This is a genomic window from Collinsella sp. AM17-1 (genome assembly GCF_003470665.1).
GTDB lineage: Bacteria > Actinomycetota > Coriobacteriia > Coriobacteriales > Coriobacteriaceae > Collinsella.
The window spans coordinates 34,849-84,390 of the sequence record NZ_QRJZ01000009.1; the positions used below are offsets into that span (position 1 = coordinate 34,849).

Consider the following 49,542-nt stretch of genomic DNA (forward strand, 5'->3'; position numbering starts at 1 on the left):
CCGTCCTCAAACGGGAATGTCACCTCCGCACCAGCGTCGGCTATTTGCCGTCGTCCTCGTCGGCTTCTTCATGCGCATAAAGCTCCAGCATGCGACGGCGGTACTCATGCACGGCGAGCTTGGCGCGCTCTAGGCGGCGGCGCTCACGCGGAGTCAACTTGGACGGGTCAATCTCGTCGCCATAGGTCTTCTCGGCAAGCAGGTGCGCCGCGTCCACGATGCGGGCATCGATGTGGCCGCTCGCTGCCTCGGCGGAAAGACGCTCAGCAATCGTATCGAGCGTAGGCAGGCCCTCGAATACGCGACCATGTCCATGCGAGGTCAGCAGCTCGTGCTCGCGTGCGAGCAGGCTCGCCAAATCGTGATGGGCGCGCAGGATGTCGAGCGCATCGGAAGGATGCTCGGCAACCTCCGCCACGGCGGCGACCGGCGCGGCATCGACCACGCGGTAGAAGAGCTGCGCGAGCAGTGGCATCAGGAACACCGTGATGGCGCCGGCTGCCACCATAACCGAAGCAACACCCTGTGATAATGCGCCGGCGTTGACGGCGACGCTCGTCACGGCGACGATAATCGGCAGCGCCGTGGTGCAGTAGAGCGCTACGGTAATGCGGCCGTGGGCAGAAACATCGCGCGTCTTGGGGCAGATGCCCATGGAGACAACGATGGGCACGGCACGGATAACCAGCAACGCCATGATAAAGCCCACGAGCAGGCCGGGGCGCGATGCTACAGCCGTCAGGTCGATCTTGGCACCCGAAACGGTAAAGAACACCGGGATCAAAAAGCCATAGGCAAGGCCATCGAGTTTAAGCTCGAGCGTATGGTTGCCCTCGGGGATGATATAGCGCAGGACAAAGCCCGCGGCAAAAGCGCCCAACACGATATCGAGGCTAAAGATGGCCGAGAACGCCACGAGCGTGACCAGGATGAGCACGGTCAGGCGCACGAAGGTCTGCGACGTGGTGTCGGCGCGCTCCTCGACAAACGCAAAGAAGCGGCTGCCGACGCGCCTGGAACGACTTGGGACCACGGCCAACAGCACGCAGACCACCGCAAACAGGCCAAGAATCACGAGCGTCTGGATGCCGGTGCGAGCAGACAGCAGCACCGACATGGCGAGCACGGGCCCGAGCTCGCCCCACGTACCATAGGCAAGAATCGAATCGCCGACGCGCGTCCCGGCAAGCGACCGCTCGCGCAAGATGGGCATGAGCGCCCCAAGCGCCGTCGAGGTCAACGCCAGCGTCACGGCGATGCCATCAAAATGACTGACCGAGAACCACGGGGTAAAGCGCACGGCAAGCCAGGCGATGCCAAACGTGACGACCCACGTCGCCATGCCGTAGCGCCCCTCGATGCCCGTGATGTTCTTGGGATCGATCTCAAAACCGGCAAGCAGGAACAAAAAGGCCAGGCCGAGCTCGGACACGAGCGAGACCTCGGCATCCACATGGATAATGCCGAGCATATGAGGTCCCAGCACCGCGCCAAACACGAGCAAAAAGACCGTCTCGGGAACGGGTTTTCCGGGAATCGCCGAGGCGATGAAGGGGCTTGCAAAGGCCACGAGTGCGATGATGGCGAGCGAAACAAATGCCATGTGATGCCTTTCTCTTGTTTGCGCTCCACTGTAGCACCCTCGCCGTCCTCAACGCGCCACGAGCTGTCGTATCATAGTGAGGTTTAAAAGTATGTGGCTCAAGGCGACCGCGAGGCTTGCCCCGCAAACCGACCGCTGCCGCATACCGCACCGTACGCCCAACCGATCAGGAAGGCAGGAACCAATGGTCTCTCGTATCTACGTGGAGAAGAAACCCGGGTTCGACGTCGAGGCTCAGCAGCTCAAGGGCGAGCTGACCGAGATCCTCGGCATCAAGGGCATCGAGGCCCTGAGGATCATCAACCGCTACGACGTCGAGGGCATCGACGAGGAGCTTTTCCGCTCCTGCGTGCCGACCGTCTTTAGCGAGCCCCAGGTCGATGTGACCTACGACGAGCTCCCCGCAAGCGATGGCGCCGTCTTTGCCGTCGAATTCCTGCCTGGCCAGTTTGACCAGCGCGCCGACTCCGCCAGCGAGTGCGTGCAGCTCATCAGCCAGGGCGAGCGCCCCGCCGTGCGCTCCGCCAAGGTCTATATGATCTCGGGCGCCCTGGACGAGGCCGCCATCGATGCCATCAAGCACTACGTGGTGAACCCCGTCGAGGCCCGCATTGCCTCACTCGACCTACCCGAAACGCTATACATGGAGACCCCCGAGCCCCAGCCCGTCGAGGTGCTCGACGGCTTCCGTAAGCTCGACGAGGCCGGCCTTGCCGCCTTTATCGCCGATCGCGGCCTTGCAATGGACGAGGCGGACATCGCCTTCTGCCAGCAGTACTTCCGCGATGAGGACCGCGACCCCACCATCACCGAGATCCGCGTGATCGACACCTACTGGTCCGACCACTGCCGCCACACCACCTTCGGCACCGTCCTGGACGACGTGACGATCGACGACGCCGTGGTGCAGCAAGCCTTCGACCGCTACATGGAGATGCGCCACGAGCTCGGTCGCGACGCCAAGCCCGTCTGTCTCATGGACATGGGCACCATCGGCGCCAAGTACCTTAAAAAGACCGGCGTCATGACCGATGTCGACGAGTCCGAGGAGATCAACGCCTGCACCGTCAAGGTGAAGGTCGATGTCGATGGCGAGGACCAGGACTGGCTGTTCCTCTTTAAGAACGAGACCCACAATCACCCGACCGAGATCGAGCCCTTCGGCGGTGCCGCCACCTGCGTGGGCGGCGCTATTCGTGACCCGCTCTCGGGCCGCAGCTATGTGTATCAGGCCATGCGCGTCACCGGCGCCGGCGACCCCACCGTCCCGGTTTCCGAGACGCTCGAGGGCAAGCTGCCGCAGCGCAAGCTCGTGACCACTGCCGCCGCCGGCTACTCCAGCTACGGCAACCAGATCGGCCTTGCCACCGGTCAGGTCAACGAGCTCTATCACCCCGGCTACGTGGCCAAGCGCATGGAGGTCGGCGCCGTCGTGGGCGCTACCCCGGCAAACCACGTGCGTCGCGAGTGCCCCGCCCCCACCGACAAGATCATTCTGCTGGGCGGCCGCACCGGCCGTGACGGCATCGGTGGCGCCACCGGCTCCTCCAAGACCCAGAACACCGAGTCGATCGAGACCTCGGGTGCCGAGGTCCAGAAGGGCAACGCCCCGGTCGAGCGCAAGCTGCAGCGTCTGTTCCGCCGCGGCGACGCCTGCCGTCTGATCAAGCGCTGCAACGACTTTGGCGCCGGCGGCGTCTCGGTCGCCGTGGGCGAGCTTGCCGACGGCCTGTATGTCGACCTTGATACCGTGACCAAGAAGTACGACGGCCTGGACGGCACCGAGCTCGCCATTTCCGAGTCCCAGGAGCGCATGGCCTGCGCAGTTGCCGACGGTGACGTCGAGGAGTTCATGGGTTACGCCGCCGAGGAGAACCTCGAGGCGACCGTTATCGCCGAGGTTACCGCCGAGCCGCGCATGCGCATGGCCTGGAACGGCGTCGCCATCGTCGACCTGTCCCGTGAGTTCCTCAACTCCAACGGTGCGCCCAAGCACCAGGTCGCCCACGTCTGCGCCCGTAGCGTGTGGCAGCCCAGCTGGGCCGGTACCACGCTTGCCGAGCGCATGACCTCGCTTGTCACCGACCTCAACGTCGCCTCCAACAAGGGCCTTTCCGAGCGCTTCGACTCCACCATCGGCGCCGCGACCGTGCTCATGCCCTTTGGCGGCAAGACGCAGCTCACCCCAAGCTCGGCCATGGTCGCCAAGTTCCCCGTGGACGGCGAGACCACCACGGCGAGCGCCATGGCATGGGGCTTCAACCCCTATCTGATGGAGGCCGACCAGTTTGCGGGCGCCTACCTGTCCGTGGTCGAGTCCATCGCCAAGCTCGTTGCCGCCGGCTTTGAGCACAAGCGCACCTACCTCTCCTTCCAGGAGTACTTCGAGCGCCTGCGCACCGAGGCCGAGCGCTGGGGCAAGCCCATGGCTGCCGTCCTGGGTGCCCTTATGGCCCAGGTCGACCTGGGTGCCGGCGCCATCGGCGGCAAGGACTCCATGAGCGGTTCGTTTGAGGACGAGGCCGGCGAGCTCAACGTTCCGCCGACCCTGATCAGCTTCGCCGTCGCCGTGGGCAAGGCCGCCCGCGCCGTCTCGCCCGAGTTCAAGGGCCTCACGCACCGCGTCGTCCGCATCGCCCCCGCCACCTACGGCGAGGATTACCGCCCCGATGCTCAGCAGCTGCTCGCCGCGTTTGACGCCGTCGAGGCACTCACCGCCAACGGCAACGCCCTGGCCATCTCCACGCCCGGCTACGGCTGCGGCGCCGAGAGCCTCTTTAAAATGTGCGTCGGCAACCAGATCGGTATCGAGCTTGCCGAGGATGTGGACGTGGAGAGCCTCTTCACCCCGCTCTACGGTAGCTTTATCGTCGAGCTCGCCGATGACGCCGAGCTGCCCGAGGTCGCCGACGGCGTTGTCGTCGAGCCCCTGGGCACCACCGTCGAGGGTTATGTCATCGACACCGGCTCCGAGGTCATCGAGCTCGCCGAGCTCCAGGAGGCCTGGGAGAGCGGCATCGAGGGCGTCTTCGCCTACCGCAGCGCCGGCGAGACCCCCGAGGTCGAGACCATCGACTTCCGCGCCAAGGATATCCACGTGTACGGCGGCGCCAAGATCGCCCGCCCGCGCGTGATCATCCCCGTGTTCCCCGGCAACAACTGCGAGTACGACAGCGCCCGCGCCTTCCGCGCAGCCGGTGCCGAGGCCGACACCTTCGTGATCAACAACCTCACGCCCGAGGCCGTCGCCGAGAGCACCCACGAGCTTGCCCGCCGCATCCGTGCAAGCCAGATTGTCATGATCCCCGGCGGCTTCTCGGGCGGCGACGAGCCCGACGGCTCCGCCAAGTTCATCACGGCGTTCTTCCGCGCTCCCGAGGTCACCGAGGCAGTCCGCGACCTGCTCAAGGCCCGCGACGGCCTGATGCTGGGCATCTGCAACGGCTTCCAGGCCCTGATCAAGCTCGGCCTGGTGCCCTACGGCGACATCGTCGACGCCACGCCCGATGCGCCCACGTTGACGTTCAACACCATCGGTCGCCACCAGAGCCGTCTGGTGCGCACCCGCATCTCGTCCAACCTGTCCCCGTGGCTGTCGCAGTGCAGCCTGGACGACCCCTACACCGTCGCCATCAGCCACGGCGAGGGCCGCTTTGTCGCCAATGACGAAGTGCTCGCCCAGCTGATCGCCAACGGCCAGGTCGCCACGCAGTACGTGGGCGAGAACGGCAAGCCCAGCATGGATCTCTCCGTCAACCCCAACGGCTCCGCACTCGCCATCGAGGGCATCACGAGCCCCGACGGCCGCGTCCTGGGCAAGATGGGCCATGCCGAGCGTCGCGGCGACAACCTGTACCGCAACGTGCCCGAGCATGTCCCCGGCGATAAGTTCATGCCGATCTTTGAGAGCGGCGTAGCCTACTTCGCTTAAAGCTTTCCCATCGGGTACAATCCCCTCGGGTAATAACACCCGCCACCGGCACACCCGGTGGCGGGTTCTTTTTTGCTTCGCGCATACAGGAAGGACACCATGGAAAGCCGCAAGCCGTATCTCGCCACCCTACCCGGACTCATCCTGGGCTGCCTTGTTTGTTGCGCGCTCTGGGGGTCGGCTTTCCCCTGCATCAAAATCGGCTATGCGCTCTTTGGCATCCCCGCGCACGATAGCGCCTCGCAGCTGCTCTTTGCGGGCTTGCGCTTCACGCTTGCCGGCGCCCTGGTTATCGTTGGGATGAGTGCGGCCCAACGCCGCCTCCTCATTCCGCAGGCTCGCGACATCAAGCCCGTCTTTGTCTTGTCGCTCTTCCAGACTATCGGGCAGTACTTCTTTTTCTATCTGGGCCTCTCGCGCGCCAGTGCCATGTCGAGTTCCATCATCGAGGCCAGCGCCAACTTCCTCGCAATCCTCTTTGCCGCCCTGGCATTTCGCACCGAGAAGCTCAATTCGGCCAAGGTGCTCGGCTGTGTGCTGGGCTTTGCCGGCGTCGCGCTCGTCAACCTCTCGGGCGCAGATGGCACCTTTGGCTTCAGGCTCGATGGCGAGGGCTTTATCCTAGCCTCCACGGTTGCGGGCGCCCTGTCGACCTGCCTCATCGGTATCTTCTCGCGCGAGCATGACGGCGTCCTGCTCGCCGGCTGGCAGTTTTTAGTCGGTGGCCTGGTCCTTACCGCCATCGGGTTTTTAATGGGCGGCACGTTATCCCCCACCGCAATCGCCCCCGCTATCGCACTCATCATTTATATGGCACTTATTTCTGCCGTCGCGTACTCGCTGTGGTCCCGCCTGCTCGCCGTCAACCCCGTCAGCCGCGTTTCGGTCTTTGGCTTTATGAACCCGGTCTTTGGCGTAGCGCTGAGCGCGTTGCTGCTCGGCGAGGGTGCTGGCACGAGCCCCGTTACCGTCATCGTTGCCCTGCTCTTGGTCTGCGGCGGCATCATCATCGTCAACAAACCCAAAAAAGCCTAGAGAGCTCACCTTTTTAGGGAGAGCCTTCACACACTTTAGCTTAATGGAATGCACTGGTTCTCGTTGATTTCGCACCGAGTCGCGGCGGCAGACGCCCGTCTTGCCGCACCGCGCCTGGGCATTATGACCGGTGGCCCCCACAAACGCAAAAGGGGCGCACGACCATCGCAACGGTCGTGTGCCCCTTTTCCTAGCGTATCTGGGCGCCGGCTTTCTTCTTTTCGTGCTTTACACGGTAGAGCTCCGCATCGGCGGCGCGAAGCAAGTCTTGCCAGGTATCGACGCCATCACCAACCCGTGCGTAGCCGATGGACATCCGCAACAGATACGGAACCTCGGCGCGCGCGAGCTCATCGTTGATTGTCGCGCACAGATGCATGATATCCTGTTCCGCCACTGCCTTTTGGAGCACCACGAACTCATCGCCACCATAACGTGCGATAAAGCCGCCAGACGCCGAGCAGACTTCTTTGAGCGCAGCGGATATGACCTGAAGAGCGTGGTCGCCCTCCACATGCCCATAGCGATCGTTAATCTGCTTAAAGCCGTCGGCGTCCATCATAAGCAGATATACATCTTCGGCCTGATCCACATTTGAGAAGAGCGACAGCATATAGGTCTCAAAACGGTTGCGATTGTTAAGTCCAGTCAACGGGTCGGTCGAGATGAGCTGCTCCTGGTAGATGATGTAGAGCAGCAACATGCTAATCATTATGCCGACACAAAGGCCGGGCAGCGAGTATACGACCTGAAAGGTACCGCCCACCAGGGCCGGAATGGCGAAAAATGCCAAGGTTCGATAGATGGCCTTCGTCTGCAGGCTCTCGACCCTGCGAGATTGCACAAATGCATGCAGGGACGTATGTATAACGTAACAGTAGCTGACGATGGGCTGGATCATATAGGCAAAGCCGCGACGATACACGCCCTGCGAATCGATATAGAACAGGGCGTGCGTCCAGTAACTGGTAAACGCCAGCACGACCACCAGAGCCGTAGGCAACGCTACAAGCACCACCCTATAGCGCGAGGTCAAAAGGCGAGAGCCCTGCACCGTCTCGGAATAGATAAACCAAATGAGACACGCGATAGCAAAGAGCGAAAACGAAACCGCGTTGGAAATCCAGTTGGCAGCAATACCCAACGTGCCGTCCACACCGTCCGAAAGCGTCCAGATCATATCGAATAATATGTACGCGGCAGAGGTGTAGCCAAGCATGCTAAACAATAGCTGCTGGGTGCTCGAGAGCAAGGAGCGACGACTTCGCACGGCAAGCCCGATAAGAACAATCATGCATAGCACGAATATCTCAATCTTGAGTGCCTTAACCACTAGCGCCATCCCTTCAATACCCAAGTGGTCAGAATCGCCCAATTCGAATCAGGGCAATAAACACCCCTTTACTCCGCAGGGGTAAAGGGGATAATAGCAGAGCGCCCGAACATCACTGCAAAACAGTTTCTGTTCGGGCGCCCATACGGCGCGAATTGCACACGCCGGCATCATTGATGGGTATCGATTGCTACTCGCCATCGATGTCAGTCGCGACAGCCTCCTCGATGGCCTCGACACCGGCGAGCGACAGATCCTCCTTGCCTTGGCAGAACTTCTTGTCGACCCAGCCAGTCAGAATCGGAGCCATGATCGCCGTGATGATAACGGCGGTGGCGATCTGAGCGTACGCGGTGGGCGCAAGCTCGGCGTAGCGCGGTGCGACCTCGGCGAGGGCAACCGGTGTGGTCATAGCCGTGCCGGCAATGGTGGAGCAAGCCACAGCGGCCTTGCCATTGCCGCCGCACAGACGCTCGAACGCAAAGGTGATGGGACCGACGACAAACAGCGTGACAAGGCCCAGCAAGATGCCGGAAATACCGCCGGTGATAAAGCTCGACAGGCTCATGGACGCACCGAGCTGAAATCCGATGACGGCAATCGCGGGATTGGCACCGGGAACCAGCAGGTTCTTGATAAACGGGAACAGGTTGCCCAGAACCATGCCAATAACGAGTGGCAAGATGGAGCCGATAATGGTGCCAATTGGAATGTTGGCGAGGCCGGAAACACCGAGGATGATCATCGTGACGGCGGGGCCAGCCGTAAAGAACAGGATACCGACGGCGCCCTGCTCGGACTCATCGCCGAACTCGCCCATGATGCCCGTATAGAGCGCCATGTTGCAAAACGTGATGCCGCCGATGATAGACACGGAGCTCAGACCCAGGAAGTTGTCGTTAAAGAAATATGCCACGCCCAGGCCGAGAGCCGCTGCGACGACCAGCTTGGGGATCAGCACGACGATACCGGTCTTGATGGCACCCGGCGTGGACTTAAAGCTGATGCCGGCGCCCACAAACAGCAGGATCGCGGCGACGATGGTATTGGAGCCACCGCGGCAGGCAGCCGTAAAGAAGCCGCCGATCTCAAAAACCTGCGGGCAGAAGGTGTTGAGCAAAAGACCGACGATCATCGGATAGATCATGATGTCGCCCGGGATGCGCGGGACCTTGAATTTCTTTTGCTCGTTGGCGGTTGCTTCCTGTGCCATGAAACCCCCATTTCCGCTGACGGGGTACAAAAGCCCACGTCACGCTTTGCTACAGTAAAGTTTGACCATGGTACCAGAAGAAATAGACCAGCTCGGTGAAAAATCCGACGAGTTGGGATGGAACGAGATTCGGCGCCCGCGACGCCACCCCTATATAAGGCTCAAGACAATATAGAGTACGATGCCCGAGACGCAGCACCACAGCATCGATTTTGTCTTGACCGCCACGACCACGACGCCGGCGGCCGCAATCCAGGGAACCAAGGCAGGCCAGAGTCCCGCGTCGAACGCGCCGGGGCTCACCAAGTCGTTGGCGACCAGCGCGGCAAAGGCGGCGGGCGGGATATAGCCCAGGGCCTCGGTAATGCGGGGCGACAGGGTCCGCCCGCGCAAGGCGAACGCCGGCGCGATGCGAAAGAACGCGATAGCAGCCCACGACGACAGCCACAGAACCAAGAACTCGTTAACGGGCATCGCGGGCACCTCTTCCGTCAAGTACAGCATCGCACGCCAACGCAATGGCCATGCCGGCCACGACGCTTGCCGGCACGGCAATATTCGTGAGGCCCAAGAACTTGCATACGGCGACGGACACCGCGCCCGAAACCGCCGCGACAACGTTGCCGCGCGACAGCCGCTGCGAAAAGAGCAGGCAGATAAAGAGCGAGGTGCAGACAAAGGATGCAATGGCGGTGGGAACATCGACAACGGCGCCGACGATGGCGCCCATCGTACACGAAACGCCCCATGTTGCGATGAGAATCACGTTGAGCACAAAGGACTCGCGCGGGCCCCAATCCTCCCCTTCAACCAACTTGGCAAGCGAGATGCCATATGCCTCCTCGGTAAGTGTCGCGGCAACAGCCAGCGTCTGACGCTTCGAGGCACCCGTCAGATGCGGCGCGATCGATGCCGAGTAAAGCGCAAAGCGCGAGGAGATGGCAGCAACGCTCGCGACGATCGATGCTGCAGGCACGCCCGCCAGCCACAGGTTGCAGATCATAAACTGGCCGCTGCCCGTCACAAACGTGCTGCTCAGGGCAAAGACCATCCAGGGTTCCATTCCCGTCTGCCCCATGATCATTCCGCACGGCGCGCCTATTGCAACATAGGTAAGCATCACCGGCCAGACGGTTTTAAAGATCCTAAGGACCATGCCACTCCCATTCTGGTAAGTCGTCTGCAGCGCACCTCGCAACGCAGCAGAAATATCAACCGGTGGCAATAAAGTTCGCCTACAATTGCCACCGGATCGAAAGACACAACTTTTTAGGAAGTCATTATGACAGCTATCGATCGAGACCGGGCGCGCGCAGCCTTCAAAAGCTACACCGATGCCTACGACGCCACCAACCCACGCATCGCGCTCAAAATCGAGCATACGTACCACGTGGCCGAGGCATGCGATGCCGTAGCGCGCGAGCAGGGCTGGTCGTCAGATGATATTGACTTGGCATGGCTTTGCGGCCTGCTGCACGATATAGGCCGCTTTGAGCAGCTGCGACGCTGGGACACCTTTAAGGACGCCGAGAGCATGGGCCATGCAGCGCTGGGCATCGAGGTCCTCTTTGGCGAGAATCCCGCCGATGCACCCGCCGTGACGAGCGTCCGCGACTTTATCGATGACCCGGCAGAAGATGAGCTCATCCGAGCGAGCATTGCCTATCACAGCGATTTCCGTCTACCCGCGCAGCTCGACGAGCGCACGCGGCGCTTCTGCGATATCGTGCGCGATGGCGACAAGATCGACATTATGCGCACCATCGCCGACAGCACCGTCGACACCATCCTCAAGGTGGATGAGGACACGTTTCTCGCCAGCCACTTCTCGACACCGGCGCTTACCGCCTTTGACGAGCATCGCTGCGTCGCGCGTGACGAGCGCAACGAGCCGGCGGACTACCTGGTGGGGCTCATCTGCTTTATGTTTGAGCTCGTCCATCCGGCAAGCCGTGCACTGGCGCGCGAGCAAGGCGATATCTATCGCCTGCTCGACGCGCCCTTTGGCATTACGCGACCCTTTACCGACCCCGCCGCGCAGGCAACCTGGAGCCGCCTTAAGGACGAGCTGCGCCGCTGGCTGGCAAGCGCTTAGCACTCGAGCTGAGTCAGCAGTTCCTCAACGATCTCAACGGCATCGCCGACGACCTTGTACCGGGCGGCACCGAAGATGGGGGCATCCGGGTCCTCATTGATGGCGACAATGCACTCCGCCCCACCGATGCCGGCGAGATGCTGGATAGCGCCCGAGACACCGATGCTCACGAGGAGCTTGGGCGAGACCGATACACCCGTCTGGCCAATTTGGTGGCGATACTCCAGCCAGCCGGCCTCCACCACGGGGCGCGTGCAGCCAAGCTCGGCACCCAGAGCCTCGGCAAGCTTTCGCATCAGCGGTAGGTTTTTCTTGGAGCCGATGCCGCGGCCCACCACGACTAGACGCTCGGCATCGGCAATTGAGGCCTGCTGTCCCCACTCCTCGGCGGGAATCGAGATCTCGACACGGGCCTTAACGTCATCCGCTAGCACTACCTGGGCAATCGTGCCGGAGCGGCTATAGTCAAACTCGGGCGCCTTAAAGATGCCGGGGCGCACCGTTGCCATCTGAGGACGGTGGTTGGGGCAGATAATGGTGGCCATCAGGTTGCCGCCAAACGCCGGGCGCGTCTGCTGCAGCAGACCCGTCTCCGTATCCATCGAAAGCACCGTGCAATCGGCCGTAAGGCCCGTCTGCAAGCGCACGGCCACACTGGGCGCCAGCTCGCGACCAAAGGCGGTCGCGCCGTACAGAATGGCCTCGGGCTTGCGCTCGGCTACCAAATCGCAGATCAAGCGGGCGTAGACCTCCACGTCGTTCTGACGCAGGCGCTCGTCACGACAGACCAGAACTTCGTCCGCACCGGCGCAAATCAGATGCTCCAGGTCCCCGAGTGAGCCCTCGGGGCTCATGCCGACCAGTGCCACCAGACGGCAGCCGCGGGCATCGGCAAGCTCGCGCCCCTTGCCCATGAGCTCGAAGGCCACGGATGCAACGGCATCGTGCTCGTCAGTCTGCACGAAGATCCAGATGTCTCGATATGCGTCAAGGTCTGCCGCGCCGGCGGCCTCGTCGCGCTCAATCGAGATGGCGTTGACGGGGCAGGCGTCGACGCACCCACCGCACAGGATACAGCCGTCGGTTACGCGGACGCAGCGATTGGGGCGCTCACCCTCCACCACAATGCCGCCCGAGGCGCAGGCGCGAACGCAGCGACCGCAGCCGATACAGGCTTCGCTATCGATAATCAGCCCGCTCATCTATGCCATCCCCTCGATAATCTTGGCAAGTTTTACCGCCTGCTCGGACGCCGTTCCCTCGACGGCCTCGCACGTTTGGTCACGGTCGGGCACAAACGAGCGCACGACCTGCGTCGGTGATCCGGCAAGGCCGCAACGCGAGGGGTCGGCGTTTACGTCGGCAGCGCTGGCCACGCGCACGTCTGCATCCTCGGCCGCGCGAATACCGGCAATACTCGGCATGCGCAGCTGGCCAATCTCCTTGGCAGTCGTCATCGCACACGGCATCTCCAGGTACACCGTCTCCTCGCCGGCATCGCAGCCGTGAACGAGCGCCAGCGAGCCACACGTCGTAAATCCCGCGCTCTGCACACAGCTCACGTCGGTCACGCAGGGGACCCCAAAGGCGCCGGCCAGCTCGGGGCCGATCTGGGCCGTATCGCCGTCCACCGCCATCTTGCCGCAGATGAGCAGGTCAAAGTCCTCATCGAGTGCCTCGATGCCGCATTTGAGGGCATAGGTGGTGGCTAGGGTATCGGCGCCCGCAAAGGCGCGATCGGTCAGCAGCAGCGCGTCGTCGGCACCGCGGGCGATGCAGTCGCGCAGCAGCGATTCGGTCGCGGGGATGCCCATCGACACCACCGTCACACGCACGTCCATGCCAAAGCCGATAAAGTCGTCCTTCAGCGCCAGCGCGCATTCCAGAGCGCTTGCATCGAAGGGATTAATGACCGCCTGCTTGCCATCACGCACGATAGTATTGGTCTTGGGGTCCATCTTGACCTCGGTGCTTCCGGGCACCGCCTTGACGCACACCACCATATGGAAATCACTCATCTTCACGCGCCCCCTTTCTGGACGAGTTCATCCAAGAGCTTCTCCGTAAACAGGTTGCCGCGACCCAACTGGCCGGCAGGATCGAGCTGGAGTTTGAGGCGCGCCGACTCGACCATGGCCTCGTGGCCGTACATCGTCTCCAAGAAGCCCGCCTTGATCTTGCCGACGCCGTGTTCGGCAGAAACGGCACCGCCCATGGCCGTGACCTCGGAAGCCCACTGGGCAAAGAGCTCTCCACCACGACGGTAGTCTTGCGCATCGCGCGGCAGGATGTTCACATGCAGATGGTTGTTCCCGATGTGTCCCCAGGCAGCAGACTCAAGCCCGCTTTCGGCCAGCGTGCGGCGATAGAGGGCCATGACATCGGCAAGGCGTGCATTGGGCACCGACATATCCGATCCCAGCTTGGTAATGGTGGGGTCGGTGCGGCGACGCTCGTCAATGAGCATGTTGACGCTCTCGGGCACCGCGTGGCGGAAGAACCGCTGGCACTCGCGATCGACTTCGGTGCGGGCGACCCATGTCGCATCGTCGCGGCCGCCCGCAAACTCCAGCACCCATCCAAGGTGGTACAGCTCCTCGGTCGCCTGCGCCTCGTCATCGCAGTCGAGCTCCACGTAGACACAGACCTTTGCCTCGTCGTCGAGCGCCGGCAGCGAGGCAAACGCTGTCGACTGCTCGCGCTGGCGACGTAGAATATCCAGGGCGCCAGCATCGAAGTACTCGATGGCAGCCGCATGGGACAGGACAGGGCGCACGGAATCGGTAAAGGACACCGCCTTGTCCTCGCTATCGAAAAAGCAACTCACACCCCATACGACCGAAGGTGCCGCCTGCAGGGCGATCTCGAGCTCGGCAATGACGCCGAGCGTGCCGCACGCGCCGATAAAGAGGTCGATGGCGTCCATATCGTCCGCAACGAAATAGCCTGAGGCATTTTTTGTCTCGGGCATGGTATAGCCGGGAAGATCGAGCTCGAGCGTACGGCCCGCTGCCGTCACGAGCGACAGGTGGCGGTCCTGGGCAAAAGCCTCGCCGCGCTGAAGCTCAAGCAAATCGCCATCAGCCAGCGCGACGTGGAGTCCCGTGATATGCGGGCGCATGGGACCGTAAGCGTAGCTGCGGGCACCGGAGGCGTTGCATGCCGCCATGCCGCCCAGACAGGCAGATGCCTCGGTGGGATCGGTGGGAAAGAACTGCTCGGGGGACTCTTGGAACTCCTCGTAGGCCTCAAGCGATGCCTGGTCCCAACCAGCGGTCGGCAGTACCTTCTTGCTCAGCTGCTTACGCAGCTCCGAGAGCACAACGCCCGGCTCCACGCGCAGCAGAAATTGGCCTTGTTCATCGCGGCGAAGGCCCAAGTAGCGATTCATACGGGAAGTATTGAGGATATGCCCACCGTGGGGCACGGCACCGGCGGCAAGGCCGGTTCGGGCGCCCTGAACCGTTACCGGGACACGCTCGGCATGGAGCGTTTCCAAAATGGCACGGACCTCGTCTTCCGTTGTCGGAAACGAGATGCTCGATGCTTCGCCCGATGCACGAGATTCATCGCGGCCATACTCTTCGAACTCATCGGTGAAGGGTTTAATGGTTGCAGACACGCGAACTCCCCCTTTAGCTAACTACAGTGTTTGCAGGGAGATGTTACCGCATCGTTTCGTCGACGTGTTCGAGACCGTCTCCATAATTGGCGATTTTTACGTTTGTGCAATTCGGCGAACGGCAAGGCTTCCTCGGCAGACGATGCTTTTGACACATATCGCCCCGCCGTCGCCGACCGCTCGATTGTCGCTCGAAAAAAGTTGAAGTAATTTTTTCCACCTTTTACCTGCGGAGATGTCAATCCGTCAAGCATTTGGTCAGAAATTGGTCAAGTAGCGGCTGATACGGTCGGCGTCGACAACCAAAACCGATAGAAGTTTTGGCCCCAGAAGCAGGGAGGTTCCCATGGCATATTACTGGCCCCAGTACGGCGTCGCCATCGAGGTCGACGACGATCCCTATCTCCTGCCTTTCGACGAAGAGGCGTTCCCCGATACGGCGGTCTACCACGTCACCACCGATGTTATCTGCGACCCCGAGTCGTTCTCGGCGCTCGCCCACCACATCGCGCGTATCCACGACATCGAGCTCCCTCACGACTTTGACGAGCTCATCTACTCGCGCCGCCTGATGCTTCACATGCTCTTTGGAGCGGACCCGTCCACGTTCGCACGTGTCTACACCACCAAGGACGCCGCATGAGTGCGAAGAAGCCGCCCCGCCTCGCAGGACTGGGGCGTCGCAAGAAACTCGTCGTTGTCTGCCTGGCTATCGTCTGCGCCCTCATCGCCGTAGGGCTATACGCCTGGCAGTCGCAGCCCGTGCCCGAAGCGGGCGCCTCAGTCACGACGGCAGAGGGCAAATCGCGACAAGAAATCCAAGATGAGCTCGATGCCATCGTCCGCGACAACATGATGACGATTTCGGTCGCGCCGGTCGCTCAGCTACAGGAGGACGGCAAGCTGCGCGTCAACGTGCAAAACGTCCAAGACAATAAATTTCCCCAGCGATTCCGCGTCATCCAAAACGACGAGACCATGTACGAATCCGGTGTGGTCGAGACCGGCAAGACAATCGAGACGTGCCCCGCCGGCGACATCAAAGAAGGCGAGGCATACATCGAGATCCAGGCACTCGATGCCAAGACCCTCGACAGCCACGGCAATCCGACACGTGTCAAGGTACGGGTTGAGCAAGCCGAGAACTAGCTTTTTCGGCCGACGCGGCACCGCACGCAATTCACCAGCATTCGTCCAATCATCGCGGGGACGGCCCGCGGCGAATAGAAAGGAACGACCATGGACATCACCAGGAACATGAACGGAGCCAGAGCGCTCGTCGTGGGCGCAGGGCTCGCGCTCGCAATGGGCGCCGCCCCGACGCCAGCTCTGGCAGCCGGGCGCGTTGGAACCACGAAAGTAATGGTCAGGACCGAGATCGACAACGTGGAGTTCAAAGTTCCGACGGTTATTCCCTTCGTCGCCAAGGCCGACGGCACGCTTCAGGGCCCCTCAGAAGACGCGACCACCATCGACAATCATTCGGCCTACGGCATCCATGTCACCAACATGAAGATCGACGCCATGAACACCTGGACCATTGCCGCCGACGCCAAGGCCGGAACCGCGCAGAATTCCATCGACTTTAAGGTCGGCCCCGACGGTGCACTCCAGAACGCCAGCGCCGCAATGCAGGAGACGGGCCTCGATCTTTCCAAGAATGCAGCCTTCGACATGGGCTACCAGGGCATTGCCGGCGGCACGGACAAAATTAAGCTCAAGACAAGCGGAAACGTCGCCCGCGTCACGCGCGACATCTTCCGCGTAACCGGCGAAGGCGATCAGGTTGCAACGATCACCTGGACGGTCGAGCCCGGTGCGCACACGGCATAAGGCCGTCGCCCTGGCCGCCGCCGTCAGTATCCTAGCGTTTGGGCCAGCCATGGCCTTTGCCCAGCAAGAACAGGCGCAGGCCGCCACGCAAGTGACGGTCGACCTCTCGGAGCTCGACCGCGGCAACTGCAAGGAACCGTTGGCACAGACAGACGACAGACGATGGCTCTTGGCAGCAGGCGCCACGGCAGCAGGCGCGGGAACCGCCGGCCTCGGTCTGCACATCAAACGCAGCCAGAAACGAAACACGGACAGGCCGCACTAAATTAGCTAAGGAGACCCCATGGCATCGAAGAACCTTTTGCCCGTCGTCGCACTCTGCGGCGCGCTCGCAACCGGAACGCCTGTCGCCGCTTGGGCGACTCCCGTCATGGCAGATTCCTTACCAGCAGCCCTAAGCTCCGCACCAAATCCGTCGAGCGCCATTGCGTGCAAGCGTTTTTCGATCGCACAGGCCGCAATCTCAACCTCGGGATGCCTTCGTCGTAATACGGACGGCTCGATAGTCGTGGATATCAATCGTTCGAACAAGGCAAACGGCTCCCAGGCGGGGTGCGCCGTCTGCACGTGGCGCTCGATTGTGCTCGATGCAGATGGCGATCCGTGCGATTTGGGGTTGCGCATCGATATCGCTTCGGTCGATGACTCGGCGAACGGAGCGAAGGTCGCCTTCGACGGTGCGTTTTTCGAGAAAGGAGGCGGTATATGTCTGGGCTACGCCGCCGCGAATGCAGACGACACGCAGCCCACCCTCTCATTCACGGCATCGCTGCGGCTGACCAAGGCGGGCACCGATGCCATCGCGGCGGGAGAAGCATCCCTGCTGTTCTACGCCGCCAGTACCGAAGACACAGACATTCATTTCGAGAAGCCGGCCGGATCGCTCAGCCTTACGCGCGGGACGGAGGCAGGCCCTATTGCGATCGATACCCACACGCTAGGCAGGCAACGCATTCTTGCCGACCCGGCGCTTCTCGAGATGGAGTGGAACGGATCCGGAGCCGTCGGGATTGTCCCCTCCGCGCTTGACGCCAAGACGCTCCCCTCAAACGACGAACCCATCAACGCAACCATACAAGAAGAGAGCACGGACAAAGAAGCAGGTGCGGGCGACACGCCGTCGCCGACAAACAGCGTCCCAGCTTCTTTCGAAGCACCGAATGGGCCCGCTACCGGTCCAAACGATCCCGAGCTCGCGGACAGTCTGGGGCTTGCTGATCCTCAGGAGATCGATGAAGGTAACTGCTGCGTGCTTGCCGCCCTCGACCACACAGAGGTCATCGATGCTGCAAACATCGAAGTTGCCGCCGCCAATCAGCCCGTCCGCAAGTCGGCCATCATCGCATTTCCCGAATCCATCGAAGTCGTCTATTTGCCATCGGGCGAGGTCGTGGCCCCAACGCTGCTCACCTTGTTGGGCGCCAAGAATACTCGAAACGAAATTAAAAAGGTCACGGTTGTCGACCCTGCAACCACCGCTAAACTGCGTCTATACGCCGTTGCCCCAGACGGAGGCAAGACCTTGGAATTCGATGGCGACACACTTCTAGCCTGGCGACGTCTGGACATTATGCAAGACGTCTCGTATCAGATCGAACTCGAAGGGTTTGATCGTGCCCGCGATGCCAATATTATCGCCGCGGCTATTGAATCCCCGCAGCGGCTTATGACACTGCGCTTTGACTACTACCCCTATGTCCCGACAACCACCTGAGGCTTAAATGCTGCGCATCATTCCTAATACCACTTATATAACGTATTAGATGAGTCGCGATGTGCCTCGCATTTCGTTCTGCTACGATTGCCACGTTGGCATCAATACAGGAGGGCTCATGCCGGGCTTGGGAACAATCATCAACGTTGCGCTTTTAGTTGCGGGCGGTCTTTTGGGATTAGCGGGCGGCCGCTTCATTACACCGCGCATCCAAGACACGCTCATGAAAGCATCGGGGCTGTGCGTCCTGTTTATCGGCCTGGGCGGCACCATGCAAAAGATGCTCATCATCGATGGAAAGGCGCTAGCGACCACCGGTACCACCATGCTCATCGTCTCATTTGCGCTCGGTTCGCTCATCGGCGAGGCCATCAACTTGGAGGCCGCCATCGAGAACCTTGGCGAATGGCTCAAGCGCAAGACTGGCAGTGAGGGCGATAACGAGTTCACCAACGCTTTTGTCTCGACTTCACTCACCGTGTGCATCGGCGCCATGGCCATTGTGGGATCGATCCAGGACGGCCTGCTCGGCGACTGGTCAACGCTTGCCCTCAAGGGCGCACTGGACTGCATCATCGTCTGCACCATGACGGCCTCGCTTGGCCGCGGCTGCATCTTCTCGGCCCTGCCCGTTGCCGTGTTCCAGGGCACGATCACGCTTTTTGCCGGCGCACTCTCCCCCATCATGACCACCGCAGCCCTCGACAGCCTTTCGCTCGTGGGCTCCATGCTCATCTTCTGCGTCGGCGTCAACCTCATCCGTCCTCAGACCTTCCGCACGGCCAATATGCTCCCCTCCGTCGTCGTGGCGGTCATCTACGCCCTCCTGTTCTAAACTATCTACGCAGCGGTATCTCGAACATCTGTTTGATGCTGTGCTATGATATGAGGTCACCGACACCATATAGGGAGAGGAGAGGGCGGTGGCCGACCAGGACGTCAAGATGCTCATCGAGCGCATTATGGCCGAGGCCCGGACCCATCAGTCCGCCCGCTTCTCAAACGAAATCTATGCTGACGAGCCGATTCTCAAGACCGGCCGACAGATGCAAAACTTCCTCCCCGACCAGTACCGCAAGATGCGCGAGATATCACGCTGGCAAGATGATCCCAAAGGCGGCGCGGGGCGTTGGCTATCGGAGGCGGAGCTCTTTTACCGCCAAGGTCTGATGATGGCCGACTTCGAGGACGATTGCCCCTACAACGGCACCTTTAAGTCGTACTTTCCCACCTACAATGCCATGAGCGATCGACAGCTGCGCGGCTATTTTACTTGGCGCGCCCAAGTGCGACGCGGCAATATCGAGGAGACATCGACCTCGTTTGCTTTTCTTTATCTTTACGAATTGATCTGCGGCATTGGCGTCGACAATCCGCGTGACGGCTATGACAAGATCAAGGCATTTTGGGATGCCTATCGCGCCTTTGAGCCCGGCATCGACCGGTTCGCACGCGTGTGGCTGCAGGACTACGCCGTGTTCCACGGGCTCGACCCCAAGCTGCTTCGTGACTCTAAAACCGTCATGTTCGATAACGCCCTTATCGAGCTGCGGCGCGCGGCACGAGACCTTGTACCAGCACCGACGCCGTCTGACCCGGCACCCAAGCGTCGCAAAACCTCCGAGCCCACGCTCCCCCTTCCGCCCGATGAGGTGCGCGAGGAGCGACTCATGGCCGCCATCAACGCCCTCTCCACGTACAACCTAAGTAACTCGCGGCTCGACCGCAGCCACCACCGCGATCTGCGCCACGTGGCGTGCGCCGTGCATGTCCGCATGGCGCGCTACTATGACACGCACCGAAAGACCGGCATCGTGACAAGTTTATTTGGGGAGGAGACGGCCATGCCCTACACCATGTTTGCCTCGGCCGTATTCTTTGCGCCCGAGCGCCACGAGGACTGCGAATACCGTCTGGACCCCATCCATATCTACCGTTGCCAAAACGGTTTTTGGGAATGCATGCGGATTCACGGTAGCAGGCAAAAGAGCAGCAAGCTCGGTGAAATGATGCGCGCCTGCGACCAACGCCTGCGCCTGGCGCTGGACCCCGCCCATCCCCTTAAGGAAGAAAAGGTCCCCAAATATCTGGCCAAGATTATCGATGACGAGATTGTGGCATGGCTTTCGTGGGACGCCGCACACCAGCCCGTCAAGATCGATATCGATTTGAGCCAGCTGGGGCACATTCGGAGCGCTGCCGCACAAACGCGCGAAGCGCTTTTGATCGACGAGGAACGCGAGGACGGCGCGTCCGCAGAAGCCGAGGCAGCGGACTCAGGGCAACCGGAAGCCGAGCCTGCGGCCGCCGCGACGGTCGAGGCGGTCGCGGCGGCCGCAGGGCAGGACGAGTCCGACGAGCCGACCATATCCACCGAACAGTTTGGTGTCGTAGCACCGCTTCTCGCACCGACGCCCGCGTTCGCAGCTGCTGCGCCCGCTGACGCCACGAACGAACTCGCGCCCGCCGCAGATGCCTATCTCCGCGCGCTGCTCGAGCACAACGCAGTACAGGCGGAATCGGCGGTAGTGCAATCGGAGCAGAGCGAGGACATGCTCGTCGATACCATCAACGAGGCGCTCTTTGACCTGGTGGGCGACACCGTAATTGAATTTAGCGCGGCAGGGCCGCAGATTATCGAGGACTACGAAGCAGACGTGAGAGGATACCTAGACCATGAGTGATACCGCATCCGCAGCACCTCGCGTGCCCAAGCGCGTCGCTGCCATCATTCTCAACTCGCTCAAGGGCGGTGTGGTCCCGCGCATCGGCCTTCCTTACATCACCGTAGGGCGCGAGGTCGAGATCCGCGCCCTGCTCACCGATCTGAGTCTCATCGCCGACGGTGGCGCGAGCTTCCGCTTTCTGGTCGGTCGTTACGGCGCCGGCAAGAGCTTTTTGCTCCAGACTATCCGCACGCACGCCATGGGCGAGGGATTCGTTGTCGCTGATGCCGACCTGTCGCCCGAACGCCGCCTGCAGGGCGGTCAGGGACAGGGCCTTGCCACCTACCGCGAGCTCATCCGCAATATATCGACCAAGACGCGCCCCGAGGGCGGTGCGCTCAACCTTATTCTGGATCGCTGGGTCGCCTCGTGTGCCGACGTCGACGAGTCGGTCGTCAATGCCCAACTGGCCCCGCTCGAGGAGATGGTCCACGGCTTCGACTTCACCCGCATGCTCCGCCGCTATCGCATGGCCGCATCCGGGGGCGACGAAGAGGCCATGAGCCGCGTGACCAAATGGATTCGCGGCGAATACCGCACCAAGAGCGAGGCACGCGCCGAGCTGGGCTCCTCGACCATCATCAGCGATGACGACTGGTACGACTACGTTAAGCTCATTGCGCGCTTTTTGGTCTGCAGCGGCTACAAGGGCATGCTGGTGCTCATCGACGAACTCGTGAATCTGTATAAGATTCCCAACGCCATCACGCGCCAATACAACTACGAGAAGATCCTGACCATGTACAACGACACGCTCCAAGGCAAGGCGCAGTACCTGGGCATGATCATGGGCGGCACGCCAACCTCCATCGAAGACCGCCGCCGCGGCGTGTTCTCCTACGAGGCCCTGCGCAGCCGACTCGCTCAGGGCCGCTTTGCGCGCGAAGACCTTAAGGACATGCTCGCGCCCATCATCCGCCTGCAGCCACTCACCTACGAGGAGCTGCTGGTGCTGATCGAAAAACTCATGCAAATTCACGCCGGCTACTTTGGCTGGACGCCCACGCTTACCGAGAACGACTTGGTGGACTTCCTCAAGATCGAGTTCGGTCGCGTGGGAGCCGACACGCATCTGACGCCGCGTGAAGTCATTCGTGACTTTATCGAGCTGCTCGACATCCTATGCCAAAACCCCGACGCCAACGTGGCCGAGCTGCTGCAAAGCGTCGGCGGCGACGCGCTGGCGCCGGCAGCCGCAACAGGCGACACCGATACCGCAGGCGGCGACCGTAACTTCGCCGAATTCACCATCTAACCTGCCAAAAAGGGACAGGTTTATTTTGGCAGGCTCTATCTGGGCAAACGTTGAAGCAGTAATGCAGCAAGCCACTGCCCGCCGCGTTGAGAGATTCGCTTTTGAAAGGAGGCCTCGTGAACGCCTTTGACCGCTACGCCCCGTTTATCCAAGACTTCATCTACTCCCACGATTGGGAGAGCTTGCGCTCTATCCAGGTTGCGGCAGCTGATGCCATCTTTAACACGCAAGATAATGTGCTCCTGACGGCATCCACGGCTTCCGGCAAAACCGAGGCAGCCTTCTTTCCCATCCTGACCGAATTTTGGGAGAACCCGCCCACGAGCGTGGGCGCCCTCTACATTGGCCCCCTCAAAGCGCTCATCAATGATCAGTTCGTCCGTCTCAATGACCTGTGCGAAGAAGCCGACATCCCCGTCTGGCACTGGCATGGCGATGTCTCGCAGTCGCACAAGGCCAAGCTCATCAAAAAGCCAAGCGGCATCTTGCAGATTACGCCCGAGTCGCTCGAGGCGCTCTTAATCCATAAGCACATGGCGATCCCGCGCATGTTCTGCGACCTGCGCTATGTGGTTATCGACGAAGTCCATTCGCTCATGCGCGGCGACCGCGGCGGGCAGACGCTCTGTCTTATCGAGCGCCTCTCGCGCATGGCAGGCGTGCAGCCCCGCCGCATTGGCCTTTCGGCCACCATCGGCGACCCCGAGCGCACGGGCGCCTTTCTCTCGCAGGGAACGGGGCGCGACTGCGTTATCCCCCGCTTTGAGGAACCGCATCGCGTGTGGCGCATCTCCATGGAGCACTTCTACAACTCGGGCCCCCAGGCTCAGCAACGAGGATTCGTAGGCACAGGCCCACAAGAAGCCGAGGTGCTTGCTTGCGAGCGTATTGAGACGGCGGCGCCCGCGGCGCTGCCCGCATCCGGACAAGACATGTGCCACAGCGGACAGCTTACACAGGAAGAACACCGTCAACGTCGTGAGCAGGCGCGGGGCAAGGCCGCTCCCAAAGACCGTCGCACTTCCTCGGCCCCCGAGGGCGAAGTCGACATCCCACGAGCGACCGAGCAGGCGCTTCTCAACCCCACCGACACGGCGCCCGAAAACGCCGACCCCGGCATGGGCTATATCTTTGAGCATACGCGCGGCCGCAAATGCCTGGTCTTTGCCAACTCGCGCGAGGAGGCAGAGGCCGTGTGCTCCATGCTGCGCAGCTACTGCGAGAGCCGGCACGAGCCCGACCGTTTTCTCATCCATCACGGCAATCTTTCGGCATCGCTACGCGAGACGGCCGAGGAGCTCATGCGCGACGAGGAGCAGACGCAGACAACCGTCACCACCTCTACGTTGGAGCTCGGTATCGATATCGGCCGCCTGGAGTGCGCCTTCCAGATTGACGCGCCGTTTACCGTCAGCTCCTTTTTGCAGCGCATGGGGCGCACAGGCCGTCGCGATCTTCCGCCCGAGATGTGGTTTGTCATGCGCGAGGAAGAGCCCGAGCCGCGCACGATGATGCCCGAAACCATTCCCTGGAAGCTCCTGCAGGGTATCGCGCTCGTACAACTCTATCGCGAGGAAAAGTGGGTCGAGCCACCCGAGCTCGATCGTCTCCCCTACAGCCTGCTCTATCACCAGACTATGTCGACCCTCGCCAGCACCGGCGAGCTCACGCCGGCCGAACTTGCCCAGCGCGTGCTCACGCTCAGCTATTTCCACCGTGTCTCGGCAGACGATTACCGTGTGCTGCTACGTCACCTCATTAAGATCGACCATATCCAGGTCACCGAAGGTGGCGGGCTCATCGTGGGTCTCGCGGGCGAGCGCATCATCAACAACTTTAAGTTCTACGCCGTGTTCCAGGAAAACGAGGAGTTTACCGTCCGGAGCGAATCGGCTGAGCTGGGCACGATCGTTAATCCGCCCCCGCCCGGTGAGCGCATCGCCATCGCCGGACACTGCTGGATTGTCGAGGAAGTGGACTGGAAGCGCCACACTGTCTTTGCCACGCAGGTCAAGGGCCGGGTGCCGGCCTACTTTGGCGACTGCCCCGGCGACATTAACACGCATGTGCTCGAGCGCATGCGCCAAGCGCTCACTGAGCACGCAGCATATCCGTACCTTATGGGTAACGCACGGGCTCGCTTGGCGCAGGCTCGTCATACCGCCGAGATTTCGGGCGCGGGAACTAAGCCGCTCATCAACCTGGGTGGCGACACCTGGGTGCTCTTCCCCTGGCTGGGAAGCTACGCCTTTTTGGCACTCGAGCGTATGCTCAAGATTAAATGCGCCGCGGAGCTGGGCCTTCGCGGACTTGACCCGTCACGCCCGTACTTTATGCAGTTTAAGATGAAGGCCGACGAGGAGACGTTCTTTGAGGTGCTCACCGCCGAGGCCGAGAAGGACTTCGATTCCATCGAGCTCGTCTATCCCGGCGAGGTACCTTACTTTGATCGTTACGATGAGTTCGTTCCCGAAGAGCTCGTGCGCAAGGGCTTTGCCGAAGGCGTGCTCGACATAGAGGGCATGAAGCAGCGTGTCCGCAGCTGGCGCGACCACGCCTAAGACCAGTCTTTTTGGGACGGGGAGACTTACTTGTCATGAAGGACGGTGCCGAGGAAGTCGGTGTCGAAGGGCACGGCTTCGGCAAAGGCATAGTCGCCGTCGCTGGCGATGAGCAGGTAGTTTTCCTCGCCGCCGAACTCCGCATCGCCGCAGGGCACCACCCAAACGTGATCGAACACCTCGAGCGTCGTGGCGGCGCAATCGCGCAGGAACGACACATCGCTCCCCTCGTTCGCGCTCACAATATTAGCCACGTAGATGCCGCCCGGGTTCAAGCTACCCCGCACCAGATGCAACGCCTCAACGGTCGCCAGCTCGCGCACGGGCTCGGCACCGCCAAAGCAATCGCTCACGACCACGTCGTAGCGACGATGGCCCACGCTCGTCACACCCAGATACGAGCGAGCCTCGGCGGTAATCACCCGCAGGCGATCGCCCACCGTGCGCTCCAACTCGTCCAGGTAGAACCAGCGGCGCGCCAGGCGCGTAATCTCTCCGTCATACTCGACGACGTCCATGCGCAAGCCCTCGTGCGACATCAGCGCGAACTTGGGATAGGCAAACCCGCCGCCACCCAGCATAAGCATGCGGTCGATACCATGACCATACGCGTCGCGCATTGCGCCCTCGGCCTCAAACACATCGTCAAATGCACGATAGTACGCAAAGACCGGCTCCGCCCAACGATCGCCAACATAGCTCGCGCTTTGGTAGACGCCGCCCTGTACGAGCACGCGGACCTCGTCACCGCTCTCGTCGTGCACACGCTTCACACGCGCCAACCCGTTGCGAGTACGTGCGACCTGCAAACAGGCAGCGCGAACAGCGACGACGGCCGCACCAAGCGCCGCAGCTCCCAGGGCAACGCCGGCAACAACACCAGCGGAAACACTCGGCTTGTTCATCTAGAGCTCCTTTTGCAGATAGAGTCCATGGTCGTAAAAATCCAAATGACGATAGTACTCACGCGTGCCGATCGCGCTGATCACGTTGATGCGCGCATAGCCCGCGTCCCGCGCCATCTGGCACGCACGCTCCACCAGCGACCGCCCCAGTCCATGATGCTGAGCCGCCTGGCCCTGATCGCCCACGCGTGCCGCCATGCCATACACGTGCACCTCGCGAATCATCGCCTCGTCCGGCGTCGTCGGCAACTCGTCCGCATGCGCGGCAACAAACGCGCGATCGGGCAGCGACAGGCGCAAAAAACCCGCGATTTTGCCCTGCGGCGTCACCCACTGCAAAAAGCGCTCGTGCGTCACCGGCGTCTCGTACGCCACGCCCTCGTCAAGGGTCAACTCGCCCAGGTCGGCGCCCGCCGTGCTAATCTCGCGATAGCGGATCTCACGCACCGTCGCACCGTCACCCCGAGCAGCTAGGCGGTTCTCGACGAGCTGACGCAGGTTGGGCTTCTTGTTGCCCACCATGATGTCATCGGAACTAAAGTCGCGAATCATGCGGCTGATGCGGCAGAACGCCGGCGTCACCACGATGTCATCGGCCAGCACATCGAGCAGTTCTTCCTCGGTATAGGGGCGCCACTCGCCGCGCTCATAACAGCCCACCAGGCGCGAGCCCTCGATGAGCGCGCACGGATAGACCTTGACCTCGTCGGGCATAAAGGCCCCCACGGTCATAAAGCGCTCGTAGTCGCGTTTATCCCCCTCGGGCGTAGCACCCAACAAATTGAGCATAAAGTGCGCGTGGATCTTAAAGCCAAACAGGCGCGCAAGCGAAAACGCCCGCTCAATCTGCGTCACCGAAATGCGACGCTCGTTGATATCGAGCAGGTGCTGGTCGAGGCTCTGAATGCCCATCTGAATCTTGGTACAGCCCAGGCGACGAATGAGCGTGAGGGCCTGCGGCGTTACAGCATCGGGGCGCGTCTCGATAACGAGTCCCACCACGCGATGCTTCGCCGTCTCGTTGATGCGCTGCTGGCGCTCGAGCTCCTCCATCGTTGCTGTCTGCCACTCGGCGACCTCGCCCCACGGCGTGCCGGGGCCGTACAGACGACGCACCGCGCGGTTATAGCCGCCCACGGCAGCATCCACACGCCCCTGCTCGTCGGCAACGCCGGCAGCGAGCTCGGCTTCGTCTGTCGCAATGCCGGCGGCCCGATAGCGCTCGCGACGCTCCGCTACCACCGGCGGCAGCGCATCGGCGGGAGCGTCATCGAGCAGGCGCCCTGCCTCGGCACGGCTGATGCCCGGACGCGCCAACATGGGGTTGGCCGCCACGCCGGCGACGGCATCGTCATTGAGCGCACGGAAGAGCTCCGACATAAACCATGTCTGATAGCCTTCCGGATAGTCGCTCCAGGTACCACCAAGCACAATGAGCTCGATCTTATCGGTCGCATGTCCCATCTGCGAAAGCGCCGTCAAACGGGCGCTCACCTGCAGATACGGATCGAAGCAGTTTTGCTCCGCACGGGCGCACGCGGGCTCAGCATGTAAATAGCTTTTGGGCATGCGCAGGTCGTTGGGACAAAACAGGCAATCGCCCGAACAGGGCCACGGCTTGGTGATGACGGTAATGGTCGCCACGCCCGAAGCCGTGCGACGAGGCTTCATGCGTAGCACCTGCAGCAGTTGGCGCTCTAGCTCGGCGTCGACATTCCATGCCGTCCAACGAGCCAGCTCCTCGCGTTTCACCCGCTGGTAAAACGGCAGCAGGCGACGCTTGGCCAAATCGCGCTTGTCGGCACCCTCACGGCGCGCCTCGGCATGTATCAATTTGACGAGTACCTTGTCGTCCACGGTCTCACCGCGACGCAGGGCATCGAGTATGTTCAAAATAATCTGTTCCATGACCCCATTGTAAAGGCAAAGGCGCCGAAGCCGACCACGGCCCCGACGCCTCCATCAAAGAGCATGTCTATATGCACCGATCTCCGAAAACCGCATGTCACACCGATTCGAACGACATGTCGCCCGAACCGACCTTAAAACGATACGTTGCAGACTTGTCACCGTTGTCGAATTCAGCATTCAATATGGTCTCGCCATCGTAGCCAAGCGGAAGGAAATCGCTCTCAAAGTCACCGCTGCCCACGGTGAGGCTCGCCTTAAAGCCCGTAGAGTTCGGAACCGATATCTCCACATCGCCCGAGCCCACGCTTACGTCCATCGACTTCGCGGGGGCCTGGTAGAGCTCGAACGCCACATCGCCCGAACCGACCTCGGCATCCAAGGTGTCGGTTACGGTGCCCGCAAACTCAACGTTTCCCGAGTCCAAAGTCAGGTTGAGGTCATGACACGCAACATCCGTGACCGTCAGATCGCCCGATCCTACATTCGCTGTAATGCCCACCATGTTATCCGCAACATCCCGCGGCAGCTCGATGGTGACCGAACGATCGATAGCGCGCTCGTCATCGCAGTCGAACTGGCTAATCGTGAGTGTAGAACCCTTGACCTCGGCCAGATTCTGAGTGGCAGCATCGTAGGTAGCTACCCCCTTTGCAACACGACCGCTCTCGATGACACGCACCTGCCCGCCGGAAACGCACTTGATCTCAACCTCACCCGATGTCACATCCAGGTCAAGGGACTGGAATGAGTCGGTATCAAACGTTTCGCTCGAAAGCTGCCGAGACTGAGCGGAATAGTTACCGCCATCCAAAGAATCGTCCCCGTCAACCACATCGTCCATACCGGACAAACCGGATGCAATATCGCCGAGATCCCACGGGCCATCAAAATGAAACAATATCCGCGAAGTGCCAAAGATAAGCCCGATGATGAGCACGAACGCTCCGATACCGACGCCCAGGCGGACCTTGGACTCACGCGAGAGCTTCATCATTCATCACCTTCTTTGTCGCTCGGCTCAGCGGCGGTCGAGGAAGCCACATCAGTATCAACCGCAGCGGAAACATCCTGAGCCTTAGCCGCCTCCGGTGCCGGACCAACCTGAATATCCCCGCGTGCCCAATCGCCATCGAGCGCACGCGCCACCCAGTGATAGATGGGGATTGTAAAGAAGATCAGCGCGGCAAAGGAGCCACCAAACAGGAACATCAGCAAAAAGAACAGCAGCCAGCACACGGCCCAATACGGAAACGACTGGAACGGACCTTTCACCGGAGTCGAGCCAGCTGCGCCGCCACTCGTCACCTGCGCCGTAGCGGCATTGGCGGCCTGCGCACTCCAGCTTGCCGCTTGCGCCGCCTTGGCCGCAGCATCACTCGCCTGCGTAGCTGCCTCCGTGGCGCGCGCCGCCGCCTCATGGGTGCGGGCACGTTCTGCCGCCTCGGCCTCGCGCTGACGGGCGCGGTCCTCGTTCTCAAACTCGATATCGTCCTCGATCTCATCGCTCGGATTGAGGAGCTCGTCCAAACTCACGCCATAGAGTTTGGCGAGCGAGATCAGGTTCTCGGTATCGGGCGAACTCTCCGCGCGCTCCCATTTACTGACCGCCTGGCGCGACAGTCCCAGCTTTCGCGCCAGCCCTTCTTGGCTAAAACCCTTGCTGCGACGAAGGTCGGCGAGCCGCTGCGCAGTTTCTACATTCATGGTTCCTCCTATGCTTTTGCCAGCCGTGCCGCCGGACCGTTTTTGTTCTTAAGGCGCCTTGCACAGTTAAAAATCTATCCGCCACCGCCAAAAGCATGCCACCTATTCTAGTGAGATTTTTGACAACCGGCGGTTGCGGGTGCATATGAGCTGCGGAAATGTGTCCAAACAAAGCAATGACCCGCAGCTCGGTTGTCCCCGTTGCGGCGTTAACGGTAGTATGGTCGTACTGTTTATTCCGCACCGCCAACGGAGGGAGTTCCGCGCCGTGAACCGCGATTTCGCCTCATCGCTCATTCAGCTCAACAATACGTTCTATCGCGAGCACTCCGCCTCCTTCTCCGATACGCGCCAGGCACCGTGGCCCGGCTGGGTACGCACCATGGACATAGCGCTCGATCAGCTCGACGTCGCCACGATCGAGCATCCCGTCCGCGTCTTCGATCTCGCCTGCGGCAATATGCGATTCGAGAACTTTGCCGCCGGCGGCGCACTTGCCGCCAAGGGCGTCGACGGCGCAAACCCCTCGGCAGACGCCAGTTGCCCGTTTGAGTTCTATGGTGTTGACTCGTGTCAGGATTTGGCTATCGATGCGCACGGTCACGCCCTGCGCATTCCCAACCTGCACTTCCAGGAACTCGATGTGCTCGACGCCCTCATGAAGCTCAACCCCGCCAAGACACCCGACGTGCTTTTCAACGCCCCGCTCGCCGACATCTCGGTCTGCTTTGGATTTATGCACCACGTGCCGTCGTGCGAGTACCGCGTACGCGTGCTCGACGCCCTGGTGCGCCAGACGCGCCCAGGCGGCATCATCGCCATCAGCTTTTGGGAGTTTATGAACGACGGGCGCATGGCGCGCAAGGCCGTTCGTGCCGAGGCCCGCGCCGAGCTCACCCCGCCGTTTGAGGGTTACGATTCCGCGCAGTTTGAAGCCGGTGACCACCTCATTGGCTGGCAAAACGACCGCCACGCCTACCGCTATTGCCATCACTTTGACGATCAGCAGATCACCGACCTGGTGCGCGGCGTCCGTACGTTCTACAAGAGCGGCGAGGTCCCCGTGCGCGAGCTTGAGCGCTTCCATGCCGACGGTCGCAGCGGCGATCTCAACCGCTATGTGATCCTCAAGCGCCTGTAGGCACCGACGACTCGCCGCCGGGCCGCACCGCATCTTTCGGGCAATCCATGCCCGCCCTTTTTCAACCCATTGACGGAACGTGCAGCTATGCGTTCCGTACTTATGACCAAGGAGCCTCATGGGAGCCGTCCACGTTCGCACGCCTAAGAACTTTGTGCTCGAGGAGCGCCTGGAGCGCTACGCCAATGCGATTGAAACGAACCCCGAGGCCTATGTCGGAGATTGGCGCGAGGCTTGCGCGCCAGTTGGCAGCAAGCCCTTCGAACACCTTCACCTGGATCTTGGCTGTGGCAAGGGAACGTACCTTGTAGAGTGCGCGGCCCACGAGCCAAACACCCTCTTTATCGGCATGGACCAGGAGCCCATCTGCATCGCCTATGCCGCGCAGAAAATCTGCGAGCAGGAACTATCAAACGCACTCGTCCTGCCCCGAGGCGCTGCATCGCTGCCGCAGTTGTTTGCCCCAGGCGAGCTCGATGCCATCACCATCAACTTTCCCACGCCGCAGCCCAAGGCCAAGTACGCCAAAAAACGACTCGTCCATGTCGACCATCTGATACTCTATCGCCCGCTCTTTGCAGCTGGCGCCACCGTAACGCTGCGTACCGACAGCAAGCCATTGCGCGACTACGCCTTGGGGCAGTTTGCCGCGGCCGGCTACGATACACTTTGGGTAAGTAACGACGTTCGCCGCGACCATCCCGAGCATCCCGAGACCGAATACGAATGCCGCACGCGCGAGATGGGTGCCGTCGTCTATGGCATCTGCGCCACGCCCGGTGCGCAGCCCGGTGACGATACGCTCGCGGCGGGCCGCGTGCAGGAACAAAGTCTTGCCTGCTACCTACCCAATAACCTCGATGAGCTCACCTATGTACCTCTGGGCATGGAAGAGGCCGTCGAGAACTTTAGAAACCGCGCCCGCAAAGGCAAAAAGCGCCTTCCGCAGGAGTCATAGGGGCTTTTGGCGGTCGCTACGCCAGCGAGCAAGCACAAATAGGCACCGATGAACGACCCTCAAACCTAAGTGAGTAGACTTTTTAGCAATAGCTAAGCACAACCCGCATAGGAAGAAATAAAACCGCAGGTAGAGCCCTTGCGCAAAAGTCATGTGCTCGCGATATTGCAAAAAGTCTACTCACTTAGCTGACAACTGCACCAAACGGCTGAGCAGAACGCCCATTTCCTGCATTTTCTTTCGCGCTGGCGCCCCGCACCGCCGCTACGCCATAATGGATGGCGGACAAACGGCGAGAGAAAGTACCCCCACATGGCACAGACCACGATAGATACCGCCGCCAGCACCGTCTCTGGCGCCGGCGCCGCCAGCTCATTCTCGGGCGGCACGGGAACCGAAGCCGAATTCGGCTCACTCGGCGCGCTCTCCCCCACCTGGTGGGAGCCCGAGGACGGCAGCGAGCCCGAACCGTGGCTCACGCCCGACCAGGCCTTCGAGCGCTTCTTTGAATGGACGAGCAATCGCGGTATTGAGCCGTGGGACCACCAAGAAGAGGCCCTCATGGATCTAGCCGCCGGCGATCACGTCATTCTGGGCACGCCGACCGGCTCGGGCAAGTCGCTTGTCGCGCTAGGTATGCTCTTTATGGGCATGGCGCAGGGCAAGCGCTGCTACTACACGGCTCCTATCAAGGCTCTGGTCAGCGAGAAGTTTTTCGACTTGGTGCAGGTGCTCGGCCGCGATAACGTCGGTATGATCACCGGCGACACGCATATCAACACCAAGGCGCCCGTCATCTGCTGCACGGCAGAGATCCTTGCCAACGACGCACTGCGCGAGGGCGAAGATGCCGATGTTGGCTGCGTCGCCATGGACGAGTTCCACTACTTTGCCGACCCTGATCGCGGTTGGGCCTGGCAGGTGCCGCTGCTCACCCTGCCTCACACGCAATTCATGCTCATGAGCGCCACGCTCGGCGATGTCACCGCGATTGCCGCCTCGCTCGAGGAACACACCGGCGCTACCTGCGACTTGGTCGTCGATGCCCCACGCCCTGTGCCGCTGAGCTACGGCTATGTGACGACCTCGCTCGAGGGCACCGTCGAGCTCGCGATGCGCCGCGGCGAGGCCCCGCTCTACATCGTGCACTTTAGCCAGGATGCCGCCCTTGCGACGGCACAGTCGCTCGCCAATTTTGGCATCGCCAGCAAGGAGCAGCGCGAAGCCATCAAAGAAGCGGCAAAGGGAACGAGCTTCTCGACGGCCTTCGGCAAGATCCTCAAGCGTTTGCTCGGCTGCGGCGTCGGCGTGCACCACGCCGGTATGCTGCCGCGCTATCGCCTGCTGGTCGAGCGCCTGGCGCAGCAGGGCCTACTGCCCGTCATTTGCGGCACCGACACACTCGGCGTCGGCATCAACGTGCCCATCCACACCGTGGTCCTCACCGCGCTCACCAAGTTCGACGGCTACAAGATGCGTCGCCTGCGCGCCCGCGAGTTCCATCAGATTGCCGGTCGCGCCGGCCGCTCGGGGTTCGATACCGAGGGCATGGTGATTGCCGAGGCACCCGAGCACGAGATCGAGAACGCCAAGCTCATGGCCAAGGCGGGCGATGACCCCAAAAAACTCCGCAAGATTAAAAAGAAGAAGGCCCCCGAGGGCTTTGTCACCTGGAACAAGCAGACCTTTGAGCGCCTGATCGAGACGCAGCCCGAAACGCTCAAGCCGCGCCTGCGCATCACACACTCCATGGTGATTAGCGTGGTCGAGCAGGGCGGCGATGCCCGAGCCCGCGTACACGACCTCATCGAGACGAGTCTGCAGACCCCTGAGGAAAAGGCAAAGCTCGAGGTTCGTGCCGACGAGATCTTCGCCACGCTCATCGATTCCGGCGTCGTCGTTCGCACCGAAGTGCCGCCCGCACCCGACGCTCCGGCTGACGCCGCGCCGGACATCGACTACGCGCTGACGGTCGACCTGCCCGAGGACTTTGCGCTCGACCAGCCGCTCTCGCCGTTTTTGCTTGCCGCGCTGGAGTTGCTCGATCCCGAGAGCGAGACCTATACCATGGACCTCATCTCGATGGTCGAGGCAACGCTCGAGGATCCCAAGCAGGTGCTGCGCGCACAGGAGCGCGCCGCACGCGATCGCGCTATGGCCGAGATGAAAGCCGACGGCATTGAATATGAGGAGCGTCTGGAGCGTATTCAGGACGTCACGTACGAAAAACCGCTCGAGGATTTGCTCGACGCCGCCTTTGACAAGTACTGCCAGGAAGTACCCTGGGCCAACGACTACCAGCTCTCGCCCAAGAGCGTCCTGCGCGACATGCTGGAGAGCGCGAGCGACTTTAAGGGTTACATTCAAAAGCTCGGCATCGCCCGCTCCGAAGGCATTCTGCTGCGCTACCTGGCAGAGGCTTACCGTTCTCTCGACCGTACCGTGCCCATCGAAAAGCGCGACGAGCGCCTTCGCGACATCATTTCGTGGCTCGGCTTTGTGGTGCGCTCGGTCGACTCGAGCCTGGTGGACGAGTGGGAGAACGCCGGCAACCCGGCGGCCCTCGACGCCGCACCGCCGCAGGGCATCGACGAAGTCGTGGCTGACCGCCGCGGCTGCACGCTGCTGGTGCGCAACGCGCTCTTCCGCCGCGTGACCCTTGCCGCCCGCGAGCACGTTCGCGACCTGGGCGAGCTCGACGAGGACTGGGGCATGAGCGAGGTCCGCTGGCAAAAGGCGCTCGACGCCTATCACGAGCAACACGAGGAAATTCTCACCGACGGAGATGCCCGCAGCTCCGCGATGTTTTCCATCGACGAGAGCGACGAGAAGACGCAGCACGTGTGGCATGTGCACCAGATTTTTGCCGACGAGGATGGCGACCACGACTTTGGCATCATGGGCGATGTCGACCTGGACGCCACGCAAGACGGCGGCGAGGTCATCTTCAAGAACTACCGTGTCGGCTTTATCGAGGACCTGCTCGAGGACTAGCCGGGCGCAATGGAACGAAACGAAGCGGGGCCGCTGGCAACATCGCCAGCGGCCCCGCTTTTTGCGCGATACGTTATACCTTACTCGGCATCCTCGACCTCATACGAATCCGCCTCGGCTGGCTCATCGTTCGTCTCTGTCGCGGCCCCGCGCGCCTCGTCAAACGCTGCTTTCATGGTCTTGTTGCCCCACGTGAGCTTGCGAATGGTAAGATCGTCGGCTTTCTTGTTGGCAAGGCGCAGATTGTTCTCGGAGGACAGCAACGCCTCCTTGGTTTTCTGCAGATGGCTAATCGTCTTGTCGATCTCATCGATTGCCGTTTGGAACTTGCGGCTCGCGATCTCGTAGTTGCGGCCGAAATCGTTCTTGAACTTCTCCATCTTGGCTTCGAAGTTCGTGACATCGATATTCTGCTGCTTGTACTCCGCCAGCTCCTGCTTATAGCGAAGCGAACCCATGGCGGCATTGCGTAGCAGCGTAATGATGGGAATGAAGAACTGCGGGCGGATCACATACATCTTCTCGTAGCGATAGCTCACGTCCACGATTCCCGCGTTGTAAAGCTCGCTCTCGGGCTCGAGCAGCGTGCAGAGCACCGCGTACTCACAGCCTTTCTGGCGACGATCGTGATCGAGTTTCTTAAAGAAGTCCTCGTTTTTATGCTTGGTCGCGGTCTCGTCGTTCTCGTTTTTCATCTCGAACATAATCGAAATGACCTCGTTGCCGCTCGCGTCGCACTCACGGAAAATGAAGTCTCCCTTGGTGCCCTCGGATGCATCGTTATCTTTCTCGAAGTACGCATTGGGAAACGCCGTCATGCGCAGACGGTTAAACTCGGTCTCGCAGTGCTGCTCGAGCGACTCGCCCACCATCTTGGTGGACAGGCGAACCTTCATGTCCTTAAGGCGCTCAATCTCTTCATCCTTGTAGCGAATCAGGTCATCGCTCGCGCGCTTGGCCTGCGCAAGCTCGAGCTCGTGTGCCGCCTTGGCTTGCTCCTCGCGAGAATCGCGCACCGCCAGCTCGCTCGTCAGTTTGGCACGTGCCTCATCGCGCTCTCGCTCCGCCGCGGCGACCGCCTCTGACAGGTTCATTTTTGCCATCAGTTCCTGCTCGCGCAGCTGGGCACGCAGGCCCTCGGCCTCTTGCTCGGACTGAGCCTTTGCGGCGGAAAACTTCTCTTGCACCTTCGCGCGATAGTCAGTAAGCGCGCGCTCGGCCTCGCTGCGAGCGGCATCGAGCTCACGCTGCGACTCTGCCGCGGCAGCGGCAAGCGCCATCTCCTGGGCCTTGTCCGCCGCGGCGATCCTGGCCTGCAGCTCGGCAATCTGAGCGTCGCGCGCGGACAGGTCGTTTTGAGCAGCATTGCGTGCCGCCGCCTCGGCAAGCCTGGCTTCATCATCTTTGCGCTCCAACTGCGCACGTAAATTGTCGATCTCGCGCTGAAGCTCGGCATTCTCCTTTTGAGCATCGGAACGGGCCTCAACCGCCGCGCGCTGACTTGCACTCTCGCGCTCTGCGGCAGCGCCTTCGAGCTTGGCGTGCAGCTCGGCAAGCTCAGCGTCGCGCTTGGCAACCTCTTGCGCCAGCTGCTGAGCTGCAGCATTCTTCTGCTCGACAAGCTGAGCGTCGCGCTGAGACTCTGCCTTTTGCAAAGCAGCCGTCGAGCGCGAGCGCTCAAGCTCCAGTGCCTGCTCGCCCTCGCGCTGGACCGCCTTCACGCGCTCATCCAGGTCGCGCGAGAACTCGGCATCGCGCACCTGCTTGACGATATCCGCATAACCGGACGCATCGACCTTAAAAACTTCGCCGCAATGCGGGCACTTGATCTCGTTCATGGCAGCTCCTCGATGGACGCAAATTTCAACCGCCTACACTCTACCGCGCCGCACGGACAAAAAAGACGCCGCCGCCATAATGGCAACGGCGCCAGAACCACCACAAAGGCGACTGTCCCCTTTGTGGTGACTTGGGTCCTTACAGGTCGCGGTAGTCGATCAGGCGAAGATCAGGTTGAGACTCAAGCCAAGTGCGAAGCTCAGGGTCGATCAGCGCATCGACTTCCTTGGTGCGGTCGGTCGTGAGCGAGCTGTTCTCCAGGATAAAACGATCGAGATAGCCCGGATGGCACACAAAGACGACCGTCTCGCCGTCCACCATCTCGCGAACCGTCTGCATGATTGCCTCTTTGGGCTCGTAGCCCGGCTCCATCGAGCGCATCACCATGCGCAGATCAGTATCTCCGCAATGCACCACAGCCGCGGGGTCGAAGCTCGCCTTTTGCTCCTTAAGGCCCAGCTCCTGAGCAACCGCCGAGATCGCTCGGTTAAGGTTTTTGCTCATGACGGCATGGGCCTCAAAGTAATCGGGCTCGCGGCCCACGATCTCGACAAAGCGGTCATGCTGCGCGCGGATCTCGATGCAGGCCTCGTCGAAGTCTATCAACTCCTCGCCGCGCTTAAAATGCTCGCGGAAGGTACGGCTGCTATGGAACTCGCCGTTCTCGTTGAGCATGCTCGGAATGAGCGCCGGGTCGGCACACGACTTGCCCAGGCACACGTTGGTATGCTGACCCACCGCAATGCCGACATCCGCCACGAGCGACCAGCCACGCTCGGCCTCGGGCATATTGGGCATAAGTCCCGCCGAGCGCACCAGGCCCTCATTGATACTGCGGGCAATCCCCAGGTTAACGGCATACGAATAACCGATATCGTCGGCACGAATGAGCAATTGCTTCATATTGACCCCCATCTACGGAAAGGGACACTTGAAGCGCAGCCAAGTGCCCCAGATAATTGTCCTACCGAACGGATGCTTTAGGCTTTGGCGGCAGCAGCGTCTTCGTCGAGCTGCTCCTTGGTAAAGCCAAAGAAGTAGGCGATGGCAGCGGCGGCAACAAATGCAGTGCCCGATGCAACGCAGCCCCATACGAGATTAGCAGTTCCGCCTGCAACATAACCTGTAATACCAAGGATATTAGTTGCGCCCAAAACATACGTCGTGACATTGGTGAGAGCCGCGATCAGGCCGCCGATAGCGCCGCCCGCGACCATGGCACCCAGGCAGCGAGTATACTTAAAGCCGCAGCCATACAGCGCGGGCTCCGTCACGCCACCGACAATGCCGGAGAGCGAGAAACCAAGCATAGCGCCCTTTTCGTCGACCTCCTTAAGGCGCAGGAAGGCACCGAAGGCCATGCCCCACGTGGCGAACTGAGCGATAGCACCCGCGACCATAACGCAGGAGTCAGACCCTGAGGTGAGCACCTGCACAATGCCGAGGGCAATCAGAACCTGGTGCATACCGGTCATAACCAGGAACTCCCAAAGCGCGGCAATGGCGACGAGGGAGAGGATCGTGACGATGCCGCCAGCGTTTCCGAGGCCGAACATAAAGTTGCCGACCAGGTCGCCCAGAATGGAACCAATCGGAGCTAGGGCGCACAGGGAAACGGGGGTCATCACAGCCATGGTGCACACGGGCACAAACACCGTGGAGAGCATGTCGGGGATGATCTTCTTCATGAACTTCTCGACGACCATCAGCACCGGCATAGACAGCAGCATGGGGAGCACGGTCGCAGAATAGTTGTTCAGCTGAGCCGGGAGCACGCCGTAAACCATCGTGGTCGTAGCACCAGAATCCGCAGCGGCGTTGACCAACGTCATGAACTCGGGGGCAATGAGCACGCCGCCGAGCATCATGCCGAGCGGCTGGCTGCAGCCGAGCTGCTTTGCGGCAGCCCAACCCAGATAGACAGGGAGGAAATAATAGCCTGCGTTGTAAATCCAGTTGTAGAAGAAGTTGTAGATGTCGGAATCAGCAGACCAGATACCGAGCATGCCGTCGCCGCAAAGTACGGCAAGTGTGCGGAACATGGCGGCGCCCATGATAATGGGGATCGTCATGCACATTGTCTTGGACAGGTAGTTAAGGGCCTTCTTGCCCGCAGTCTTGACCGTCAGTGGCTCCTTGATGCCGTCATCGAGGTTCTCGTCAATGGAGCCTTCGCCCTTGACGCCCAGCGCAATGGCGGCGTCATAGACCTTCGGCACGTTCTGGCCAATGATGACCTGATACTGGCCGCCAGACCACTGTGCACCCAGCACGCCCTTGATCTTCTTTACTTCATCGTCATTGGGAATGGACTGATCCTTGAGGTTCAGACGCAGGCGGGTCATGCAGTGCGTCGCGTTCGTCACATTGGAGGCGCCGCCGACGGCAGCAAGCACGTCCTCGGCAATCTTCTTGTTATCGACAGCCATGTCGAATCCCTTCTCTTCCAACTAAAGGCCGTGGGACTTCACGGCACCAAGACGCACAATTCCGCTCGCGCCTGCGCAGCGCGCGACATCAGTTGGCAAGAGATTGATTTGCATGTGATTCCCGGGTGGATCGACATGAAAAAGCCCCGCGCACAACCGACAGAGACCCAATTATGGCCTCGGCAGAATCGGTAGTGCCTCTCGGAGCTGCGCCGTGAGTAACACCCAACACACGGCGAGTATATGCGGCAGATGCGTTCGTTGCGGCTCAGATTACCGACGAACGGTAGCAAACGACCCGCGAACGGTCGCCATGACGGAAAGGAAATACCAGAGAGCCTATTTATCCGAGTGGACAGAAGCCACGCGATTCACATGCATGATCAGATAGACGAGCTCCTCTTGGGCCAATGGCTCGCCAAAGGTCTCTTGAATCAGATCGTCGACACGGTGAGCGCAACGCGATGCCGCCGGATACTGCTCCACGAGCACGTCGTAAAGACCGGAGTTCTCGGTATCGATCGGCTCTTTCTTTGCCACGCGGTCGAGCAGATAGCGCACATGAGTGGCAAAGCGGGCAAAGGCGAACGACGAGCGATCGACCGTCACACCCAACTCTTCTTGAATAATCGCGACCGTCATATCGAGCAGTCGCTCCTCGTGCTGCTCGGCAAGCACGCGCCGCTCGCTCGGCTTAACCGATGCGTTGACAATCGACATGGCAATGCCCGCGGCCTCGCTTCGGGGCATGCGCACATGAAAGCTCTTCTGGATACCGCGAACAGCCAGCTCGCCCAAGCGGTATTCGATGGGATGCAGCTGCTCAAGATCGCGCTCAAGCGGCAACGACACCACCATGTGTTCGCGGGCACGCTTAATGGCAAACTGAATATGGTCTGCCAATGTAATGGGAAGGTTAGGACTCAATTCGTACGAAAGCTGTCCGGTCGCGATATCGGCCAGCTGAGCAGAAAACTCCAGCACCTCGGGATCGACCTCATCGATAAACGCCAGGTACTTTGAATCAATGCCGTAAAAGGTACGCGTGATGACATCCAGGTCGACCTCATGCGGCATATCGCCAAAGCCGATACCACGACCCAGCGCGATAAGTTGACGCCCCGCGCCGTCTTCGCAGATGGCAGCGTTATGGTTAATGCGCTGGATAGCCCTCATGGATTCATCGCTCCTACTGAAACGCGCCGCACAGACCATCCGCGCGGCGCGTTCATTCTACCTGCACTTACAGCTACAGTCCAAAGAAGCCTAGGATTTGGTCACGGCTTACGGGCTTGTAGTTGTTGGCATCGAGGCCAACGTCGTAGCGCAGGACCGGGCGCTCGCGATCGCGGTTGCGCGCGTTGGTGCGGTCTCCCCTGCTGTGGATATGCCCGTGCAACATGATGGCGCCACGCGCCTTGCCGTTCCAGCTGAGCATGGGGTAATGGCTCATTACCAGGCGATGGCCCTTAGCGTAACCGGGGGCGACCTCCAGATAATCGCGCACCTCATCCCAAATGTGCGGCGCGTCTGGATCTTCCCAGTCGCCGTCATGGTTACCGCGGATGAGCGTTACGTTCTGACATTCGATGCGCTCGCGCAGGCGCACCGCCTCCGCCAGGGGCAAACGATAGGTAAAGTCTCCCAAGATATAGAGGCGGTCGTCCACAGCCACGCACTCATTGATGGCATCGATGACCTTGCGGTTCATCTCCTCGACCGAGTCAAACGGTCGATCCATGTCGTGCAAGATATTCGTATCGCCCAGGTGCAGGTCGGCGGTAAACCACATCATCGTCTCTGTCCTCATTTCGCAACGCGTATAAGACCTGTTTAGTATACAGACGCGACGATGAGACAGTCACCCAAAGAGCCCGCCGAACAGACCTCGGCGACGCTTGTCCTTTTTATTCGAACCTTTACCCCGGGCGTTCTTATCCTTTTGCTTTTTGCGGTCCTGCTCCAACTCATCGTCATCGAGTAGCATATCCCACTCAAACGGATCGTCTGTCAGATCGAACAGGTCATCGTCATCAAACACGTGCGCCTCCATTACCGATTAGCGAGCATCCACAACGTAGTTGAGAAGTCTACGGGCCCGTGCGGACACAAATTCATCCTGTCTGCGTCTTTCAATCGTTTGCCGCAACGCTTGCGCAACGGAACGCTTGCAGATAAGATAGGAACACGGATGGCACCCGTGGCAGCGGGTCTTGCCAACTCCGATACACGTTTTCATCGTGAGAAATGGCCGTCTTCGCTTACGCGGGGGCGGCCACTTTGTTTATCCCTATGTCATCTGATTCTAATGCACAAACATGCGCACGAACTTGTGCTTCCAGCTTGCGTAAGGGGCATAGCGGAACGGCACGTCCAGCCACGTTGTCTTGTTCACGATGCTCTTCTTGTGGCTAAACGTATCGAAGCTCTCGCGTCCATGGTACTGTCCCATACCGCTCGCCCCCATGCCGCCAAAGCCCATATGGCTCGTGGCCAAATGCATAATGCTGTCATTAACACAGCCACCACCAAAGGGCACGTAACGCACAAAGCGCTGCTGAACCTCACGGTCTTGGCTAAAGATATACAGGGCCAGCGGCGTCGGACGATCCGTAATAAACGTCTCGGCCTCGTCTAGGCTCTCAAACGACAGCACCGGCAAGATGGGGCCGAAAATCTCCTCCTGCATTACGGCGTCCTCAGGCGCCACGCCGTCCAAAATCGTCGGCTCAATCTTGAGCGACGACTCGCGCGCGGTACCTCCCAGCACAACCTTGTCGGGGTCGATCAGCCCGCGTACGCGCGCGAAATGCTTGGCGTTGACAATATGACCGTAATTCTCATTGTCGAGCGGATGCTCGCCAAACATGCGGCGGGCCTCCTCCTTGATGAGGTCCAGCAGCTCGTCGTGCACGCGCGCATCGACCAGCAGGTAGTCGGGCGCCACGCAGGTCTGCCCCACGTTGAGCCATTTACCAAAGGCGATACGGCGTGCCGCGACCTTCAAGTTAGCCGTCGCATCCACGATGCAGGGACTCTTTCCGCCCAGCTCAAGCGTCACGGGTGTGAGGTTTTTACTTGCACGCTCCATGACGAGCTTGCCGACCGGAACGCTACCGGTAAAGAAGATCTTGTCCCAGCACTCATCGAGCAACGCTTCGTTTTCGGCACGCCCGCCTTCGACGACCGTCACCAAGCGCGGATCAAATGCCTCTTCACAGATTTGCTTGAGCACCGCGCTCGATGCCGGAGCATAGGCGCTCGGCTTGATGACCACGGTATTGCCCGCGGCAAGGGCGCCGGCGAGTGGCTCGAGCGTCAGTAAAAACGGGTAGTTCCACGGAGCCATGATGAGTGTGACGCCATAGGGCACGGACTGCGTCTTGCACACACTCACGGCGTTGGCGAGGTCACACGGACGCAGGCGCGAGCGACTCCATCGAGCCACATGCGCAATCTGATAACGAATCTCGGAAAGCGAGGTGCCGATCTCGCACATATACGCCTCGTCATGCGACTTTCCCAAATCGGTCTTGAGCGCATGGGCAATATCGGCCTCGTGGGCCCGCACCGCATCGCGTAAACTCACGAGCGCACGACGTCGAGCATCGACATCAAACGTGGCGTGCGTCTTAAAATAGGCGCGCTGATCGGCAACGATGCGCGCGATTTCCTCGGTGTTCATGGGCCCTCCTAGTTCTCGTCTTCAAACATACCACCCGCAACGACCTCGTACATATGCTCGAGCTCCAAACGGTCCATTAAAAGCGGAACGGGGTACAGGGGATTGGCCTCGGCATCGGCATGCGCCGCCATCTCAGGAATGTCGGAGCGGCGAATGCCCGTCACATATTTGGGTATGCCCAAGGCGGCGTTCATGCGGTCGACCCAATCGATAAAGGCCTCAGCAGCCACGTTGTCCAGCGCATTAGCCGGCGCAATGCCGGCCATGCGGGCGAGATCGGCGAGCTTGGGAGCAGCAGCTTCGCCATAGGCGCGAAGCATGTGCGGCAGGATGATGGCGTTGGCCAAGCCGTGGGGAATCCCGTAACGCCCGCCCAGGCTGTGCGCGATGGCATGGACGTATCCAACATAAGAGCGCGTAAAGGCAACGCCCGCTTTATACGCCGCCGAAAGCATATTGCGGCGCGCACGCATGTTGCCACCGCACTCATAGGCCTCGAGCAAATTGTCGTGGATGAGCTGCACCGCCTGGCGCGCCATCTTGCGCGTATAGGGCGTGGTGCTGCGCCCGATAAAGGCCTCGACGGCATGTGTCAGGGCGTCCATGCCCGTTTGCCCCGTAATGGAGGCGGGCAGGCCGCGCGTAAACTCGGGGTCGTGCACCGCAAAGCGCGGGATCAGCACAAAGTCGTTAATGGGATACTTGTAGTGCGTCTCGTCGTCGGTAATTACCGCTGCAAGCGTGACCTCGCTTCCCGTGCCCGCCGTGGTGGGAACGGCGATGAGCAGCGGCAGGCGACGATGGATACGCAACAGGCCGCGCATCTTGTTGATGGGCTTCTTTGGCTGCGCGATGCGCGCGCCCACGCCCTTGGCGCAGTCCATGGCCGAACCGCCGCCAAAGCCGATAATGGCCTGGCAGGCGCTCTCTCGATACAGAGATGCCGCTTCCTCCACGTTTGAGACCGTGGGATTCGCACGTGTTTCGGCATAGACCGCAGCGCTAATTCCCTTGGACGCGAGCGCTGTCTCGAGCGATGCCGTGAGCCCCAGACGGGCAATGCCGGGATCTGTCACGATAAGAACATGCTGTATTGAACGCTTTTGAAGCACTGCGGGCACTTCCTCAGCGTGCTCTAAAATGCGTGGCTCGGTATAGGGCAGTACCGGCAATGCGATGCGAAAAACCGTTTGATACGTTCGGCACCAGGCGCGGCGGGCTAGATGCATAGAGGAAGCTCCTTCATTTGTTGATTGGTCAACATTTGCTCGACCGATTGTACTCATCGGAGGTCGCATATGGCTTGCCAATCGTTAATCAATCAACATCTTCACATGCTTAAATTGTTTTATTAAAAATCATTCCTAATAGGCTTCACATTCGGTCTCATTTATGGATAATAGAACCCGTCAAGACGCACGTCCGGAGAGGGCCCTTACGGGACCGGACGAGCGCACCATCGCCATCGATCGAAAGGATCGAATCATGAAGTTTGTTTGCCCCGTTTGCGGTTATGTGGAAGAGTTCGACGGCGACCAGCTGCCCGAGGATTTCAAGTGCCCCCAGTGCGGCGTTCCCGGTTCTCGCTTCCTGAAGCAGGAGGAGGGTCAGCTCGAGTGGGCTGCCGAGCACGTCGTGGGCGTCGCCAAGATGGAGGGCGTCTCTGAGGACATCGTTGCCGACCTGCGCGCCAACTTTGAGGGCGAGTGCTCTGAGGTCGGCATGTACCTGGCCATGGCTCGCGTCGCCCATCGCGAGGGCTATCCCGAGATCGGCCTGTACTGGGAGAAGGCTGCCCACGAGGAGGCCGAGCACGCCGCCAAGTTCGCCGAGCTTCTGGGCGAGGTCGTGACCGGTTCCACCAAGAAGAACCTCGAGATGCGCGTTGAGGCCGAGAATGGCGCCACCGCCGGCAAGACCGATCTTGCCAAGCGCGCCAAGGCCGCCGGTCTCGATGCTATCCACGACACCGTGCACGAGATGGCCCGCGACGAGGCTCGCCACGGCAAGGCTTTCGCTGGCCTGCTCAAGCGCTACTTTGGCTAAGCCAACTGCCTGAGACATAACCTCTAGCTCGAAGAAGGCCCGGACCGTATTGGTTCGGGCCTTTTTGTGTCTCGAGGACTCGTTAACGCCCTGAAATAGAGCTATCTTCGGCATCGGTCTCTCGTCAAAAACTAAGTGAGTAGACTTTTCGAAACTTGCCGAGCACACCATCCATATTGCTTTATAAAGTCGCAGGTAAATGACTTGTTTCAAAACGGCCTGGTCGCCAAAGTGCCAAAAGCCTACTCACTTAGAACCGCAGCCGTCCACGATCGAGCTGTTTTGTGTCTAACGGGCATCTTTCCGTCAATTACTCCCAATTTTGTCCAGTCAACGAATAGTTCAGACCGGAGTAATGTCTCAGCCCTTTGCTCATCTGAGCTTTTATCACGATATTCAGCATCGAGCATCCTGCATACGGCCTTAACGATCGCGTGGAATCTACCCTCATCGGATATCTGTCTGTGTGTCAGGAGAAGTACATCGTAGCCCATGGCCTGAAGGGCCGTCATGCGGTCAGCGTCACGCAAGCCATCCCCTGCGCATCCGTGCGAGGCCTTTCCCTGACATTCAATGGCAACCTGTCGTCTGCCGTCCGGCGAAGAAAGAAGTAGGTCGATATACACACGGGACTTTCCCACAATCGCTCGAGCACTTGTGCTTAGCATCACTTCAACATTAAGCTCTATGCCGCAGAAACCTTCGCCTCCCAGGGATCGCGGCAGTGCAAGTAGCAAATACGCCTCGACCTCAAAAGGCGACGCGGCGCCCAATGGAACGAGTTGCGATACCGCTATAAATCTATTGCCGTAACGCATCCCGCAAACATCTGAACAAAAACGGTCAAGGTCTCCGCCCAAAACCAAAGCGTCTCGACGCCATAAATTTGAGGCGGTGCCGTCCTCGGACGGGCAGCGCACCCAACCGAACGTTGTCGAAATCGCGCCCGAATCAATTGCACGCGAAAGCTCCGCCTCAAGTGCCGCCGGCAGGGCACACACCGCAAACAAGCCACACATCTCCGCCAATACCAAAAGAAGCTGAAGATCCGTCAGATGCCGCAACATGATGAATGCCGTCAGTAGAGGAGACGTAATCAAAACCCCATGCTCCGTTCCCAGCACGGATTCCCTGGGAAGCTCACCAAGAAACAGCCGCTGCCTAATGCTGGCAGGACAAGTCCGTTTGTTTCTCGACCGAACCAATGTATACAACGGAAAACCGAGCGCGACCGCAGCCGTCGGGTTGCGGGCGAGATCATATCGCTGCCGGTCTTCTTCCGGTCGTGGAAGCGGCGGACACAAAGCGCGGACTTGAGGAGGCAAACGCCAGTACCTAAAAGCTGATATGTCACAAAGTAGATCCTTCATAGGCACAGGAAAACACGAATTTCAACCCAGTCAGTCACGCATTGGCGCGAACGCACCAAAAATGGCGCCGAACGGACTGCCAAGTTTTCAACAGCCCTCCCCAACTGGCCAAAAGCTTGCCGAGAGCTGGACGAAGCCCTGTTGAAAACCCCATTTTTTTCTCATGCAGGAGCTTTGCGCGGCAAGTGAGTAGACTTTTTTGAACATCCCGAGCAGGCCGGTCATCCTGCTTTTCAAAACCGCAGGTAGATAGCTTGTTACAAAACTGCCTGGTCGCCAAAGTGCTAAAAGTCTACTCACTTAGGTTGCAGAGTGCCCCCCCCCATTAGCTGCAATTCCAAGGTAGTTAGTACTTTTGGACTCAGATCGTCATACTGAACAAGAATTTGAGTTGAGTTTTCAGGGACAGATGCGCCATCGGCACACCAAAAACAGTCACCGATATCGATAAAAGGGATGCTCGAGCGCGTGAGGGCCCGTGCAAAAGAGCTTCCGCCCGCGTCACACTCCACGGCCACGACGCAGTAAAGGCCGGCGTCCGCGTACTCGATCGAGACTTCCCCTGCCGGAAACGTTTTCCGTACAAGCGCCGCCAGGCCATCACGCGCCCCACGAGCACGAGCGCGCACGCGGTTCACATGTCGCTCGTAATCACCCGATTCCAGCAAACGCGCCAAGGCAACCTGATCAACAGAACTTACCGACGAGGCGTAGAAACCAAGGTTGCGTTTAAACCTCTCCATTAGTTCATCGGGCAGCACCATGTACGCCAAACGCAACGCCGATGAAAGGCTCTTCGAAAACGTGTTGGTGTAGATAACCGACTGGGCGGCATCGATCGACGCGAGCGCGGGAATCGGCTTGCCGGCAAGGCGAAACTCACAATCAAAGTCGTCTTCGATGAGATACCGACCTGGCCGCTCGGCGGCCCAGCTCAGCAACGCATAGCGACGTGCAATGCTCGTCACAAGACCGGTCGGATACTGATGAGACGGCATCAGGTGAAGGACATCGGTCCCGGTTTTCTGCAGCGCGCTCAAGTCCACGCCCTCAGCATCCAACGGGACATGCCGCACTTCGCAACCCATAGCCTGATAGATGTGCGTCAAGCGCAAATAGCCTGGATCCTCGACGGCATACACCTTGTCCGCGCCAAGCAACTGAACCAACATGGTATCGAGCAGCTGGGCGCCCGCACCGATAACAATGTTGTTGGGGTCGACATTCATACCCCTCGTCCCGCGTAGATGGTGCGCAATCGCACGTCGCAGCCGAGCGGTGCCCTGCGCCGGCGCGGGCGAAAAGATTTCACGTTCGTCTTCGGACGTCAGTGTCGCCCGTAGCGCGCTTTGCCAAAGCCGCGCCGCCTCCAAAGCGGAAGGAGAAAGCGCATCGAATCGCTCGACCTGTCCGTTGACATCATGCGCGCTGGGGCCCACGGAGGCGGCATCTCGGTCGATGTCCTCCGCAGCCGAAGCCAAAACCGGCGCATCCGGAAGTTCGCACGCGTAGTAGCCGCGCCGCGGCTTTGAGCAAATATAACCCTCGGCAAGCAACTGGCTATATGCATTCTCGATGGTAATGACACTGATACCCAGATGACTCGCAAAGGCGCGCTTAGACGGCAGATGCTCCCCCGCCGCAATACGGCCAGCAACAATATCATCGCGAATTTGCTGGTAAACATACTCATAAAGCGATGCTTCGCCGCGATTTTCCAAATTGTAGTCAAGCATGGGTCTATCACCTGACCTTATCGAATCATTCAATCTGGTATTAGTCTGACCTTGTTATTATCTCCAAAACTGAGTATTCCGCCATACCCAGCTCCCCGATAGGATGTTCCGTCAAGCAATGCACATGCCAACCAAGGGAGCAACCATGGCAGAACAGACCAGCAAAGCCGATCGCGTCAAACTTAATCGCGAGCTCGCGCAGATGCTCAAGGGCGGCGTCATCATGGACGTCACCACGCCCGAGCAAGCACGCATCGCCGAGGAGGCGGGCGCCTGCGCCGTCATGGCGCTCGAGCGCATCCCGGCCGACATCCGCGCCGCAGGCGGCGTCTCGCGCATGAGTGATCCCAAGATGATCAAGGGCATCCAAAAAGCTGTCTCCATCCCTGTTATGGCCAAGTGCCGCATCGGCCACATTGTCGAGGCGCAGATCCTGCAGGCCATCGAAATCGACTACATCGACGAATCCGAGGTCCTCTCCCCCGCCGATGATGTCTACCACATCGACAAGACCCAGTTTGACGTGCCGTTTGTCTGCGGCGCCCGCGATCTGGGCGAGGCGTTGCGCCGTGTTGCTGAGGGCGCCACGATGATTCGCACCAAGGGCGAGCCGGGCACGGGCGACGTCGTTCAGGCCGTGCGCCATATGCGCAAGATCCAAAAGCAGATCCGCGACGTTGTTGCTCTGCGCGACGACGAGCTCTTTGAGGCAGCCAAGCAGCTGCAGGTTCCGGTCGAGCTGGTGCGCGAGGTCCATGCCACGGGCAAGCTCCCCGTCGTAAACTTTGCCGCCGGCGGAGTCGCGACCCCCGCCGACGCCGCGCTGATGATGCAGCTGGGCGCCGAGGGCGTCTTTGTTGGCTCGGGCATCTTTAAGAGCGGCGACCCCGCCAAGCGCGCCGCCGCCATCGTCAAGGCCGTGGCAAACTTCACCGACGCCAAGCTCATCGCCGAGCTTTCGGAGGACCTGGGCGAGGCTATGGTGGGCATCAACGCCGACGAGATCGAGATTATCATGGAAGAGCGCGGGCGCTAGTCCAGCAGAAAGGATCGCACATGAGCGATTATGCACACCAAACGGTTGCCGTGCTGGCGGTCCAAGGCGCTTTTGCCGAGCATGAGGCAAGGCTATCTGAGCTGGGCGCACGCTGTATTGAGCTGAGGCAGGCGGCTGATTTGAAGCAGAACTTTGACCGTCTGGTACTTCCCGGCGGCGAGTCTACCGTTCAAGGGAAACTGCTTGATGAGTTGGGCATGCTCGAGGAGCTTCGTACCCGTATCGCTGAAGGCATGCCCGTCCTGGGCACCTGCGCCGGCCTGATTCTGCTGGCTCACGACCTTGCCGCTCATGACGATAAGGGCACGCCGCGTTTGGCAACCATGGATGTGCTCGTTGAGCGCAATGCCTATGGCAGACAGCTCGGCAGTTTTCGCACCAAGGGACAGGTAGACGGCATCGACGGTGAAGTGCCGCTGACATTTATCCGCGCGCCCCGCATCGTCGAGGTCCACGGCGACGCCAAGGCCTTGGCAGAGGTCGATGGCCGCATCGTCGCCGCCCGCCAGGGCAACCAGCTCGGCGTAACCTTCCACCCCGAACTCGATGAAGACACCCGCCTCCACGAACTGTTCCTACAAATGTAGGCAGAATTTAAACGAGCGTGGATTTTCGGACATACAACAAATGAGAGTGGATAATCTCCCACTTTGAGCTTGAATGCAGGCTCAAACCGGGAGATTATCCACTCTCATCCCATGTAGTCGTTGGGGACGTTCTTAAACGACTAGTCAAACAAGAACGTCCCCAATGACTACCTGACAAGGAGTGTCCCAAACTACCGGCAGAAAAGGAACGTCCATTACAGTCGAAATTGTCAGCCCGGGACCGTCTCGGGCTACGATT

At 60.4% G+C, this 49,542-nt stretch carries 40 protein-coding genes; 18 read left to right on the forward strand and 22 right to left on the reverse strand.

Annotated elements, in window-relative coordinates; all coding sequences use genetic code 11:
- Positions 1-40: 40 nt before the first annotated feature.
- Positions 41-1,603, reverse strand: a complete 1,563-nt coding sequence (locus tag DW195_RS05795; RefSeq protein ID WP_118206123.1) for a cation:proton antiporter — start codon at positions 1,601-1,603, stop codon at positions 41-43.
- A gap of 184 nt (positions 1,604-1,787) precedes the next feature.
- Here DW195_RS05795 and DW195_RS05800 point away from each other — a divergent pair, with 184 nt between their 5' ends.
- Together DW195_RS05800 and DW195_RS05805 are read left to right on the forward strand one after the other, a co-directional pair.
- On the forward strand, positions 1,788-5,534 hold the full coding sequence (locus DW195_RS05800; RefSeq protein ID WP_118206124.1) for a phosphoribosylformylglycinamidine synthase: 3,747 nt from the start codon (positions 1,788-1,790) through the stop codon (positions 5,532-5,534).
- 99 nt (positions 5,535-5,633) lie between these two features.
- Positions 5,634-6,569 carry a DMT family transporter gene (locus tag DW195_RS05805; RefSeq protein WP_118206125.1) on the forward strand — a complete coding sequence of 312 codons (936 nt, stop codon included), beginning with the start codon at positions 5,634-5,636 and terminating at the stop codon, positions 6,567-6,569.
- Positions 6,570-6,759: 190 nt separating this feature from the next.
- Here DW195_RS05805 and DW195_RS05810 read toward each other — a convergent pair whose 3' ends face one another.
- The 4 genes from DW195_RS05810 to DW195_RS05825 form a co-directional block, all read right to left on the reverse strand.
- Complete coding sequence (locus tag DW195_RS05810; RefSeq protein WP_158567905.1) at positions 6,760-7,902, reverse strand: diguanylate cyclase; 1,143 nt, start codon at positions 7,900-7,902, stop codon at positions 6,760-6,762.
- 190 nt (positions 7,903-8,092) lie between these two features.
- Positions 8,093-9,115, reverse strand: coding sequence for a 2-keto-3-deoxygluconate permease (locus DW195_RS05815; RefSeq protein WP_118206127.1), 1,023 nt, complete (start codon positions 9,113-9,115; stop codon positions 8,093-8,095).
- A gap of 150 nt (positions 9,116-9,265) precedes the next feature.
- The gene (locus DW195_RS05820; RefSeq protein ID WP_035137063.1) at positions 9,266-9,589 is read right to left on the reverse strand and encodes an AzlD domain-containing protein; all 324 of its coding nucleotides are present in this window, start codon (positions 9,587-9,589) and stop codon (positions 9,266-9,268) included.
- Positions 9,579-10,496 (reverse strand): AzlC family ABC transporter permease, encoded by a 918-nt coding sequence (locus DW195_RS05825; protein WP_118206149.1) that lies wholly within the window; start codon positions 10,494-10,496, stop codon positions 9,579-9,581. Before DW195_RS05825 ends, DW195_RS05820 begins: the two co-directional genes overlap by 11 nt.
- Here DW195_RS05825 and DW195_RS05830 point away from each other — a divergent pair.
- Positions 10,398-11,210, forward strand: a complete 813-nt coding sequence (locus DW195_RS05830; RefSeq protein WP_089573318.1) for an HD domain-containing protein — start codon at positions 10,398-10,400, stop codon at positions 11,208-11,210. The two genes, DW195_RS05825 and DW195_RS05830, sit on opposite strands and share 99 nt — an antisense overlap.
- Here DW195_RS05830 and DW195_RS05835 read toward each other — a convergent pair.
- The 3 genes from DW195_RS05835 to DW195_RS05845 are packed head-to-tail and all read right to left on the reverse strand — an operon-like array spanning position 11,207 to position 14,832.
- Positions 11,207-12,412 carry an electron transfer flavoprotein subunit alpha gene (locus DW195_RS05835; protein ID WP_118206128.1) on the reverse strand — a complete coding sequence of 402 codons (1,206 nt, stop codon included), beginning with the start codon at positions 12,410-12,412 and terminating at the stop codon, positions 11,207-11,209. The genes DW195_RS05830 and DW195_RS05835 overlap by 4 nt on opposite strands.
- Positions 12,413-13,228 (reverse strand): electron transfer flavoprotein subunit beta/FixA family protein, encoded by an 816-nt coding sequence (locus DW195_RS05840; RefSeq protein WP_089573320.1) that lies wholly within the window; start codon positions 13,226-13,228, stop codon positions 12,413-12,415.
- Positions 13,229-13,230: 2 nt separating this feature from the next.
- Positions 13,231-14,832 (reverse strand): FAD-binding oxidoreductase, encoded by a 1,602-nt coding sequence (locus DW195_RS05845; protein WP_118206129.1) that lies wholly within the window; start codon positions 14,830-14,832, stop codon positions 13,231-13,233.
- A gap of 346 nt (positions 14,833-15,178) precedes the next feature.
- On the opposite strand from DW195_RS05845, the gene DW195_RS05850 reads away from it, so the two are divergent.
- The 9 genes from DW195_RS05850 (at position 15,179) to DW195_RS05890 (ending at position 24,921) form a co-directional block, all read left to right on the forward strand.
- Positions 15,179-15,475, forward strand: a complete 297-nt coding sequence (locus DW195_RS05850; protein ID WP_089573322.1) for a hypothetical protein — start codon at positions 15,179-15,181, stop codon at positions 15,473-15,475.
- Positions 15,472-15,981, forward strand: coding sequence for a hypothetical protein (locus tag DW195_RS05855; RefSeq protein ID WP_099431401.1), 510 nt, complete (start codon positions 15,472-15,474; stop codon positions 15,979-15,981). Before DW195_RS05850 ends, DW195_RS05855 begins: the two co-directional genes overlap by 4 nt.
- Positions 15,982-16,071: 90 nt before the next feature.
- Positions 16,072-16,665: a hypothetical protein gene (locus DW195_RS05860; protein WP_117645729.1), complete on the forward strand. Its 594-nt coding sequence runs from the start codon at positions 16,072-16,074 to the stop codon at positions 16,663-16,665.
- A 49-nt stretch (positions 16,666-16,714) separates the two neighbouring features.
- Positions 16,715-16,930: a hypothetical protein gene (locus DW195_RS05865; protein WP_147325188.1), complete on the forward strand. Its 216-nt coding sequence runs from the start codon at positions 16,715-16,717 to the stop codon at positions 16,928-16,930.
- 18 nt (positions 16,931-16,948) lie between these two features.
- Positions 16,949-18,379: a hypothetical protein gene (locus DW195_RS05870; protein ID WP_118206130.1), complete on the forward strand. Its 1,431-nt coding sequence runs from the start codon at positions 16,949-16,951 to the stop codon at positions 18,377-18,379.
- Between the two features lie 118 nt (positions 18,380-18,497).
- On the forward strand, positions 18,498-19,214 hold the full coding sequence (locus DW195_RS05875) for a DUF554 domain-containing protein (RefSeq protein ID WP_199576318.1): 717 nt from the start codon (positions 18,498-18,500) through the stop codon (positions 19,212-19,214).
- Positions 19,215-19,302: 88 nt separating this feature from the next.
- Complete coding sequence (locus DW195_RS05880) at positions 19,303-21,063, forward strand: TerB N-terminal domain-containing protein (RefSeq protein WP_233540826.1); 1,761 nt, start codon at positions 19,303-19,305, stop codon at positions 21,061-21,063.
- A complete protein-coding gene (locus DW195_RS05885; RefSeq protein ID WP_118206131.1) occupies positions 21,056-22,360 on the forward strand; it encodes an ATP-binding protein in 1,305 nt (434 codons plus the stop codon). The genes DW195_RS05880 and DW195_RS05885 overlap by 8 nt, the downstream gene beginning before the upstream one ends.
- A 116-nt stretch (positions 22,361-22,476) precedes the next feature.
- Positions 22,477-24,921, forward strand: a complete 2,445-nt coding sequence (locus DW195_RS05890; RefSeq protein WP_118206132.1) for a DEAD/DEAH box helicase — start codon at positions 22,477-22,479, stop codon at positions 24,919-24,921.
- A 26-nt stretch (positions 24,922-24,947) separates the two neighbouring features.
- Here DW195_RS05890 and DW195_RS05895 read toward each other — a convergent pair whose 3' ends face one another.
- The 4 genes from DW195_RS05895 to DW195_RS05910 form a co-directional block, all read right to left on the reverse strand.
- Positions 24,948-25,826 (reverse strand): spermidine synthase, encoded by an 879-nt coding sequence (locus tag DW195_RS05895; RefSeq protein ID WP_118206133.1) that lies wholly within the window; start codon positions 25,824-25,826, stop codon positions 24,948-24,950.
- On the reverse strand, positions 25,827-27,734 hold the full coding sequence (locus DW195_RS05900) for an elongator complex protein 3 (protein WP_118206134.1): 1,908 nt from the start codon (positions 27,732-27,734) through the stop codon (positions 25,827-25,829). It abuts the gene before it with no gap.
- A 97-nt stretch (positions 27,735-27,831) separates the two neighbouring features.
- Positions 27,832-28,728: a DUF4097 family beta strand repeat-containing protein gene (locus tag DW195_RS05905; RefSeq protein ID WP_158567907.1), complete on the reverse strand. Its 897-nt coding sequence runs from the start codon at positions 28,726-28,728 to the stop codon at positions 27,832-27,834.
- Positions 28,728-29,441, reverse strand: a complete 714-nt coding sequence (locus tag DW195_RS05910) for a helix-turn-helix domain-containing protein (RefSeq protein WP_118206136.1) — start codon at positions 29,439-29,441, stop codon at positions 28,728-28,730. The genes DW195_RS05905 and DW195_RS05910 overlap by 1 nt, the downstream gene beginning before the upstream one ends.
- Positions 29,442-29,709: 268 nt before the next feature.
- Here DW195_RS05910 and DW195_RS05915 point away from each other — a divergent pair, with 268 nt between their 5' ends.
- The 3 genes from DW195_RS05915 to DW195_RS05925 all read left to right on the forward strand — a co-directional run bounded on the left by DW195_RS05915 (position 29,710) and on the right by DW195_RS05925 (position 34,534).
- Entirely contained in the window at positions 29,710-30,582 is an 873-nt protein-coding gene (locus tag DW195_RS05915) for a hypothetical protein (protein ID WP_118206137.1), read from the forward strand.
- A gap of 118 nt (positions 30,583-30,700) precedes the next feature.
- Positions 30,701-31,540, forward strand: a complete 840-nt coding sequence (locus DW195_RS05920) for a tRNA (guanosine(46)-N(7))-methyltransferase TrmB (protein ID WP_118206138.1) — start codon at positions 30,701-30,703, stop codon at positions 31,538-31,540.
- 312 nt (positions 31,541-31,852) lie between these two features.
- Complete coding sequence (locus tag DW195_RS05925) at positions 31,853-34,534, forward strand: RNA helicase (RefSeq protein ID WP_118206139.1); 2,682 nt, start codon at positions 31,853-31,855, stop codon at positions 34,532-34,534.
- Between the two features lie 80 nt (positions 34,535-34,614).
- On the opposite strand, the gene DW195_RS05930 is transcribed toward DW195_RS05925, so the two are convergent.
- From DW195_RS05930 to DW195_RS05965, 8 genes are all read right to left on the reverse strand, one after another.
- Complete coding sequence (locus DW195_RS05930) at positions 34,615-36,372, reverse strand: DUF2130 domain-containing protein (RefSeq protein ID WP_118206140.1); 1,758 nt, start codon at positions 36,370-36,372, stop codon at positions 34,615-34,617.
- A gap of 139 nt (positions 36,373-36,511) precedes the next feature.
- Positions 36,512-37,276, reverse strand: a complete 765-nt coding sequence (locus tag DW195_RS05935; protein ID WP_118206141.1) for a ChbG/HpnK family deacetylase — start codon at positions 37,274-37,276, stop codon at positions 36,512-36,514.
- Positions 37,277-37,353: 77 nt separating this feature from the next.
- Complete coding sequence (locus DW195_RS05940) at positions 37,354-38,802, reverse strand: PTS transporter subunit EIIC (RefSeq protein ID WP_117806646.1); 1,449 nt, start codon at positions 38,800-38,802, stop codon at positions 37,354-37,356.
- A 339-nt stretch (positions 38,803-39,141) separates the two neighbouring features.
- Positions 39,142-39,978, reverse strand: a complete 837-nt coding sequence (locus tag DW195_RS05945; RefSeq protein WP_158551187.1) for a PRD domain-containing protein — start codon at positions 39,976-39,978, stop codon at positions 39,142-39,144.
- 73 nt (positions 39,979-40,051) lie between these two features.
- Entirely contained in the window at positions 40,052-40,597 is a 546-nt protein-coding gene (locus DW195_RS05950; RefSeq protein ID WP_231500841.1) for a metallophosphoesterase, read from the reverse strand.
- Between the two features lie 66 nt (positions 40,598-40,663).
- Positions 40,664-40,843 carry a hypothetical protein gene (locus DW195_RS05955; RefSeq protein WP_089573341.1) on the reverse strand — a complete coding sequence of 60 codons (180 nt, stop codon included), beginning with the start codon at positions 40,841-40,843 and terminating at the stop codon, positions 40,664-40,666.
- 264 nt (positions 40,844-41,107) lie between these two features.
- Complete coding sequence (locus DW195_RS05960; RefSeq protein ID WP_118206142.1) at positions 41,108-42,487, reverse strand: aldehyde dehydrogenase; 1,380 nt, start codon at positions 42,485-42,487, stop codon at positions 41,108-41,110.
- A gap of 8 nt (positions 42,488-42,495) precedes the next feature.
- Positions 42,496-43,773, reverse strand: coding sequence for an iron-containing alcohol dehydrogenase (locus DW195_RS05965; RefSeq protein ID WP_370215091.1), 1,278 nt, complete (start codon positions 43,771-43,773; stop codon positions 42,496-42,498).
- 196 nt (positions 43,774-43,969) lie between these two features.
- On the opposite strand from DW195_RS05965, the gene DW195_RS05970 reads away from it, so the two are divergent.
- Positions 43,970-44,533: a ferritin family protein gene (locus tag DW195_RS05970; protein WP_118206152.1), complete on the forward strand. Its 564-nt coding sequence runs from the start codon at positions 43,970-43,972 to the stop codon at positions 44,531-44,533.
- A 242-nt stretch (positions 44,534-44,775) separates the two neighbouring features.
- Here the strand turns inward: DW195_RS05970 and DW195_RS05975 are convergent, their stop codons facing one another.
- Positions 44,776-45,633, reverse strand: a complete 858-nt coding sequence (locus DW195_RS05975; protein ID WP_147356492.1) for a hypothetical protein — start codon at positions 45,631-45,633, stop codon at positions 44,776-44,778.
- A gap of 566 nt (positions 45,634-46,199) precedes the next feature.
- Positions 46,200-47,639: a PLP-dependent aminotransferase family protein gene (locus DW195_RS05980; RefSeq protein ID WP_118206145.1), complete on the reverse strand. Its 1,440-nt coding sequence runs from the start codon at positions 47,637-47,639 to the stop codon at positions 46,200-46,202.
- Positions 47,640-47,784: 145 nt separating this feature from the next.
- Here DW195_RS05980 and pdxS point away from each other — a divergent pair, with 145 nt between their 5' ends.
- Both pdxS and pdxT read left to right on the forward strand, forming a co-directional pair.
- Complete coding sequence (pdxS, locus tag DW195_RS05985) at positions 47,785-48,675, forward strand: pyridoxal 5'-phosphate synthase lyase subunit PdxS (protein ID WP_118206146.1); 891 nt, start codon at positions 47,785-47,787, stop codon at positions 48,673-48,675.
- A gap of 20 nt (positions 48,676-48,695) precedes the next feature.
- Complete coding sequence (gene pdxT / locus DW195_RS05990; protein WP_117736778.1) at positions 48,696-49,283, forward strand: pyridoxal 5'-phosphate synthase glutaminase subunit PdxT; 588 nt, start codon at positions 48,696-48,698, stop codon at positions 49,281-49,283.
- Positions 49,284-49,542 lie beyond the last annotated feature (259 nt).

Coding starts and splice junctions, on each gene's coding strand:
- DW195_RS05795 (WP_118206123.1), bottom strand. CDS start 1,603: ATGGCATTTGTTTCGCTCGCCATCATCGCACTCGTGGCCTTTGCAAGC.
- DW195_RS05800 (WP_118206124.1), top strand. CDS start 1,788: ATGGTCTCTCGTATCTACGTGGAGAAGAAACCCGGGTTCGACGTCGAG.
- DW195_RS05805 (WP_118206125.1), top strand. CDS start 5,634: ATGGAAAGCCGCAAGCCGTATCTCGCCACCCTACCCGGACTCATCCTG.
- DW195_RS05815 (WP_118206127.1), bottom strand. CDS start 9,115: ATGGCACAGGAAGCAACCGCCAACGAGCAAAAGAAATTCAAGGTCCCG.
- DW195_RS05820 (WP_035137063.1), bottom strand. CDS start 9,589: ATGCCCGTTAACGAGTTCTTGGTTCTGTGGCTGTCGTCGTGGGCTGCT.
- DW195_RS05830 (WP_089573318.1), top strand. CDS start 10,398: ATGACAGCTATCGATCGAGACCGGGCGCGCGCAGCCTTCAAAAGCTAC.
- DW195_RS05825 (WP_118206149.1), bottom strand. CDS start 10,496: ATGCTCGATTTTGAGCGCGATGCGTGGGTTGGTGGCGTCGTAGGCATC.
- DW195_RS05835 (WP_118206128.1), bottom strand. CDS start 12,412: ATGAGCGGGCTGATTATCGATAGCGAAGCCTGTATCGGCTGCGGTCGC.
- DW195_RS05840 (WP_089573320.1), bottom strand. CDS start 13,228: ATGAGTGATTTCCATATGGTGGTGTGCGTCAAGGCGGTGCCCGGAAGC.
- DW195_RS05850 (WP_089573322.1), top strand. CDS start 15,179: ATGGCATATTACTGGCCCCAGTACGGCGTCGCCATCGAGGTCGACGAC.
- DW195_RS05855 (WP_099431401.1), top strand. CDS start 15,472: ATGAGTGCGAAGAAGCCGCCCCGCCTCGCAGGACTGGGGCGTCGCAAG.
- DW195_RS05860 (WP_117645729.1), top strand. CDS start 16,072: ATGGACATCACCAGGAACATGAACGGAGCCAGAGCGCTCGTCGTGGGC.
- DW195_RS05865 (WP_147325188.1), top strand. CDS start 16,715: ATGGCCTTTGCCCAGCAAGAACAGGCGCAGGCCGCCACGCAAGTGACG.
- DW195_RS05870 (WP_118206130.1), top strand. CDS start 16,949: ATGGCATCGAAGAACCTTTTGCCCGTCGTCGCACTCTGCGGCGCGCTC.
- DW195_RS05875 (WP_199576318.1), top strand. CDS start 18,498: ATGCCGGGCTTGGGAACAATCATCAACGTTGCGCTTTTAGTTGCGGGC.
- DW195_RS05885 (WP_118206131.1), top strand. CDS start 21,056: ATGAGTGATACCGCATCCGCAGCACCTCGCGTGCCCAAGCGCGTCGCT.
- DW195_RS05895 (WP_118206133.1), bottom strand. CDS start 25,826: ATGAACAAGCCGAGTGTTTCCGCTGGTGTTGTTGCCGGCGTTGCCCTG.
- DW195_RS05900 (WP_118206134.1), bottom strand. CDS start 27,734: ATGGAACAGATTATTTTGAACATACTCGATGCCCTGCGTCGCGGTGAG.
- DW195_RS05905 (WP_158567907.1), bottom strand. CDS start 28,728: ATGAAGCTCTCGCGTGAGTCCAAGGTCCGCCTGGGCGTCGGTATCGGA.
- DW195_RS05910 (WP_118206136.1), bottom strand. CDS start 29,441: ATGAATGTAGAAACTGCGCAGCGGCTCGCCGACCTTCGTCGCAGCAAG.
- DW195_RS05920 (WP_118206138.1), top strand. CDS start 30,701: ATGGGAGCCGTCCACGTTCGCACGCCTAAGAACTTTGTGCTCGAGGAG.
- DW195_RS05925 (WP_118206139.1), top strand. CDS start 31,853: ATGGCACAGACCACGATAGATACCGCCGCCAGCACCGTCTCTGGCGCC.
- DW195_RS05930 (WP_118206140.1), bottom strand. CDS start 36,372: ATGAACGAGATCAAGTGCCCGCATTGCGGCGAAGTTTTTAAGGTCGAT.
- DW195_RS05935 (WP_118206141.1), bottom strand. CDS start 37,276: ATGAAGCAATTGCTCATTCGTGCCGACGATATCGGTTATTCGTATGCC.
- DW195_RS05940 (WP_117806646.1), bottom strand. CDS start 38,802: ATGGCTGTCGATAACAAGAAGATTGCCGAGGACGTGCTTGCTGCCGTC.
- DW195_RS05945 (WP_158551187.1), bottom strand. CDS start 39,978: ATGAGGGCTATCCAGCGCATTAACCATAACGCTGCCATCTGCGAAGAC.
- DW195_RS05950 (WP_231500841.1), bottom strand. CDS start 40,597: ATGATGTGGTTTACCGCCGACCTGCACCTGGGCGATACGAATATCTTG.
- DW195_RS05960 (WP_118206142.1), bottom strand. CDS start 42,487: ATGAACACCGAGGAAATCGCGCGCATCGTTGCCGATCAGCGCGCCTAT.
- DW195_RS05965 (WP_370215091.1), bottom strand. CDS start 43,773: ATGAGTACAATCGGTCGAGCAAATGTTGACCAATCAACAAATGAAGGA.
- DW195_RS05980 (WP_118206145.1), bottom strand. CDS start 47,639: ATGCTTGACTACAATTTGGAAAATCGCGGCGAAGCATCGCTTTATGAG.
- pdxS (WP_118206146.1), top strand. CDS start 47,785: ATGGCAGAACAGACCAGCAAAGCCGATCGCGTCAAACTTAATCGCGAG.
- pdxT (WP_117736778.1), top strand. CDS start 48,696: ATGAGCGATTATGCACACCAAACGGTTGCCGTGCTGGCGGTCCAAGGC.